Below are 57391 nucleotides of genomic sequence, written 5' to 3' on the forward strand. Positions count from 1 at the left end.
CCGGCGCCTACGCTGCTCGGCGGACAGCCCGCCCCCGTCCGGATACCGCATGCCTCCGGCGTACCAGCCCGGACGGACCGCGTCACCCATCCCGAAACAAATCCAGACCCCGAAACGCCGAAATCAGTAAGGAATGCTTCACCCTTCCCGGAAAAGCAACAACGCCTCACACGGGCGGCCGTCGGGGCGCCCGAGTCGCTGGCAACGAAGGTTGGCCAGCCCGTGCACCAAACACAGGCCCGCGACAGCGCAAGGGGCCAGCATCCCGCTATATTTGCACGTCAGATGGCATGTAAACCCCCCGAGCGGCGCACCTCGTCGACAACCAGAGATAACTCCACCCCATCACCGGCCACACACCTTCCGAGGGCACGTAGAGCGAGGTTCGCCGCCGGGCCTCATGCGGACGCGCGTCGCACGTGAACGCCCCCACCTTTCACCATTGGGTTGATACATCATCCTCTGGTTTGAGGAGGCCGACAGGCCGAGTACGGCGCGGCCACCGGGCCAGTTCACCAAGGCAAGCGCCAGACGTTCAGCCGCATCCACGGCGCCCAAGGTGATTCCGGACCAGCGGATCAGGCTCGGGCACAGCCCTCACGTCCCGCGCCTGTCGGACGCAATGCCTGCGAAAGCCGGTACCAGCCTCAGTTGAGAAGATGCCGGGCAGGGAGCCCCTCGTGACGGGGGATGTGGGGCCCGCCGCCCGGCACCGGGATCAGGCGATGTAGAACGGGCCGCCGCTGCCTTCCTTCTGGTAGCCGAAGTGAGTTCGCTCGGTGCGGAAAGTCTCCGCGACCGTCCAGGCGTGGTACTTGGTGAACATCGTGGCGCCGGCCAGGCGTTCCGGCCAGGTCTGCCCGTTGGACGTGGACTTGCTGAGGGTCTTCTCGGTGGCATAGTTGGCGATCGAGTTGATCCAGTTCTCACCGCCGACCATGTAGTACTCGCGGCCCAGCCCGCGTGTGAAGCCCTGCATGGCCTCGGCGGTGCTCATCTGCCGCAGCCCTTCCTCCGCGTAGGCCAGCAGGTCGTGCCAGTACTCACGGACGATCTCCACGTCCTGGCGGGTGCCCCAGCGGGAGATGTGCCCGCCGATGAGGGCCTTGAAGTCATAGGACAGAATGTCGTCGTGGGCCTGGTAGTAGCCGCTGATGTTCTCCGACACGTCGCAGTGCGCGAAGGTCACTGAGCCGGGACTCACGATGTCGATCTTCGTGAGAACCTTCTGCTCCGGGGCGTAGATGTAGATGTTTCCCGGACAGTGGTCAGCGCCCTTGTAGGACAACTCAAGCGTCGTGCCTCCCACCTCCAGCGTGGCATCGGTCGCGAACGTCTCGGTCGGCAGCGGTCGATACTTGTCAGGAAAGCGCGCCAGCAGTTCCCGCGTGATCTCGTGCGCAATGATCTTGACGCCGGGACCGAACTGGGAGGCCGCACCGATGTGGTCGGAGTGCCAGTGGCTGTAGACCAGGTGGGTGACCGGCTCCCTCGTGACGGACCGCACCGCAGCCTGGATGTTCTCGCCGAGTCCAGGGGGAGCGTCTATCACTACGACCCCGCTGCCCGTGACCACGAACCCAGCGTCGTAGCCGGACGGGCTGGTGACCCAGTAGAAATTGCCGCCGTCACCCACGTTCTCCAGGTGGTAGCCCTTCTCGTAGAACGTGGGGTCGCTGAGGTACTCCGGCATGAACTGTTCCGGAGCCGGGGCGTGGTCCTCCGGCCGGGACTCGGGGAATCCCCACTTCGTTGCGTAGAAGTCGGGCTTGTTGAAGACAGGCGGATTGGCCATGACTCTCCCATTCCTCTTGCATTTGAATCCGTGTCAGAGATATGCAGGCCGGCTCAACGCCTCCACGAGCCGGGTCAGTGCCACGTCGCCCCGGGTCCAGATCCCTCGTCAGATGCCATCGGACCGTGGACCACAGTCCGATGGCATGAACCATCTGATCTGGATGGGGAGTTCGTCGAGCCACGCCGACAGCTTGCCCCCGGTGGGCGGGTCCCCGCACCCGGGTGTTGCCCTGGCAATATCCCTGGGCTCCGCTCTCCAGGTTCTCCGAGTCTTCGCACGTAAAGCACCATGGCCGCATCCGCCAACACCAACCGCCAGGTCGGGGCTTGCAGACGTTCCGGTCGGCACTGAAAGGTCTACCCGATCTGCTCGGCCGTGCCGGCAACGCTCGTGCGCCATCGCCGCGTATGCCTTCGATGTCCGACTCCGGCAGCCCCGCCAGCCGACTCTCCTCTCTCTGATTGCAGACGACGAACACGAGAGCCACGTACGCGGCGACGAGCCGGCGGGCGACCGAGGCCAGTACACGAACGGTGGCAGAGACCGCCCAATGCATTTCGCCGACCATGCAGACGAGCGGACGTTTCTGAGCTGACACCACGAGCAGGCCAGCTCTGTGTTTGGTTCAACACCGTCCCGCGACCTGACAGTCACAGCACGGCGACACCGATTCACCTCACCGCGGCGCTACTTCTCCTGTCCTCCAGTGGAAACGCCCGCCCGCAACTGTCTTCGTGACGTGACCCCTAGCTTCACGAACACCTTGCTCGCATGCCATTCCACCGTCCGCGGGCTGATGAACAGCCGCGCTCCGATCTCCGCGTTACTCAGGCCCTCGCGGATGAGTCGGACGATCTGTGCCTCCTGAGCCGTGAATTCGTTCCTCGTGCGGTGGCGGGCTCACCGGGTTGCACTTACCACCCGGAAGTCGGAAGCCGCCGTCGTCAGATACTCCAGCAGCGCAGACTTTCCGACGCCGGCCTCGCCGCGGACCACCAGCGACCGGCTCTCGCCGGCCCGGACCGCCGCCAGCAGCTGATCCAGCTCCTCGCACTCGGCCTCCCGGCCCACCAACCGCTCACCAGCAGGATTTGTTCCTGTCGCGCCACTCACCGCAGGCCCCTTCCCTGCACACCGATCACGCGCACAATCCCCCGAGCCTGAACGGCGGACTACTCGTCGCGATGCTGACCGTCGGCTCGCCGCCGCGCCGAAGAACGAATAATCCATGGGAGGCACCAAAAAGATCAAGCCACGACGGACAACGCGACAAGTGTCGGATCTACTCACCGAGATCGAGAGTGCATCGGCCCCACGAGGCTCGTGAGCCATTCCCCTGCATGCCCGGACCGGCTGACAAGGGACACTGCGCCCCTCCTGCGCTGGCCTGCCACAGCCCGTGAACAGCTGCATCCTCGGTGTCACTCGTGCGGTGCCTAAGCCTGGGCGCCACGATCCCCACATGTCGCGGCACCTCGACTACCCCCGGTACCCCAGGGACTCGGCCCGTGTTCCTCCCGGGTGCTACCACGGGCGGTCCAGGGAATAGTCGTGCGTGCCCTACGACACCGGGGACTCCCGACTCCAGCAAAGGTTCCAACTGATGCTCCCAGTCAACGTAAGGGGCTACCCACCTCCTCCGGGACAGGCCCTTACGGCGCCGCTGCTCGACTGCCGGCGCGGGATCACCTCCTTCGGTCAGCGTTCCACTCGCTTCCTGCCCCATGCCCCACCGGTGAGCACTCGGCGGCTGGTAGCCCTCCACCCGGCCTTCCGTCCGTAGAGCACACATCACACCCCCGTGAATCAGAATCGAGGCGTCATGACGCACGCAGACACCGAGAAACGCCTGTGCGGCCAGGCGCCCCACGATCCGCCGCAAGTGGCCATCACTCTGCATGTGAACGGCATCGTCCACACCCTTCAGGTGGATGCGCGGGTCACGCTGCTCGACGCCCTGCGGGACCACCTGGGTCTCACCGGGGCGAAGAAGGGGTGCGACCAGGGGGCGTGCGGCGCATGCACAGTGTTGGTCGATGGTAAACGCGTGGTGGCGTGTCTGGGGCTCGCCGCCCAGTACCAGGAGCGCGAGATCACCACGATCGAAGGGCTGTCGGTCGACGGCCGACTTCATCCGATGCAGGCCGCCTTCGTGAAGCACGACGCCTTCCAGTGCGGCTACTGCACGCCCGGTCAGATCATGTCGGCTGTCTGTCTCATCGAAGAGGGCCGCGCGGAGACCGAAGAGGACATCTGCGAGTTCATGAGCGGCAACATCTGCCGCTGCGGCGCGTATCCGAACATCCGCGCGGCGATCCGCGAAGTGAAGGAGGAAAGCTGATCATGCACCCCTTCGAATACACCTTGGCGAACGACACGAACGAGGCCGTGGCCGTCGTCTCTGCTGACCGGCACACCTCCTTCCTCGCTGGCGGCACCACCCAGCTCGACCTGATGAAGGACGGCGTACTCCGTCCCGAGCGTCTGGTGGACATCACCCGTCTGCCGCTCAAGGGGATCCTCCACGCCGACACGACCATCCGGGTCGGCGCGCTCACCACGATGGAAGAACTGGCAGCGGACCCCGTGATCCGCGCGCGCCTGCCATTCGTCCGGGAGGCCCTGCTTCTCGGGGCGTCGACCCAGCTCCGGAACATGGCCACCATCGGTGGCAACCTGCTCCAGCGCGCCCGGTGCCGCTACTTCCGCGACCCCACCGTCCCAGCCTGCAACAAGCGCGATCCCGGGTCCGGCTGCGCCGCCATCACCGGCATCCATCGCATGCACGCCATTCTGGGCACAAGCGATCACTGCATCGCCCTTCACGCCTCAGATGTCGCCGTCCCGTTCGCCGCGCTCGACGCGATCGTCCATACCCAGAGTGAGAACGGCACGCGGGCAATCCCACTGACGCAGTTCTACCTGCCGCCGAACGACACCCCTCAGATCGAGAACGTCCTGGACCACGGCGAGCTGATCACGGCCGTCGAGATCCCCCTCCTCCCGGCGGCGACCCACTCGCACTACATCAAGGTCCGGGACCGCGTCTCCTACGAGTTCGCCCTCGCCTCGGCGGGCGCGGCGCTCGTCATCGAGAACGGCGTCATCCGAGAGGCCCGCGTCGCGCTCGGCGGCATTGGCACACTGCCCTGGCGGGCCTGGGACGCCGAGGACATGCTGCGCGGTTCCCAGGTGGACACGGAGGTCTTCCGCTCGGCGGCCGAGGCCGCCGTTGAGGGCGCCCGGCCTCTGCCGGGGACGGCGTTCAAGGTCGAACTGGCCAAGCGCACCCTCGTACGCACCCTTGAGACCGTGGCAGGAGCCCAGTCATGACGACCCTCGAAACCGGCACCGTCGTCGGTGCGGGCCTGGACCGAATCGACGCTCCGCTCAAGGTGACCGGCTCGGCCCACTATCCGAACGACTTCACCGTCCCCGGCATGGCCCACGCCGCGCTGGTGAGGAGCACGATCGCCGCTGGCCGTATCCGTGCGATCGACCTCTCCGAGGCTGAGGCGGCACCAGGGGTACTGAGCGTCATCACGCACCTGAACGCGCCCCATCTGGAGCGCGGCCCAGTGACCCTGCTGGGCGGCTCGCCTCCGGCGCCGATCCAGGACGACCGCATCCTCCACTACGGTCAGCACATCGCCATCGTCGTGGCCGAGAGCGCCGAGGAGGCACAGCACGCCGCGCAGCTCGTCCGGGTCGAGTACGACACCGACAAGGCCATTCTCGACATGGAAGACCCCCGGGCACCGATCGTGGAAAACCCCTGGGGCATGGACACCGAACGCGGTGACGTCGCCGCCGGATTCGACCAGGCCGACGTCATCGTCGGGGGCACCTACACAACCCCCGACAACACCAACAACCCACTGGGCCTGATGGCCACGCTCGCCATCTGGCAGGGCGAGTCACTCACGGTCCACGACTCCACCCAATGGCCGCACAACGTCCGTACCTCACTGGCCGCCATCTTCAAGGTGCCCGAGAGCGGCATCAGGGTGCTGGCCCCGTTCGTCGGCGGCGGCTTCGGCGCCGGTCTGCGGATGTGGCCCCACGTCATCCTCACCGTGCTGGCCGCCCGGCAGGTCAGGCGCCCGGTCAAGCTGGTGCTCACCCGCCCCGAAATGTTCACGTCGGTGGGGCACCGGCCCAACAGCGTCCAGCAGATCAAGGTCGGCGCCACCCACGCCGGAGCCCTGGTGGCCATCGAGCACCACAGCATCTCGTCCGTGGCCATGGAGGACGACGACTACGAGCCGGTGTCGTTCGGCTCAGCCGTCGGCTACGCCTGCCCCAATGTGCTGACCCGGGACCGGCAGGCCCGGCTGAACATCCCCTGTCCAGGTTCCATGCGTGCCCCTGCCGAGGGCCAGGGCAACTTCGCCCTGGAGTCCGCGATCGACGAGGCGGCCCACGCCATCGGTATGGACCCACTGGAGTTTCGTCTGCGCAATTTCGCGGAGCAACACCCGGTTCTGGGCCTTCCGTGGTCGAGCAACGCCCTCAAGGACTGCTACCGCACGGGCGCCGAGAAGTTCGGCTGGGAGCAGCGCACCCCGGAGACCGGGTCCATGCGGGACGGGCGCTGGCTCATCGGCTACGGCATGGCCAGCGTCTCCTACCCCTTCTACCAGGTGCCCTGCCAGGCCCGTGCCTCCGTACGACGGGACGGCTCGGCGCACGTGCGCAGCGCCGCCACTGATATCGGCACCGGCACCTACACGGTCATGACCCAGCTCGCGGCCGAACTCCTCGGTCTCGACGTCACCTCCGTGCGGTTCGACCTCGGCGACTCCGACATGCCTTACGCACCGCAGGCCGGCGGCTCCGGTCTCACGGGAGCCCTCGGCAACGCCGTACACACCGCCTGCCGCCGTCTGGTGCAAGAGTTCCTCGACGTGGTCGCCAATGACGCCGAGTCCCCATTGCGCGGTTGCCTGCTCGACGACGTGACGGTGGCCGACGGGCGCATCCAGCGCGTCGACGAGCCGACGCAGGGGGAGTCGTACGCGGACATCCTGGCCCGCCACGGCCTCGAGGAACTGAGCGCGGACGGCAGGAGCACGCCACCGCAGGTCAAGGAGCTGGGGATGGCCACCGCCAGCGCCTTCGGAGCAAAGTTCGTCGAGGTGCGCATCGACCCCGAGCTCGGCCTGCTGCGGGTGGCACGGGTGGTCTCGGCGATCGACGGCGGGCGGATCCTCAACGAGAAGACCGCCACCAGCCAGATCATCGGCGGCAGTGTCGGTGGAATCAGCCAGGCACTGTTCGAGAACACCGAAACCGACAAGAGCAGCGGCCGGATCGCCAACGCCACGTTCGGGGACTATCTGATGCCTGTCAACGCGGATGTCCCGGACATGGAGGTCTACTTCGTCGGCGGTCCGGACCGGGCCACCGCCGTGGGCACCAAGGGGGTCGGCGAGGTCGGGCTTGTCGGGCTGGCCGCGGCCATCGGCAACGCGGTGTTCCATGCCACGGGGCAGCGCCTTCGCTCGGTGCCGTTCACCATCGATCAGCTCATGATCTGACCGGGTTGGAGTAGTCCCGCCGCGCGGCCGATTCCTGAGTACGGACGATGCGTTCGGTCGCCGCCCTTCCCGACGGCCATTCCTGCCGGCGGGAAGGGCGGTACCTGCGCAGCCTCCTGAACGGCTCCGCGCCCGATGCCCGACGCGCACCCGGCAGTCCGAAAGTCCACAGGAGAACGAAATGCTGGATATCGCTTCAGACCTCCACCGCTGGATCCAGCAGAGGCACGACTTCGCGGTGGCCACGGTCGTATCGGTCAGCGGCAGCGCACCGCGCCCACCAGGTGCAGCCCTGGCCGTGAACGATGAGGGCACCGCTGTCGGCTCGGTCTCCGGAGGCTGTGTCGAAGGGGCGGTGTATGAGCTCTGCAAGGAAGCCATAGGAAACGGTCAGCCGGTCCTTGAGCGCTTCGGGTACAGCGATGAATCCGCCTTCGCAGTGGGCCTGACCTGCGGTGGCACCATCGAAATCCTGGTCACACCGGTGCGGGCCGGCGAGCCGACGCGGGACGCATTCGCCGCCTTCCTGACCGCGGTGACCAAAGGCGAGACGGTCGCGCTGGCCCGAACTGTGAGCGGATCCGCGGAACTGCCACTCGCACTGCCTCTGGTCGTCAGGCCCGACGGCACGCACGAGGGGTCGTTGGGCGGCCAGGACCAACTCACCCGTCGTGCGGCCGCAGAGGCACGGGCCATGCTCGGCGTGGGCCGCACCGGCACGGTGGTGGTGGGAGGCGACGGTGCCCACTGCCCCAAGCCAGTCAACCTGCTGGTCGAGTCAAGCGCACCGCCACCGCGCCTGCTCGTCTTCGGCGCGATCGACTTCGCGGCGGCACTGGTGCGGCTGGGGAAGTTCCTCGGCTACCACCTCACCGTCTGCGATGCGCGCCCGGTGTTCGCCACCCGTGCGCGCTTCCCGGAAGCGGACGAGATCGTCATCGAGTGGCCGCACCGCTACCTGGAGACGACGGAAGTCGATGAACGCACGGTGCTGTGCGTCCTCACGCACGATGCCAAATTCGACGTACCCCTGCTGACGCTCGCCCTTAAGCTCCCGGTGGCCTATGTCGGAGCCATGGGGTCCCGCCGCACCCACGAGGACCGGGTCGCGCGGCTTCGTGAAGTGGGGGTGCCGCAAGACGAGCTGGACCGGCTGCACTCACCGATCGGCCTGGACCTCGGGGCACGTACACCGGAGGAGACAGCCCTGTCGATCGCGGCGGAGTTCGTGGCCGACCGGCAGGGCGGGACCGGTCGGCCGCTGACGGGGGCGCGCGTGCCAATTCATCGTGATGTGTCGGTGGCCACTGCGCAGTTGAGGGAATCCGGAACCGTCTATCACGCCCACCGGGCCCCTCTTCGGACCCCGATTCCTCTGGACCAAATCGGGCGCTGACACCCCCACACCGTTCCCGGTTCGCGCGGACGTCCTCGCCATCGACCCGCGTGCCAGCACCCTGGAATTCCTGAACCGGGTGTCACTGGCGGGCAGCGGCTGCCTCCATCTGACGGACGCTCCGGACGGACAGCACGTGGTGGTGGCGAACTGCTACGGCGGTGAGGTGCGTGCTCAGCATCCCGACCGCCGACTTCTGGTACGTCGAAAACGGCAACTCATCGACCGGGCTGGGTAAATGCGCTCCCGATACGTCCGGCCTGTCAGGCCATGAGTGCATGACACAGACCAACACGAACAAGGACGTACGCGACGTGCAGGCGATCACGGAGGCCAACGGGTACATGCGGCGCGGCTGTGTGACGTCGCTCGGTGGGTCCTACCCCTCGTGCCTCTGCCCCAGGACCCCGTGCGGGGGCGTCGCAACCGGGACCGAGCGCCCCCCTTCTCTGATCTATGGGACGCCGCACCGGAAGTGCACATCCAGCGCCCCCAGGCACGAGCGACGGCAAGGTCTCCCCGGGGCTAAGGGCAATACCCTGGCGGGCCGCGTCGCTGGCGGCTCCTGCGTCGTCGCGGGGAAGTTCGCCCAAGTGCCGTTGTCCGGCGACGCGCACTGTGTCACCGGGGTCGGTCGGGGCCGGAGGCTGGACGACGACGGGTGACTGCGGCCGGCGGGGAAAGCCTCACCGGGCCTTCCCGGGTGCCGGCTCGTTGACCAGCGCAGACGACACGAACCGCGGCCGTGACCGGAGCCGGGCCCGCCCGTTGAGCACGGGGCACACCAGCGCGATCATGAGAGCAGGTACACCGATGGCCACATGGCACTACTTCGTCGAACTCCTCACCGAGGCACTCGGCGCCGAGAACGTCCAGGGCGGAACGGGGACGAAGGACACCAAGGCGGTGGCGACCTTCGAGCAGACCCTCAAGCTCAAGGACGGCACCACGAAGAAGCGCCGCCAGAAGCTGCACTTCGAGTACGACGGCAAGGACACGGGCTGGATCGCGGTCACCTCCCTGATCGGCCCCGTCGCCAACGTCGATACCGACGCCTTCCTCGCCTACCTCGGCGAGGACTGGCGGCAACCCGCCGCTGTCGTCGTCGACGGACAACTGGCCCTGCGCCACCACATCAGCCTGCCCGCGGCCGAGAAGGACAAGGACGCCGACGCCATCAACAAGGAGGTGCTCGCCAAGGCGTTCGTCTCCTCCGTGGCCGTCGGCAGCGTCGCCGACTTCCTTGAGAAGCACTACACCGACGAAGACGCGAGGTAGACCGACAGCAATCGGCCCCGACACCCTCGACGAGTTCACTGGCGGGGGCCGTCGGTGTAGCCGTGTCCCGTTTGCTGGCATGGCGTTGTAGCCGAGGGCCGGCCTGCGGCTCGGTCAAGCCGTTCACCTCGAAAGGAGCCGTGTGAGCCCTCTTTCCGCACTGACGTCGCCAGCGCCCGTATCTTCGGGCTCCTCCGTGTTCCCCGGCTGTCTCTGGACTTCACCGGGACCGCAGCACGCCCCGATGAGGAGCCCGGACCATCGGCTGGGCTCAAGAGCGGGGGTGGATCGGACCGCGAGGCGGCACGCGGATTCCCGAGAGCTCGCTGCTGGGGCTGGCCGGCAGCCCCGCCGTCGCCTTCCCAGACCTGTGCTGGACGCCCGGGTTCACCCCGGCCCCAGAAGATTTCATCAAGCGCTGTTCTCCCCGCCTGGACGTACTCCTGTGACCTCGACCTCCCTCGCACCCGACACGACGGCTCTAGCCGACCGCCGGCTCAATCTGCTCGACCGCGCCTTCCTCACCCTCGACGGCCGTGACCAGCCGATCGTCACACTGGCGCTGGACTGCGAAGGTCCTGCGCCGACAGCCGAACTCCTGATCCGACGCGTCACCGACCGCCTGGCGCTCGTCCCAGCACTCCGCACCGATCTCGCATCCGTTCCGAAGCGGGTTCTACGGATCGACGTGACCGACGTCGACGACGAAACCGACCGCATCGTCCGCAGCCCGTTCGACCTCGCCTCGGACTCACCGCCCTGGAACATCCGGCTCCTCACCCGATCTGGCAGCACTACGTTCTTCCGGGTCTGCCTGAGCGTCCACCACGGCCTGCTGGACGGCGTCGGCGCCACCCACGCCCTGGCCACCCTGCTCCCCGACGTCCCCAGCCAGGGAGCCCGCCTGCACACCGCCGACCGGCCCGGCACCCGAAGCATGGCAAGAGCCCTCAGGGACATGGCCGCCGCGCTGGCGCACCGCTCCGCATGGATTCCCCCACCCGCCTCGTCACGGCACGAGGGAAGGTGCTCGGCACACCGCGATGTCCCTGTCTCGACACTGCGAGCACTCGCGGACTCCCACGGGACGAGCCTCAACGACGTGAGCCTGGCAGCACTCGGCGTGGCCCTCGCCGCCTCGCAGCACCAGGGCACACCGACGCAGTCCCGACACGACGTCGTCGCGGGCATTCCGGTGTCCACCAGAACCACGGAAGAACGGCACCACGCCGGCAACCTCGTCGGCGTCTACCGCCTCACGTTCCCCCATCGGATCGGTTCACTCGAAGAAGCGATCAAGGACATCCGCACACAGATCGCGGAGGTCCGAGACCTGCAACTGCGCGACGCGTACCGCAAACTCGGCAAGCCATCGACGGCAAGGCTCGGCGTACGCGCCACCCGGTCCATGCTCACCCCGCGGTCCACCCCGCTCGTGGTCAGCAGCGTCTCCTTCCCGGAGGAATTCACCGTGTTCGGCGCAGAACTGCGCGCGGCCTCGATGCTGCTCAACGTCTTCGACGACTTCCCCGCGTACGTCTCTTTCACCCGCACCCCGGACAACGTCCGCTGCACCTCGGTCGCCGACGAGGCCCGCAGCTCCCTCCTAGACCTCCCGGAGCGCTGGGCGGAAATCCTCCGCAGAGCCTGAATACGCTGCACAGCGCACGCGGTGAACCTTCCGCACCCACGTCCGGTCCGAGGAGCGAACCCGGGCCTGACGGCTCCGTCGAGGCTGTACCGCCGCGTGAAACGGCGTGCCACCGGTAGCCGTCGCCGGGGCGGTGGAAGAGGCCGGCTCTCAATCGGTGCGGTTCCTCCACGTCGTGGAAGCGGATCGCGGCGGCTGGCTCCGGGGGGGCCGCCCAGCCCTTGCTGGGTTTGACCTGCAGCCCGCCCTGGCCTGGAGGTGTCGGTTCCCCTTGGCACCATGGCGCTGGTGAGTCACAGCGTCTCCTGTTCCACCGCCGACCGGGCAGACGTCCTCGCCTCCGGGTAGGGCGAAATGACCCCTCCGAGGTCCGCGCAGTCATGGCGGACCGGCCCGCGGAACGTGGCGGAACCCGCCGCCGTCAGGCAGGCGTAGCAGTGCGCCGCGGGTGAAACGGGTAGTCGTCGAGCTGCATGGTGCCGTGGAACTGCGTGCCCGTGAAGTCCGCTTTTGCCAGCCGGCAGCAGCCCAGGTCGAGTTCGAGGCCGGCCAGCGTGGCGCCGGACAGTGGCAGTTCGCGTCCGGTCTGAAGAGGGGGCCGGTTCATGGGCAGAGAGGTCTGAGTACCAAGATCAGGCCCCGAATTGGTGCTTTTATCGGAAAAACTGCGCCTTCTGGCTCCGTTGAAGTGGCCATCGGCCCCTGTCGCAGTCTGAAAATCTCGCTTGCTGCACGGCTGTTCGCGAATCCGGCTCCCGTGACGTCCGCGATCAGACATCGATCGGCTGAACGACGAGAAGGGCTGCCTACAGTGACACGATGACGAGGGCGGTGTCATCCCTGATGCCTGTCGACGGCAACAACTCCGTCAGCAGGGCATCGGCAAGATCCTCGGCCGCGGCTCCGCAGTGGCGGGTCAGGGAGTCGGTGAGCCGGTCAAGGCCGGTGTCGATGTCCTCGCCCCGATGTTCGACCAGACCATCGGTGTACAGCACAAGAAGTGCGCCCTCGGTGAAGGGCGTCGTGGCCTGTGACCGGGAACCCTGCTCGATGCAGGCGCCGAGTGGTGGGTCGGTGGCCCGGTCCAGGAGTTCGACGGTGCCGTCACTCCGCAACAAGGCCGGCGGCAGGTGGCCGGCGCTGCTGTAGGTGATGCAGTGGGTTTTCCAGTCGATGAATGCGTTGGCCACCGTCGTGTTCTCGGCTCCTACGACGGAGCGGGCGTACAGCTCCAGGATCTCCAGGGCGCGGGCCGGATCGACGCAGGAGCGCGAGGCGGCGCTGAGAGCACTGCGCAGTTGCCCCATGACACTGGCCGCGGCCAGTCCGTGACCGACCACGTCGCCCACGGCGACCCCGAGGCGGTCGCCCGGCGCATCCACCAGGTCGTACCAATCGCCTCCCACCTCCAGCGCGCCGATGGCGGGCCGGTAACGCACGGCCACCGGATGGCGTCCGACCGTGCGCGGCGCAGGCAGCATCGCCTCCTGCAGGCTCAACGCGACGGCGCGGGCCCGGATCAGTTCGGTGACCTCCTCCACCCGGTGCAGCAGAAGCGCGACCTGTCCGTCCGCGCCCGGGACAGGGATGTTGGTCATGCTCCAGAAGCGTGCCTCTGCCGCCCGGGGCCGCACGATGGCGTCCGTCGGATCGAACCGCTGCAGTTCCATGGTCTCGGGCCTGCCGGTCCTGGTGACCCGGCGCAGGGACTCCTCGATGTTGCGCGCCACGGCCGCGTTGGGATGGTTCGGCTGGTCGGCGTAGTCATCGGGCATGTAGTGGCCGATCACGTGCTCGCGGCTGCGGTTGATCACGCGCAGCCATTCCTCGTTGGCGTCCACGAAGAACAGTTGTGGGGTCAGGAGGGCCACCGCCCCTGGAAGGGCCTGGAATACCGCGATGTAGTCGATTTCTGGTTCTTTCATGACTGTCCCGCCTGGACGCAGTGAGCCCCTCTTACACAATGTCGGATTTGTGTGGCGGGCGCCTCTGGATACCGCGCCAAGGGCCCCTCGCGGATCTGGCGCCGGTGCCGCACCCGCTCCGGAGACCGTTCCGGAGTACGGGACTGCGGTCCTCCCGGGAGGAACCGGCACGGAAAGACCCGGCCAGCCGTTCGTCCGAGCTCGCCTTTTGATCCCCGGCGTCGAAAAGTGCCTCGAACCGGGGCGCTGACCTGGGCATTCTCCGGGCGCCGAGGTGGCCTTCGCTTGGCTCATGTGCGCCGGGCAGGGGATGCACCGCCTCACCGGCTTCTACGAACAACTCACCGCGCCCGGGACTGTTTCGGCCACGACCACCGTCTCCGAACGTTTTGCACGGTTCGAGCCCGGCAGCACCGAGGAGGACATGAGCGATCTGATCGAAGAATTCATGACGACCATGGCACCTGTCATCAAAGACTTCGTCGCATCAGAAACTTCCATCGATCTCGAAGCGTCGACGGGCATCTTCACCGAGTACTCGGTCGATCTACTCAACACCCAGCAACGGGAAGCGCTCGAAAGGCTGGAAGCCCGGCTCAATGAACTTCACGAGGGGTGATCGGCAGACCGAGCGAGGCGTCGACAACGTCCTACTGACCGCCTGCAACGCCGACCCGACGCCCTATCTCTCCCCGTAGCGTCGTCCAGGTGCCCGATCGCGTGGCGCACGACCCGGCGCAGGGTGTCGTCGTGGTCGCCGGGCCGGCGAAAGTGCAGGCGTTCCCAGGTGTCGGTGGAGACCAGGGTGCCGGTCACCGGGCCGGCGACCACGGCCAGGGTCAGCACGACAGACGGCAGGGGGCTCCCGTGGAAGCACAGTTGTGGAGCGGACCGGTCGGCGTCGCGAAGGAGACGTACACCGCCTCGCCGCGCGAGGGGGGTGCACCGCGTACAGCAGCGGGGTGCAGGGGCTTCTGCCTTGCCCGGTGCCGGTCGCCCGGAGAGTGTGTGTCGCATGTGAGGCCCAGCAGGCGACCGGAGTTGAGGCCGAGGCGAGGGAACACCCGCCCGTGATCACGGCCTCCGGCGTCACGGGCGTGTGAGTGGTTCGAGGGCAGGCGATACCTTCCGACTTCGAACCACTCCCCCATAAGGCCGTGATCGTTCTCACCGGCATTCTTCTGCGCCGGAACTGCTCACGCCTTGGTCCGGGAGGTCCCGCAGGCGGGTCAGAATGGCACGGCAGTTGCGCTGAAACTCCAGGTCGCGGGCGACTCCCCGTCCCCAGGACTCTCCGCCGCGCTGTGGCTGTGCCATCGCGGCCTCGATCCGGTGCAGTGCGGGGTGTGCGGCCGGGCCCATACGGTTGAGGCAGGCGACGACGTCGCACGCGGTGGAGTCGTTGTCCCTCCAGGCGTTCAGTAGAGCCGGCAGAACGACGTCGGCCTCGTCGTCCCCGCCTGTGTCCCACAGGGCTGACGCGGCGTGGACGAGGGTCCAGGAGTCGTTCAGCACGGCCGAATCGTTCTGCTCGTTGCGCGCGTTCTGCTCGACCTGCTCGTTCAGGATCTGTCGCAGGCGCGGCAGTACGGCTGCGGCGGGAGGGCCGATCCGGCCGGCGAGGTCGATCGCGTCGAAGTTCCGGTGGTGGTCGAGGAGGCGTTCCAGCAGTGGCGCGACGTTCTCGGGGCGGCGTTCGAGTTCCCAGACGGCGCCCGCCGCGGCGGTGCGGAGGGAGACGTTGTCCGCGTCGGTGAGGGGGCGGACGACGTCCAGGGCGGATGCGGCGCGGGTACCGAACGACGCAAGCGCCTTCAGGACAGGCTCTGCGGTGCGCCATTGCTTGTGCCGGACAGTGGCTCGGGCGGCTTCTACGAGGGCAGGTACGGCCGCCGGATCACCGAGCTTGGCGAGGGCGGAGGCGAGAGCCGCAGGGCTGACATCGGGCCACTCCCGGGAGTGGTCGACGTCGGCGAGACGGTGGACGAGCCGGGGCGTGAGTTCCGTGGCGGACTGGGGCAGGTGGCCAACCGCGTTCACGGCGCGCCAGGCGTCGGTGTCGGTGTCCAGCGCGGTTAGCAGACTGGGCAGGGCCCTCTCGTCTCCGAGGCCGGCCAGCGCCACGACGGCCTGCTGGTGGGCGCGGCGCAGGGCGCGGCGCGGACTCCGCCCACGCATCGGGCCGATGGGTGGTGATGTAGGCGGCGAGAGCTTCCCGGGCCGGTTCGGCGAGGGTGGCCAGGTATCCGAGGGCCTCGGCCGCGGCCGCAGCGGTGTAGGAGTCGTGCGGCAGCAGGCAGTTGCCGAGGAGTCGCACCAGACGGGTGTGATCACCGCGCAGGGACGTGATGAGGCTGCGTGCCATGTCGATGGCGTCGTACCGGGTGCCCGGGTCCGGGCTGCACAGCTGCTCGGCGAGCAGAGCCGTCCGGTCTTCGACACGCGCGCCCAGGGCCGCATGGAAGGCCACCAGCAAAGGGGTGGTGGGAGCGTGGACGCGGCCCTGCCGTTCGAGGTCGGCGAAGGCGGCGGCGATGTGCCCGGGGACGTTCGGATCGGTTTCGGGCTCGGCCTCGCACGCACACGGGCGTGAGGGGTCCCGGTCCCCTCGCGCCTGGTCCTGTTCGGGCTGGGGTGCGGGTGTGACCTGGCGGAGCAGTTCGATAGCGGTCGGCACCGTCTGGTCGTCGATGGACTCGGGAGCGCAGCGGGCCCGGTGGACGAGCGCCGCCAGGTGGGTGTCCGGATCGGTCGTGCCGCAGTCGGCCAGCGTGTCCAGCCACGTTCGCGCCGGCGCAGCGGCCGCAGGCAGACGGAGCGCCAGGTCGGCCATCGTCCGCACCACCAGCAGACGCTCGGGGACTCCGCTCTCTTCCACGAGGCGGTCCCGTAGGAGTTCCACCGCCCGTTCGGCATCGTCCAGGAAGAGACCCAGCCCCTCAATCGCCGCTCTGCGTACCCGTGAGTCGGGGTAACTGGCGTAGGCGACGAAGGCGTCGGCGTGTTCGCGCATCAGGTTCGCGGTGTCCGGGTAGATCGTGGAATCTTCCCCGTCGTCGCCGCAGATGACGGCGTAGATCTCTTTGGCATCGATCGCTTCCCGCCCAATGCTGAGCAGCAGCGCGACGACTTCCCCTCGGTCAGGAGTCGCAGGGTCGTCCGCCATCGCGAACAGGAACGGCAGGCTGGCCACCGTGCTCGAATAGACGCTCCCTTGATGGAGCGCTGCGCCATAGAAGTTGCCGAACGCCTCTCTCCGTATGTCAGGGTCGGGCGAGACCATGTTGCGCAGCCATCCCGGCACGTCGTTGGCCGGTCCGTAGGCGTGCCCCAAGGATGCCCAGTCGGTGCTCTCCAAGTCGTTGATCATGACCAACACTATGCCGGGCAGCACTGACACTTCCGGCAGAACCGACCTCGATGCCCACCCCACGACAGGTAGGGCCTGAAGCCCATGGCGGCCGGTCTCCAAACGAGACACGACCCCCACCTCGGCTGGCACTACCAACCCCGCAAACTTCACGCGGACAAGGCATATGACATCCCTGACCTGCGGAGATGGCTCCGCGGTAAACGTATCGGCGTCCGTGTCGCCCGCAAAGGAATCGAATCCAGCGAACGGCTCGGACGCCGAAGGTGGGTCATCGAACGGACCATGTCCTGGCTGACCGGCTACCGCCGACTCAACCACCGCTACGAACGCCACCCCCCGCAACTACCTGGCCTTCCTCGGCCTCGCCGCCACCCTCTGCTGCTACAGCGGAACCATCCTGCTTTCCGTCCTCCAGGCCGACGCCGCCCCAGGCCCGGACTCCGCATCGTGGGACGAGACCGAGGGAACTGGCCTCACCTCATGGACAGCCGGCTTCCGCTACAGCGACCTCACGGGCAATACCGGCGAAGACCGCAGGAGCCGTACGAGACCAATATCGCTCACGCAGGACCAGGCCAGTACCGCCTGCGCCTGCACGTCCGAGGACGGGACATCAATCCCCGATGGCGTGCAGGACGACGACGAGCCGATCGCGGAGCACTACCTGCTCCAGGTCCGGCCGAAGCGCACACGTAAAACTGGAGCAGCCCCCAGACCGGCGGAATCCACAACAACGGCAGCAGGCTTGCCCTTGCCCGCGAAGATCCCACCGGTCCCGGGACTCGTGGGACAACGTGAACGAATTTCGGATCTCAGGAGCAATCCGGGGTGCCGGCCAATGACACCCCTGCCGCGGTTTGCAGACAGGCCCCGGCCTCCGGCTCGTGGAGCTCCAGGCCGCGCCCGATCAGAGCGATGACGGCTGAGCACGCACCTGGTCGGAACCCGCATGCGGCGAACCAGCACCCGCCCCTGGCGCGGAGCCGGTTCTGCGCGCAGTACGGGGGTTTGGGGGCATGTGGGTTTGCGGACATTGGGGTGCCAGTGACCGGTGAGTGCGGTGAGGAACGCGGAGGTGGCGTCGGGGTGGTCGCGGAGGAGGCGGCCGGTGTCTGCGGGTGTGTGTCCGGCGAGGACGAGTTGCGGGGCGAGGCGTCGATGCAGGCCGGGCCGTAAGTGGGCCCGCCATCGCCCATAACCGCACCGCACTGAACCGCACCGGCCGCGGCGCATAGCTATGCTGCTGCGCCGCTCCGCAGGGGCTCCAAGAGCGCCCTTGCCCGAATCGGGTCCGCTCAGGGGTCCCCTGGTCCGGCCATGCCGCCGCGCTGCCGGTCCTCGGCCTGGGCGACGACCCGGGCCAGGGCGGTGAGCCCGCGGCGGGCGACCGGGTCCGGGCGGAGGAAGGATCCGCCGCTCCCGTCGATGTCTTGCCCGCCTGCACTGACCCGATACTCCCGGGGTGAGACCCCGTACTCGGCGCGGAAGCGCCGGGAGAGGTGGTACGGGCTGGCGTAGCCGCAGCTGCGGGCCACCGCGGCCAGTGTCAGGTTGGAGCGGGCCAGCAGCTCCGCGACCCGCGACAGCCGGACCACCTCGAAGGCCTTCACCGGCCCCTCCCCGAGCCGTTGCCGGAACACCCGGCCCAGCTGGCGTTCCGACAGTCCGGCCGCCGCGGCGAGCCGTTCGAGCCGCACTACCCCCGGCCTGCCGTCCCGGCACCATTGGGCGGCCACCGCCTCTGCCGCGTCCAGCACCGGGGCAGGCAACCGGAGGTCCTCTGCGCCCCCGGGCAGCGGCCCGTCCAGCATGATCTCCAGCAGCAGCTCCAGCACCCGGGCCGCCTGCTCCGGCCATTCCGGAGGGCCCGAGCCGGGGATCAGCGCCAGCAGATACTGGGCGAGGGCGCGCTGTGGGTCGCGGTCGGTCAATTCCCGCAACAGCGGCTGGGGTCCGATCCGGGCGGCGAGGTCTGGATCGGTTATCCGGAAGTGCAGATAGCCGTGGCGGGTGGGGCCGTGCCGGGACCAGTCGAAGACGTCTGGCGAGCCGGGCGGGAGCAGCAGCAGGCGACCCGGGGCGAGCTCGATCCGGACGGGGCCGCGCTGCCACTCCGCGCCGCCGCTCAGCACCCACACCAGCTCCCAATCGACCAGCCGTCGCGGCCCGAAGGCGGCACCGGGCGGGTAGTCGGCCAGGCCGCCGAAGAGCGCGGCAACGCGGGACTCGTCCCGATGGCAGTCGAGGGGGGCAGTCGGTACAGGTGGCATTCCACGAGTGTGCCAGGCGCAGGGGCGTCGCGTACGCACCCGCGTCCATGTCTGGATTGGTCATGCCTGAGGCGCTACCGGGCATGGACCTCCGCCACCCGTCCACCGGATGCTGCTGCATATGACAACAGCCTCCCGCGACGGACACATTGCGCCCGCCGAGACCCACCTCCACGCCGACCCGGCCCACTACGACCTGGCGCACTTCGCCGAGAACGGCTTCGCCGTACTCCCCGACGTCCTGGACGAGGACGACATCCGCGAACTGCGCGCCGAGGCCGCGGCCGTCTGCCGTGGCGAGCGAGGGCCACTGCCCGGAGTTCTTCAGCATACGAATGAAGCCCAGCAGCACGACGCCGCTTCCGCCCCCCGGACCCCGGACGAGCGCGACGCGGACACCATGCGGGGTTACCTCTGCATCCACCAGCCGCACAAGGTCTCGCCCGTCCTGCGCTCCGCCCTCTCCATCCCGGCCCTGGTGCCCGCCCTCACCGGCGTGATCGGGCCGGACGTCAAGGCCATGCAGTCAATGCTGTTCATCAAGTCCGAGGGAAAGCCCGGTCAGGCCTGGCACCAGGACGAGTACTTCATCCCCACTCGAGACCGCTCGCTCACCGCCGCCTGGATCGCGCTGGACGACGCCACCGTCCGCAACGGCTGCCTCTGGGTGCTGCCCGGCTCCCACCGGCCCGGTGTCATTTACCCGGCCCGCGCACAGCAGGACGCCCGCTTCGACTGCTCCGACGAGGCGTACGCCTTCCCGTACCGGGACGAGGACGCGGTGCCGGTAGAGGTCGCCGCCGGCACCGTCGTCCTCTTCAACGGCTATCTGCTCCACCGCTCGCTACCCAACTCGGCGGAGCGCGGATTCCGCCGGGCCCTGGTCAACCACTACATGTCCGCCTCGTCCTTGCTGCCCTGGGGCGCCCTCCCTCAGGGGGAGTGGGTGGCCAGACACGACTGCCGGGACGTCGTGCTGGTCGCCGGAAACGATCCGTACGCGTGGAAGGGCACGGAGGACCTCGCGACCGCGCATGTCCGTCCCAGTGGCGAGGGCGGGTGCGGGACCTGACGGTATGGCTGAGGATGCACCGACGTGAGATTCCCCAAGATGAAGCCACCTTCCGCGTGCCGCACGGTCGCGTTCCTGCTTGAAGCCTTGCCCGAGGAGACGACGCTGCGCGGCTACACGTGGACATCGCCGCGCAGACGATTCGGGCCCGCACTGGCGGCGCTCGGCACCACGGCGGTCTTCCTGCTCGTACCGGGCACCTCGACGCTGGTGACGGTTGGCATCGCCCGGCTGGCCGGTGACGAGCCGGGCCACATCGGCATCGTCCCGGAGGGGCAGCACCCGGTCGACTACCTCATCCTCCTGACGGTCTTCAGCCCGACCCTGATCGCCGCCCGTGCGGCCGTGGGTCACGCCCAGCTGTGGGCGGCGATCGGCACGCACCTGACCGTCCTGACCGTGAACCGCATCATGCTGCAGGGCGAGGCCCGCGACGCGGGCGTGACGGTGGAGCAGGCGTCCGATAACGCGGTGCTGCTCGTACCGCTGTACCTGGTGGCCGTCGCGATCGCATTCCTGGCGTGCCGCCGAGTCACACGTCGGCACACGCCGGGCGAAAGCGCGTGCTCGCCGACCGCGAACGACTCCTCGGCAACGAACACCCCCGCACCCTGACCGCCCGCGCCAACCTCGCCGTCTCCTACTAGGCATTACTAGGGAGCTGTCGGGGTGTCCCGTAGCGACTGGTCAGCAGTGTGACGCGCTGCCCGTACGTCGGTCACCATGCGCCCCTGACCGGCGCGGGCCGGGCCCGCCACGAAGGGACAGCATTGTCGTACTCGTGCTGTAGAACGCTATCTGACGGCGACAGTCGCCCAGCCCCGTGTCGTAGCAGCCACCGGGGCCCTGGCGTGCCGTGGCGGCGTTCCGAGGGAGATCGTGGTGGTTGAGTTGTACAGGGGGCCGGGCAGGCGCACGAACAGCGTGCCGTTCGTGAGCAGGTCAGCCGAGCTCCGCCGGCTCGAAGCAGTCCTGCAGCACATGGGAGCCGGTGGTCCGGCCCTCGTCGACGTCACCGGTGAGGCCGGTATCGGCAAGAGCCGGTTGCTGGCGGAGTTCAGTTCGCTCGCCCGCCGCCGCGGGGCGGCCGTGTTGCGCGGCCGGGCTACCGAGTTCGAACGGCACAGTCCGTTCCAGCCGTTCGCCGACGCGTTCGCCGACCTCGACCAGCGGGTGCTCAGAGTGTTCCCGTCGCTGCGGGAGCTCCCTCCGGTGCTGCGGGGAAGGGCCGAGCCCTCGGGCGAGCCGTGGAACAAGGACCGTTTCGGCCTCTACCGGGCCACCGCGGACGCACTGCGCCGCATCCGGGGCGCGCGGCTCGTCGTGGTCCTCGACGACCTGCACTGGGCGGACCCGGCGTCCCTGGAACTCGTCGACCACCTCGTGCGGCACCCCGTGAAGGCCCCCTTCCTGCTCGTCGTGTCGCGCCGCGACCGTCAGGCCCCGGCGGCGCTCACCACGGCGCTGGCGCGCGGGGCCGACACCGGCGCGGTGCTGCGGGTCTCTCTCGGCCCGCTCGACGAACGGGAGTGCGTCGAGGAACTGGCCCGCGACCTGCCGCAGCGGCAGGCGGCCGAGATGTACGCCGCGAGCGAGGGCAACCCGCTGTACTTCCTGGCGCTCCTGACAGCCCATCGCACCGCCCGGCTGCCCGGGCTCCCGGTCCGGGACGGTGGTCCGCCCGCGGGCCTGGAAGCACTGCTGCTCGACGAGCTCGCCCCTCTGGACCCAATTGAGCGCGGCACCGTAGAAGCCGCCGCCGTACTCGGCGACCACGCCACGGCCGACCTCATCGCCGCTCTCACCGGCTCACCCGTCCCCGACGTCGTCGAGGCCCTGCGCGGGGTGATGCGCCGCGATCTGATCCGTACGGACCAGGCCGGACGCAGTCTGGCACTGCGCCACCCGCTGATCCGGGCGCTGGTCCACGACACTACCGACCCCTGGCAGCGGAAGGAGCTCCACCGCAGGGCGGCGGCCGAACTGGCCGAGGCCGGCGCACCCCTCGCCGAGCGGGCGCACCACATCGAGCGTTCACTGACCGGCTGGGATCCGGAGGCCGCCGCAGTCCTGACCAGCGCCGCCGAACAGACCGCCGTGACGGCCCCGGCCGCCTCGGCCCACTGGCTCGGTGTCGTCCTCGCGGTCCTGCCCAACACCCCCGGACACCTCGACGAACGCCGTGAGCTGATGCTGATGCGCGCCGGGGCGCTCGGCACGACCGGGGCGCTGTGGGAGAGTAGAGACCTCTTCCACCGAGTGATCGACATGCCCGCCGGCAACGAGGACGGCGAGGACGCGCTCCGTACCTCCGCCGTCGTGCAGTGCGCCGTCATGGAGCGTCAGCTCGGGCGCTACGCCGAGGCCGACGCGCTGCTGCGCCGCGAACTGGACCGGAGGCCCGGGCCGTCACCAACCCAGCGGATCGGTCTCGTCATCGAATGGTGCTGCCGCGCGCAGTTCGTCGCCCGCTTCCCCGACGTACGGGAAGAACTGGCCGAGGCGTTGCGCGGCGCCCGCGATCTGGGTGACGGACTCGGCGAGATGGGCGCCCTGACGCTGGCCGCCATGAGCGAGGCGTACGAGGGTGACACGGCCGAGGCCCGTCGACTCGCCCGGACCACGGCGGGGCTGGCGGACGCGCTCACCGACGGCGACCTCGCCGGGCTGTGCGAGCCGCTGGCCAGACTGGCCTGGACCGAGGTGATGCTCGACAGGTACACGGACGCCGAGCGGCACAGCGACCGCGGTGCGGAGATCGCCCGGCGGACCGGCCGGTTCTACGTCCTGTCGCAGCTCCTGCTGTGCAAGGCGTACGCGCACTTCCTGACCTGCCGGGTCACCACGGCGCTGGAGCTGGCCGACGAGGCCGCGACCATCGCCCGGGCCCTGGGCAGCGGCGAACTGCTCGGCTTCACCCTCGCGATCCGGTCCCTGTTCCTCATGCAGGCCCGCCCGCCGGGCGATCCGGACGTCCTGGCCGCCGCGGAGGAGGCGGCGGCAGCTGTGGAGGGCACGGGCGAGAGCTGGTGGTCCACGCTGGCACGGTCCTTGCTCGCCTTCGCCGCGATGGGCGCCGGCGACCCGCACCGGACACGGGACATCCTGCTGGAGACGGGCGGGAGCAGGGACCTGCCCCTGATTCAGCCCTCCCTCCTCCCGGAGTTCCTGGAACTGCTTGTCGCCGCCGCCTTGGCCGTCGGCGAGACGGAAGAAGCCGAACACGCGGCCGAACGCGCCCTCAAGGAGGCCGAACAGCTCGACCTGCCGACCCGTCGGGCAGCGGCGCTGCGCGCCCTCGGCCGGATTAAGGCGCACCGCGGGGACCCGGTCGCGGCTGCACGGGCGTTCGCCGAAGCCGCCCGGGAGAGCGCGCTGTCCGGGGCGACCCTCCGGGAGGCCCAGAGCCTGCTGCTCGGCGCCGCGTTCACCAGGGCCGCCGGTGACGGCGCCAGGGCGGCCGCCATGTGGCGCCGTGCCCGACGGCAGGCCGCCGAGGGCGGGGCCACGCTGCTGGTCGCCCTGGCCGACCAGCAGCGCCCGAAGGTGCTGGGTGACACGGACGGGTCGGCGGAGCCGTCCGGACCGGCCGCAGGGCTGGCTCAACTGACCTCGCGGGAACGGGAGATAGCGGAACTGGTCGCAGAGGGTCTCACCAACCAGGCCGTGGCCTCCCGGCTCTGCCTCAGTCCGCGCACGGTCGAGAGCCACATCGCCCGCGTCTACCGCAAGACGGGCGTCCCGTCCCGCGCGGCCCTCGCCACCCTGGTGGCCCGCCACACGGTTACGGCACCGGGCACGCCGCCGCCCTCGTGACCAGTGCCGTCGGCCCGACGCGGACCGGGACGCCCCTCGGCCGAGCGTCCCGGAGGGCCTCCGTGCCGTGGAGTACGGGTCGAGTTGCGTAGTTTCACTGAGCCTCGCTCGACAGGGGACGGGCGACAGGACGTCGGAGTGCCATCGGACCAGACTGTCAGTGCGGGTGCGGGAAATTAGTTCGATTGCTGCGGATTGCTGTGGGAGGAACGTGTGGCCGGTGATGTGGTGTGGACCGAGGAGCAGCGCGGCAAGGTGTATTCCACGCGGGCGCGGGTCAATCCGGACCATCTGACCGAGGGGCTCGGGCGGGGGCCGTGCTGGCTGGCGGCGGTGCCGCCGTTCGACGCCGCAAAGTGCTTCGCCGAGGCGCGTGACAAGAGCCGTCACGACACGGACAGAGGCTGGGAGTACGCGGTCCACCAGGTGGAGAGGGGGGCGCGGCACGCGGCGCCTTCGATGGCCGCACTCGGGCTGAGGGCGGCGACGCTGTACCGCAGCGGTGAGCGTCCGGACGTGCTCGATCTGGACGTGGAAGTGGCCATGGTGGAGCTGCAGTTGCAGGCGACGTGGGACGCGGTGCCGTTCTGGCTGGCGGCCGAGGGTGTCGTGTGGACGCTGCGCGCGATGCTGCGGTTGCATGAACTGGCCCACAATCAGCACGAGGTCCACTACGACCCGGGGTTGGAGTGGAGCGGGACCTGGCTCATCGAGACCACCGCACATGCCTCGTTCCAGGTGGCCGAGTGCGACTCGAGCTGGCAGCTGCTGCGCGGTGTGCTCGCGGTGGCCGACGAGGCGGACCACCGTGCGGCGCGCGCGGTCGCGGCAGCCGCGTTCGACGCGGCACCGGTGCCGGTGAAGGCGGCGCTGTCCTTCGTGTTCCCCGACGAGCGGGAGTGGGCCGACCGGGCGGCCGAGGACTGCCTCGCCCAGGGAGGTGGCGGTGACAAGGTGGTGCGGATGCTGGTCACCACCGCCGGTGTCGACTGGGGCGAGCGGCTCGTCGAACGGCAGCCGGGCTGTCTGGACGAGGCGACCCTGCTGACCCTGCTGGCACGGGAAGGGGCGGGCGCCGCTCCCGTCCTGGACGCGGCGATGCGCCATGCCCGCGGCAACAACGAGCGGCTGGTGTTCGCCCGCCATCTCGCCATGATCCGCACCCAGGACGCGGCGGAGCGGCTGGCGGCCTGGCGGGGCAACCGCAGGCTCGCCCCGCTGATCGAGGACTACTTCCGGCAGGCGCCCCACCTGGAGCCCTCGCCGTCCGGGGCGTCAGAGCTCCGCATACCGGCCGAGGACGCGACCGCCGCCGCACTGACCGGACTCTTCGAGGAGTACCGCACCTGGTATCGCGAGCACTGGGTGCCCAAGCTACTCGGCGACAAGGGATGGGAAGAGGAGGAGCTGGACGCGGAGGCCTGGCTGGACGAGGAGGGCTGGCTGGATCCGACCGGCGACCTCAGCCCGATCAGCGAGGACGACATCGCCGCCCTCGAAGCGCGGTTCGGGCCGCTTCCGGCCGACTACCGGGCCTTTCTGCGCGTGATCGGCACCGGAACGCTGCTCCAGCCGATGGAAGCGCTGCCCGGTGCCGCCCTGGAGCCGACAACACAGAGCTTCATCCATCCCGCGGACATTCCGGGGGCACACACGCTCTACACCCGCTGGCTGCACGAAGGCTGGCACGAGGAGAACGCGGGCGTCGCGGATATGACGAGGATGATGCCGGTCATGGGCCATGACGGGTACGCGAACTTCGCTCTGCTCTCGCTCCAGCACGAGGGCGACGACCGCGTCCACGTCTGGTACCACGACGAGGAGCCGGACCGAATGGACGGCGGCATCCCTTTCGTGGAGTTCCTGCACAGGATGATCGCCAGCGCCCGGCGTGAGGAGCCGTTCCCCGGGGGGATATGACCCGGCCCGCAGCCGGCTGACGGTCGTCCTCGCTGCGGGGCTCGCGCAGGCCGCCCCGCGCGGAGCTGCGCGCCGGCCTGCCGGTCCTGCGAGCGTCGGCTGCCCCGAGGGCGGCGTGCGCTGACCTTCGGCGCAAGGGGTCTTGGAGAACCGCCGGGCGCTCCGGACGACACGGGGCCGCAGCCGTCCGGGGGATTGCGGCGGCCCCGGGGGCTGGGGTGGGCCCGGCGGCTCGGAGGGGAGCTTGGCATGTGCCGTCCGGCGTGGGCATCCGTGGAACCATCCAACCTGGTACGGAAGTCCGGCGCCGTCACCGGGCGCCTGTCATGCGGAGTCGCGGCGCAGTACCAGGCGTTCGGGAAAGCGCTCCTCCACACCTGGCAGGAACAGTTCCTCCCCGGCGAAGGCGGCCTCGACCGCCGCGGGAACGGACAGTCTGGGTGGGTAGTTCTCGTGGTGGTCGAGCAACTCCGGGCGGAAGAAGGGGGAGTCGTCTCCCAAGCCGTCGTTGACGATGTCGGGGCAGAGTTGATCCAACCCGTGGGCGTAGACGAGCGCACGGATGCCTCCGTCCGCGCAGACCTCGGCGTATGAGCCCAGGATCAGGGCGCGTGCGTGGAGCTCGCCCTCGACGGTGAGCATGGCGTTGCGGTCTCCGAGTTGCCCAAGACAGGCCCCGCTGACGCGGACGTCGCCACCGACGAACACACGGATGTTGTTGGCGAAGTACAGCAAGGGGGCGTTCAGGCTCCCGGTCACGATCACGAGCCCCGGGGTGTAGTCGCACGTCACGAAATCCACGGGGGCGGTGGACGTGAGGTCGCCGTCCACCACCACGAAATACGGGCCGTCGCCGGTCTCGACCGGCTGCGTCGTCGTGCATCCAGAGGGGTAGAGCCGCACCGTCGGCGGTGCGCCCCAGTACTCGAACGCCTCCAGCGCCCAGGACCACTCGCGGCCGGGAAACTGTTCGAGGATCTCCGGGATCGAACTGGCCTGGCCTTCTTCGTCGAGTTGCACGGCTTCCTTCTTTTTCGTGATGTGGCGGGCCTGCGGTGCCGGGCTCGCCCGCAATCGAATCCAGTGAACGGCTCGGACGCCGAAGGTGGGTCATCGAACGGACCATGTCCTGGCTGACCGGCTACCGCCGACTCAACCACCGCTACGAACGCCACCCCCGCAACTATCTGGCCTTCCTCGGCCTCGCCGCCACCCTCTGCTGCTACAAACGACTGGTCCGACTCACCACATAGGACACCGTCTAATACTCCAGCAGGATTTCGCTTTCTGAGCTGGTCTTTCGCCGGGTGGCGGGAGTGTAGCGGGACTTCGGTCGTGCGGGGGCGGTCTCACTGCGACCGCCCCTCGATCGTGCGACAACGCCGCAGGTAGTGACAGCGGCGGGGCAGCCTCCAAGGGTGATCACCGAGTCTGCCACCGCGCAGTGGGACCTGGGACTGGACGATCTCTTCCTGTCCATCGGCCATCATTTCGGCCGTGTGGAGCTTCGCCGCCGCATGCGTGACTACGTACGCGGGCTACTCGCCCCCCTGGCCCGCAAGAACAGCGGGCAGCTGGCCGAACAGGCCGGTCACGCCACCCCCGACGGCCTGCAGCACCTCCTCGCCGGTGCGAAGTGGGAGTCCGATGACATCCGCGGCGACCTGCAGGAATACGTCGCCGGCAAGCTCGGCGAGGCCGGCGGCGTCCTGATCATCGACGACACCGGCTTCGTCAGGAAGGGCATCACCTCCGCCGGGGTCCAGCGCCAGTACTCCGGAACCGCCGGCCGGACCGAGAACTGCCAGATCGGCGTCTTCGCCGCCTACGCCTCCGCCCGCGGCCGGGCCCTGGTCGACCGCGAGCTCTACCTCCCGAAATCCTGGACCGAGGACCGGGAACACTGCCGCACCGCAAGGGTCCCGACGAGCGGGAGTTCGCCACCAAGGGCGAACTGGCCCGGCACATGGTGCCGCGGGCTCTCGCCTCTCCGCTGCCCATCACCTGGGTCACCACGGATTCCGCCTACGGTCAGGACAACCGCTTCCGCCGGCTGCTGGAACAGTCGGGCGTCGGCTACGTGCCGGCCGTCCCCAAGTCTCAATTCAGCGTGGGCTGTTCACAGATCGATGTTCTGTTCGCACAGGCCCCGGACGAGGCGTGGGAGAAGATCTCATGCGGCGACGGCGCGAAGGGACCCCGCATCTACCACTGGGCAGCGGTGCGGCTGCCGGCCGTCGCCGAGTTCGACTACCAGGGCGAGGTGCCTCACCGGATGCGGTGGGCACTGGCCCGTCGCAGCATCAGCAAGCCGGACGAGATCGCCTACTACCTCGCCTACGCACCCCTGCAGACCACGGCTCAGGAGCTGGTGCGGGTCGCCGGGGCACACTGGGCGATCGAGGAGTGCTTCCAGGCCGCGAAGAACGAGTGCGGCCTGGATCAGTACGAGGTCCGCCGCTACGTGGGCTCGTACCGGCACATCACCCTGGCCATGCTCGCGCACGCCTTCCTGGCCGCCACGGCGCACCAGCCCCCGGAAAAGGGGGCGGAACCGGTGAGACAGCCGGGGGCGTCGGGCTCACAGTGGCGGAGGTTCGGCGACTCCTGGCAGCTTGTCGTGCCCGGCCCCCGCACCTGAGCGGACACCGAGGGCTACACCACGCGCTGAGCTGGTCGAACTGGCGCCGCCGACGCCAAGCCGTCGCCCGCCGCTGTCACTACCTGCGGCGTTGTCGCACGATCGAGGGGCGGTCGCAGTGAGACCGCCCCCGCACGACCGAAGTCCCGCTACACTCCCGCCACCCGGCGAAAGACCAGCTCAGACAGCGAAATCCTGCTGGAGTACTAAAGGGCCGCGTGGAAGCCGCGTGTAAACGATGTCGAGGCCACGTTCGCCGCGCCGAAGCACTACTGCCCGGCAGTGACGGTTCCCCGTTCCGGGCCTGTTGCCTCGTCAGCCGCCGTGCCTCCGCGTAGCCCTGGTGCCAGCACCAAGGTCGCGGTCAGCGAGGCCATCGCCGTCACCACTATCCCGGTGGCCGGTGACGTCAGTTCGGCCACCGCCCCAGCCACTGCCGCACCCACCCCCTGCATGGTGAGCATCCCGGAGCTGTGAAGGCCCAGCGCCTGCCCGCTCAGTGCGTCAGGTGTCAGCGCGATCAGGCGTTCCTGTAGGAGCAGCCCGGCCGCGTACCCGAAGGTGGCGATGGTGACCAGCACCAGAGCCATCGGTAGCCCCGGGCCCAGCGAGAAGAGCAGGTACGGGGCGGCAAGCAGGACACACAAGGGGACGGTCAGCCGCTCCCGCCACTGGGCTGGCAGAAAGCGGCCCGCGATGACGTCCCCGATCAGCATCCCCACGGCCCCGAAGGCGAAGAGGAGACCCGCGTCGTGGGGCGAGTAGGGGACGTAAAGCGACTCCACCCCGACGATCAGACCGTTCGGCACCCACAGCGCGAGGTAGACATGCCGCCGGGGCACCGAGGACCATAGTCGCGCGTTGATGCGCCAAGTCGCGGCGATCGATGTCTTCCCGGCACCCCGTGGTGGCCGGCTGCTGAGCCCGCAACCCGCCACCACGGCGGCCAGCGCGTACAGGACGGCGGACAGGAGCAGCGTGCCGCGCGCCGAGATGATCGTCACCAGCGCGCCGCCGAGCGCGAAGCTACAAATCTGGATTACGCCGACCGACATGTTGAGGACGGACCGCCCCATCAGGTAGCTGTCCCGGGTCAGGATCTCGTTGAGCAGCCCATACCTCACCCCGCCGCTGACCGACCCGATGACGCCGAGCCCCAGCAGTACTACGAACACGGCCCAGACTGGCAGCCCGGGAATGGCCTGCACCGCTGTGCCCGCACCGAAGAGGAGGCTGAGGACCGTCATGGCGGCGCGCGGTGGCAGTCGGTCTGTACCGGACAGTACGGTGACCGCCCCTATCACCTGGGCGAACGCAGTACCGAACATGGCCAGGGAGGACAGCAGCGCCGAGTCCGTCTGCTTGTACACCAGAACGCCCAGGGCCAGCCCGCTGATCGTCTGGGCCGTGGTCTGCCCGGCCGAGGCGAAGAAGAGGGGGGTGAACTCGCTGGTACGGAAGAGTTCGCGATACGAACGCATGTCGGAGAGCCTCTCCGACATGAGATACCGGTCGTTAGATTTTCGCGGGGAGGCGAAACCTATGAGCTGGTGGCGAGTCGATACGGACACTCTTGCCGGGAGCCGTTTCGTCATCTCTCCGCTGGCCGAGGCGCTCGCTGGCCTGAAGACGCTGCATCGCGGCCGCGCTGCCCACGTCGGAGAGCACCAATGGCTTGCCGCTCACCTCTCCAGCTACCGGGACCGCCTGACCGGTGACCCAGCCACGGCCGCACTGGTCAGCGCCGCGCTGGGACGCCGGTGGAATGCAACCTTCCTCACCCCCACACCGCTGGGCGACGGCGACCGCCCGTTCGTCGAGGAGTTGGAGCAGGTCCGCAGCACCCCGCCTGCGGCAGCCCGCGCCGACGTGGAGGAGTCGCTCAACCGCTCACTGCCGAGTCTCCTGCGCCGTGATGACCTGGCCCAGCGAGCCGCGGACTTGTTGGAGTGGGTGTGGACGGAGGCCGTCGAGCCCTCCTGGCCACGACGCCTTCGGATCATTGAGGCCGACATCGTCGCCCGTACCGCCCGGCTCGGGCTGCACGGCTGGGCCACCGCTCTGAACGAGATGCGCCCGGAAATGCGCTGGCTCGGGGACGACCGTCTGCAGACCACCGTCTGCGACAGCCCGCCGCTGGAACTTTCCCGGGGGCAGCTGATGTTCGTCCCGGTCACCCTGAACCAGAGCTGGGTTTGTTGGGACGTCCCGCCCGTTGACCATCGGCGTTCGCGTTCCGCCCGGCGGTACGCGGTCGTCTACCCGTGCTCGGGGGTTCTGGTCGACGACGACCTCCGGGCGGCACCCAAGGCCCTGGCTGCGCTTCTCGGCCCCGCCCGGGCCGAGCTCCTCACCCTGCTCGACACCCCGAAGAGCACCACCCAGTTGGTGGCTCTCACTGGCCTGCCCCTGGGCTCGGTGGGCCGGCACTTGCGAATCCTGCGCGAGGCCCACCTGGCCCAGCGCCGGCGCGCAGGCCGCTCGGTCCTCTACTTCCGCACTGCGGCAGGTCAGGGCCTCGTGGCAGCACAATTCTCCGCGTCCGATGATCTTTGACGGATGGTCCTACTCCAGAGCGTGTGCTTCGGCGATGCAGGGTGATCAGCCTTGGGTTTCGGGTTCTCTTGCAGCCGGTTGAGGCGGTGGTGCGTCGTCGGTGAAGACGGGCATGCCGAGGTCGACCAGTTGGGGGCGGCCGTCGGTGGAGGTCCGGTTGAGGCTCGTGAACTTTGCCATGGCGGCGTTGCGGCTGACCTGAAGCCCTTCGACCTCGCCGAGCCAGCCGTTGGCGCGGGCCTCGGTGATGCGCTCACGGAGGTTACGGATGATCTCGATAAGGCGGGGCCGCTGCTGCGGATCGAGCTGGAGCACAGGGCAGCGGATGCCTGCATCCGCTGCCCGATGCTGAGCATCAACCCCAAGATGCTGGCCCGCCTGGATGAGCTGGAGGAGGACCTCCTCGCCCGTCGCGAGCGCGCTGTCGCCGAGAACTGGCGGGGTGAGATCGACGGACTCGATCTCACCCTCACCTTCCTGCGAAACAAGCGGGAGCAGGCCTGCCGCTTCACGCAAAGCGGCCCGGTTTCCCTCGGGCTTCCTGTGGTTCCTCATCAAAAGCCCCAGGTCACACGAGGGTAATCAGGAGAGCGGAGACCAGCAGGGCGGTCTGACGCAAGGCCTGGTCGGTCAAGTACATGCCGCGTCCCGGCCGCCTTCAGCTTCGCGAAGCCCTTGGAGCCGATGTGTTCCAGCAGCCAGCGGATCGGCCACCGACGATCGAAGAACGCGTGCGTCACCGCCGAGACAGCGAGTCCGGCCACGAGGCCGGTCCAGGACATCTGGAGCGGGAGGACGGCCCAGACCAGGGTGAGCATCACGGCCATCACCAGGTGGAACTGGCCGACGTGTCCCAGGCATGCACCCCAGCCCCGCCTCGGGCTCACGCCTTGCCCGCAGCCTGGTGGTCGGTCTGCCCGATCACGTGGTCCGCGAGGTTGTGGCCGACGGAGAGAACCGCCCACACCACCGCGAGCGTCGCCAGCGTCGCCGTGATGACCGTCCCGCGCACCGGCACCCTCGGTCAAGGCCGCGGCTCCCAGCGCTCCTTCGTCAGGGCCGTCGGCAGACCAGCCGCGGCCCCGGTCCGGCTCCTGGTCGTCCTCCGGCTCTGACGGCGCGGCGGCCTGGAGGCGAGCGGCTTCGGCGGCGGCTTCCTCGCGGGCGACGTCGTCGGCGTGGCAGGTGCCGCACACGGACACGTCACCGGCACTCCAGGCACTCCTGTGCGCGGTGGTCTCCTCCCAGCGCTGATCGGTGAATTTGAATGCAAAGCTGTACGGATCGCCACAGGCCCCTATGGGCTCGCAGGGCCGGCCTCCCCGGCTCGCACGGCGGCCGCCGCCTCGAGCAGGGTCCAGCCGTTTTGGGAACGGCCGGCTGACGCGCCGGACCCACGTGATCCACGCAGACTGCGCCACTGCGTGGCAACCGTGCTCGCACTCGCGGTGTCTGCCGTACCGATCGGTGCCACATCGCTGCCGACGGACGGCGACGAGATCGCCGATGCCGACCAGATGGCGAGCGCGTCGGGCGACGCTCCGAGCGCTTCCTGTGTGCGGAGGTGACCGACAACCCCGGCTCCGCACCCGGAAGCGAGTACTGCCACGCCGGACGAGGCCGGCCAATCACTCCGATGCGTGCGCCTTTCACCTGGCTGGGGGTTGCCGCCGGGCCCGGCGGCACCACTGCGTGAACGCTGAGGTGCTGTTGGCATCGAAGAAGGCGAGAACAGCATGACCTCATTGGCGATCTCCGGCATATCGCGCGCGCACGTCATCGTGGCCGGATGTGCCCTGGTCCTGTGCACGACGACGGCAGTCCCGGCTGCCGCGGACGGCGATATTTCCGGCGCGAAACCCACGGTGGTTCTGGTGCACGGTGCGTTCGCCGATAATTCCAGCTGGGACGGGGTGATTTCGCGCCTTGAGCGCACTGGCTACCCGGTGATCGCGCCTTCCAACCCGCTGCGCGGTCTGTACAACGACTCCACGTACATCGCCTCGGTACTGGACAGCGTCAAGGGCCCCGTCGTGCTGGTGGGCCACTCCTACGGCGGCGCCGTAATCAGTTCGGCCGCGGCCGGAAACCCCAAGGTGAAGTCGCTCGTGTACGTGTCGGCTCTGATGCCCGACGTGGGCGAGAGTGGCATGTCGCTGGCCGCACGGTTCCCCAGTGAACTGGGCACCGCCACCAAGGCCGTCCCGTTCCGGGAGAGCGGTCGCAGTGGGACCGACCTGTACCTCGAGCGCAACAAGGTCCACCAGGTCTTCGCCGCAGACCTGCCGGAGAGCGAGGCGAATCTGCTGGGGGTCACCCAGCGGCCCGCCGCCACGACCGCCTTCTCGGAGAAGGCCAAGGTCGCGGCCTGGAAGCAGATACCGTCCTGGGCGCTGGTAGGCCGGCAGGACAAGACCATCAACCCGGATCAGGAACGCTTCCAGGCAAAGCGGGCCGGCTCGCACACGGTGGAGATCAACTCTTCACATGTGTCCCTGATCGCCCACCCCGAGGCGGTGGCCGACCTGATCCTCCAGGCGGCTGCAGCCCCCGACTCCGCCCGGCCGTCCCTGGCAGCCAGCGGATCCGCGAATGACGCACGTGCCAGGACCGTCCTCGCTCGTTTCGCCGGGGCGTCCCTGATCGTCGGTGCGGGAGCTGTTCTTCTCGGCCACCGGCTGCGACGCGCCCGCCGCTGACGGCGGACAGGCTGGACCCACAGCTTATGCGTTCGACACGTGATCCGATTCTCGGACGATTGGACGACCGAGTACCTCTTCGAACAACTCACTCAACCTCATCCCCATCGACCGATCGCTGACCGGCACCCCACTCGGCGGCACCCACACCTCCGCCTCGAAGCTCTGATGCTCGCGGCCTGGCTACCCGAATCACGCATTCTTCAGCAGAGTCCTGAAGGTGGGGATTCCTGCGCAATGAGAGGGATGGGAGACGACCACGCCGCGGGCGAGCATCAGCTCCTCGACCTCACAGAAAATGAGCGGGAACCGGTGGTACAGCCACACGCAGTGCGCGATGATCTCCGCCGGGTACCGGAACCCCTTGTACGACGGCGCCACGGTGTCCCCTCCCGGCGCCCAACGACCCGAGAAGCGTCCCAGGGACTCGACTCGCCAGCCAAGTTGACAACGCATGCGCGCCTGCTCCAGCCAGGCCAAGAGGCCTCGCCGTCCTCGATCCAGTTGATCTGCTTGTCGACCGGTGTGTCGATCGAGTTAAGGAAGTCCAAGCAGAGCGTGTCGGCGAGGAGCAGAGCCGGAGCGTGTTGGACCATCCTGCCAGTCCCTTCCGGTGCGTGTCGTTGCGGGCAAAGGGGACAGTCACCCCCTTGAGGCTCCTTGCCAAGTTACTGATCCTTCGTAACGTCGCCACCGGCGTCAGGGCGGTTACTCGGCCGGAGCCCGCCCGCTGCCCGAGCAGGGGTAGTCCGGAAGGAACAGGGATGTCCGAGAGCAAGGTCAGGGCCGCGCTGGCGCACGGCGCCTGGGCCGACGGGTCGAGCTGGAACAAGGTTATCGCCGGACTGCGATCCGAAGGCGTGAAGGCCGTCGCCGCACCGCTGCCACTGACCTCGCTCGCCGACGACGTCTCGGCGCTCGGCCGGACGCTGGAGCGGATCGACGGGCCGGTCGTGGTGGTGGGGGCACGCCTACGCCGGGTCGGTCATCGCGTCGACGGGCGACGAGAACGTCGCGTCGCTGGTGTACGTCACCGCGCTCGCCCCCGACGAGGGCGAGACGGTGGCCGACGTCTTCTACCGAACCGAGCCGCATCCGCAGGCCCCCCCAACTCGGCCCCGACCCCAACGAGCTGATCTGGCTACCGGAGGACGCCTTCGCCAGGGCCTTCGCGCAGCACGCCTCGCCCGAGGAGCAGGCACTGCTGGCCGCTACCCAGCGGCCGCTCGCGGCGGGATGCATCGGGACCCCGGTGGGGCGTCCGGCGTGGAAGGACCTGCCGAGCTGGTTCCTGGTGGCCGAGGAGGACCGCATGATCCCCGCGGAGAACCAGCGGTTCATGGCCGAGCGCATCAAGGCGCGGGTGCGCACGGCTCCCGTCGACCACCTGCCGATGCTCACGCGGCCGTCCGTGGTCGTCGGCATCGTGCTGGAAGCGGTGCGGGAGATCGACCGGAACGGATAGGGCCGGCGGCCATCTCCGGCGCAGATTGATAACCCTACTGACTTTATTAAGACAGCTACGTACGAGTGTGATCTCCAGACGTGGCGCGCGGCCGACCCGCCGTTGGCCGCGTCCTGGAAAAGGAGAGGTGCTTGTCATGGTTGACATCGCATACCGCACGGCGAACGTCGATGGTCTCAAGGTGTTCTACCGGGAGGCCGGAGCACCTGACGCACCGACGCTGGTCCTGCTGCACGGCTTCCCGTCCGCGAGCCACATGTTCCGGGAGCTGATCCCGCTGCTCGCCGACCGGTTCCACGTCGTGGCTCCCGATCTGCCGGGCTTCGGCATGTCGGACATGCCTGCGCGAGGCGACTTCGACTACACCTTCGAGCACATCACCGACGTGATCGACCGGTTGACGGAAGTCCTGGGCCTGGATCGCTTTGCCCTGTACGTGTTCGACTACGGCGCCCCGGTCGGGTTCCGGATCGCCACCCGGCACCCCGAGCGGATCAGCGCGATCATCTCGCAGAACGGCAACGCGTACGAGGAGGGGCTGAGCGAGAGCTGGAATCCCGTCCAGGCGTACTGGAAGGAGCCGTCGGCGGCCAACCGGGAAGCGATCCGGAAACTCGTGCAGCCGGAGACAACGGTCTGGCAGTACACGCACGGCGTTCCCGACGAGACGCGGGTCAGTCCGGACGGCTACGGGCTGGACAACTCCTACCTCACGCGCAGTGGAGCGGACGAGATCCAGCTCGACCTGTTCCTCGACTACTCGACCAATGTCGCGCAGTACCCGAGATTCCAGGAGTATTTCCGGACCAGCAGGCCGCGACTGCTCGCGGTGTGGGGCAAGAACGATCCGTTCTTCCTGCCGGCCGGGGCCGAAGCCTTCAAGCGCGACATCCCCGACGCCGACGTCCGCTTCCTCGACACCGGTCACTTCGCCCTGGAGACCCATGTCGACGAGATCGCCACCGCGATCCGCAAGTTCCTCACTCCATAGGAGTCGCGGTAGCAGCGACGTCGGCCTCCCGAAGCGTGCGGGCCAGGTGTTCCATCTCGGGAAGCGTTCCTGAGTAATCACCGTCCAATACACGGCGCAGCACAGCCTTGGCGTTCTTCAGGTCAATGCCGAGCTCTGCCCGCAGCACGCGCATGATGGCGACGTTCTTCGTCGGCGGACTCCTCACCTGCAGCCTCGCGGGACCATGCTCGGAGAGCATCTGATCCCGCCGCTCGGCCGGCACGTCGCCACCGCACACGGCTACCGCAAATCCACAGGCGGAACAGGTTGATTCAACGTCCCATCGCAACCGACCGTCCACCAGAGCCTGAACTCCCCAGCACTCCAGCTCCGCACCGCAGTCCTGGCACTCAGCGGAGTACCTGACGGATTCGAAAACCACCTGCTCCATCCCCACCCCCAACGGAGACGAGGTTAAACGACAGGGTAGGTAGGTGCCTGACTGTAATCCCGTGACTGAGCGGACGGAGAGCGCCATTCGCCGACGGTGAAGTCTGGGAGTGTCCAGGGGACTCCGTCCCCGTTGTGTACGGTCGGGTCGGTACCGCAGCCATCGACACGGGAGCGGAAATGGGACCGGATCATGTTCCTGATTGGTTCTGGGAAGTCCTGGAAGCGACAAGACCGCGCCTGTCTGCCCTTGAATTGTGGTTGGAGTCCCAGCCGCGGGAAGTCCTTGAAGCCTTCGCGCTCGCGTACGAGTCCGCGGCTGATTCGCTGGCCGACTTCTCGGAAGGCGTGAGCGTGGATGGGGACGTCTGGTCCGAAGACAGCACCGAAGATCTGTGCATGTGGGTGGTCGGGCAGGGCTGCGGGCTATGGAGCTCGGTGATCGCAGGAGAAGTGCAGTTGGAAGAGGCTGCACAGATGTATCTGGGCCGTGCGCGGCTGCTTCCAGACTGCGTAGTGCCGTGGGACGAGGATGTCTCGGACCCGGAGCACAGGGGCTACCAGTCTCCCTGGACCATCGTCCACGGCATCTACCGGACGCGTTTTGCCGAAGAACTCCATGAACGGTTTGGGGTACCTGAGGAGGTTGCCCGGCCGGGCAGATAGCGAGGCGGGGCTCGCGGCATAGACGTCGCTCGTCTCCCGCCTGCCCGTCGTCAGCATGCTCGAAGCCAAGGTGGGACCAGACGAGATGCGTCTGCGCCGGCCGTCCCGACGGCGAGATCTGGACACCGGCGTGGGCCGGCGTTCCGGTCCGCCGCGATAGCCGATTGGTGATTTCCCTCTCTGCCAACACCGGGGCCGCTGTGCGGTCAGGGGTTTGGCCAGAGCCACGAGGGCTGCTCCCAGCACCGCGCCAAGCACCGGAGCGAGCAGGTAGATCCACAGGTGGGTGGTGTCCTGGGCCAGGAGCGCCGGACCGAACTCTCGTGCCGGTTGGCCGGTCCGCCGCTGAGGGGACCGAACGTCGCGATGATGACCGCGGTGGCGAGCCCCACCGCGCAGGGGAGCATTCTGCGGCCGGCCGGGTGTGCCAGGAGCACGGAGAGCATCATGGTCAGCAGGACGAGGACTCCGGTCTCCGCCGTGAGGATCGCGGTGGCGTCCCATGCCGGGTCGGCGTGGACGGTCGCGTAGGCGACGGGGACGCGGGAGACTGCCGGTCCCCAGACGCGTCGGCCGAGCACCGTTCCCGCGACGGAACCGGCCAGTTGGGCCGTGACGTACGGGACGACGGCGCGGGCGGGGAAGGCGCCGAGCCGCCACAGCGCGATGGTGACGGCGGGGTTGAGGTGTCCGCCAGACCGCCGGCCGGGTGGAGACGTCATGAACACCGTGAGCAGCACCCCGACGGTGACGCCAAGGATGGCGAGAGCGTAGGGGATGTCATGGACGGAGATCGGTGAGTCGGGTGCGATCAGCCAGCGCACGCCGGTGACGACGAAGAACAGCAGAAGGCCGGTGAGGCCGAACTCGCAGGCTGCGCGACGCAGGATGCCGGATTCTGCGGTGGTGGGCGGGTCGGCCTGCGCCGGCACGGCCGGAGTTGTGGTTGTCATGAACGTGGTCCTCGAGAATCGCTGTTCGCCGGGCCGCGCCGAGGAGAGCCCGGGGCGCGGGATCCCCCTTGGCGGCGGGGATCCCCTGATCGCCAGGGGATCCCCGCCTGCGTGCGGAAGGAGCTCACGCCTGGGCGTGCGCGCCTTCCAGCCAGTTGGTGAACTCGCAGGCGAAGTGCCACTGACGTCCGACGAAGACGTGCTCAGGGGCGTTGGCCGGGAACTGGATGGTCAGACGGATGCGCAAGCCGTCGGGGCCGTCGCCGAACTCATGCATGACGCGGGCGATCTCCGTGCCGTCACCGAGGCGTCCGGTGCCGCCGATGCGTACGGGGTACTCGTCCGCGATTTCGACGCCGTCGTGGAAGGTGAGGAAGAACCGGAGGGGGCCGGACCCTATGGTCCCGATGATCTCGACCACTCCGCCGCTGGAGTCGGCGAGGTAGTGCTCGGGGTTGGCGGAGAGCAGCGCGGACCGGTCACCGCCCGCGAGCCGTGTTCCTCGGGCCGGGCGAAAGCGGCGATGAAATGGTGACGTCGGACGCCTACAAGACCCTCTCGAAGGTCCTCGGAGCCTTACGGGCGCACGACACGGACACCATCGAAGCGCTGGCCGGTCCCCGCGTCCGCAGCGGCCGGGAGGACACCGACGACCAGGACCAGGAGCACGACGTCGAGGGCGCCGTGGACGTCCTGGAGGGCGGAGACGGGGCGGGGGTGCGGGTGAGTGGGGCGGCGGCCGGGGTGCTGCGGTTCAGCGAGGACCGCAACCCCGCCGTGCTGGCCCAGTTCGTTGCCGTTCGCGTCGGGACCGCTACCGCCGAGTTCCCCGGCCGCCAGGGCCGATCGGCCCTAGTGGTGCACGGCCTCCGATGGGTTCACTGCGATGCATCGCACGCCGCGGATGCGCGAGGAGGGGAACATCGTGATCGCAGTCGTCGGGCACAAGGACCTCGGCAACAGAACCCTGGAGTTGGTGGAATCCGAACTGAGAGCGCGGCTGGACCGCTTGGCGGAAGGTGCCGCCGCCCTGGTACGGGCCGGGGCGGGGCTGCCGTTGGTGTTCGGGCGGGCCGCCCGGGAGGCCGGGCGGAAGCTGACGGTGCTGTTGCCGGCCCAGGGCGCGGTCCCCGCCGTGCTGCCCGAGCGGGACCGTTCGGCCGCGGGCGAATTGCTGGTGCTGGCCGAGCACGTACGGCTGCTGCCTTTCGATCCGGCGGACCGCAACGCGTGTGTCGGCGCCGATGAACGGCTGGTGGCGACCTGCCGGACCGTGCTCGCCGTGTGGGACGGATCGCCGTCGGACGGCCGGGACGCCACCGCGCATCTGGTCGCCTTCGCGCGTGCACGAGGAATCCGGGTGGAGGTCGTCTGGCCGGACGGTTCCGTGCGGGGGCGGGCATGAAACTTTCGGAGCGCGGTACGGGGAGGGTGGCGGAAGGCCCCGAGGTCGGCGAGCGGGAATGCGCCGGTGTGTCCGCGACGGGCGACGAACGGGAGTGCGCCGAGGCAAGGCGGGGGTTCGGATGGCTGCTGGTCGTCACCGCCGCGCTCGGGCTGCTCGGCTCGTTCGTCATCACGATCGACAAGTTCGCACTGCTCGCCGACCCCGGCTTCGTGCCCGCCTGCTCGCTGAGCCCCGTGGTGTCCTGCACCAGTGTGATGCGCAGCGAGCAGGCGTCGGCGTTCGGCTTTCCCAACCCGCTCATCGGGCTGGTCGCCTTCGGGACGGTGCTGGGGACCGGCGCGGGCCTGCTCGCGGGTGCGCGCTACCGCCGCTGGTACTGGTTGGGACTGAACCTCGGCACGCTGTTCGGTGCCGGCTTCTGCATGTGGCTGATGACCCAGGCGTTGTTCGAGATCGGCGCGCTCTGTCTGTGGTGCGTGCTCGTGTGGGTGGCCACCGTCTTCATGTTCTGGCACACCACGGTGCACAATCTGCGCCACGGCGTCCTGCCCGCGCCGCGCGCCCTGGTCGCGGCGGTGCTGGAGTTCCCCCTCGTGGTGCCGGTGACCTGGTGTCTGGCCATCGTCATGCTGATAGCAATCCGGTTCTGGTCGTACTGGCAGACATTGCTGTGACCGCGACCACGCCGGTGGCGTCATGACGGATCTGCTCGGCCGGTACTCCTGCGGCAGCCAGCCGAGCGGCGACGGCCTGCGCCCGCCCGGTCGTGGCGGCCTCGGGGGCCAGGGCCAGACAGACGTGCTGCCGGGCGGCGGCCCCGGGCTGCGGAGGCAGAATTCCGTTCAGGGCCCGCAGGCCGGCATCCGCGAAGCGGGTGTGCGCCGTGTCGGCCGCGATGACGGTCAGCCAGGGACGCTTGCGCCGGAACGCTTCCAGATACGCCGCGTCGTACATCTCCCCGGCCGTCGCCGTCTCCCCTGCGGGGTCCAGCAGCAGCCGTACCCGACGTGCGCGGGCGCGCTCGTCGTCGATCCGCTGGAGCAGCGCCTTCATCGGGGCCCAGCCCGTACCGGAGGCGATCAGCAGGAGGTCCGCGGCCGGAAGGTGGTCCGGCAGGGCCAGTGCGCCGCGCGGGGCGCTGAGCCGGACGGCGCAGCCCTCCCGCGTACCGTGCACCAGAGCATCGCTCACCCCGTCGGCACCCCGGGCCCTTACGTGGAACTCCAGTTCACCATCCGGATGCGGAGCACGGGCCAGGTAGTACGGACGCCAGGCCTGCTCCAGCAGCGGCGACTCCAGGGACGCGTACTGCCCGGCCTCGAAGGCGTACGGCTGGTGGGGCCGTACCCGCAGTACCGCGAGATCGGGGGTGCGCAGTTCGTGCGAGGTCACCACCGCCTCCCAGCTGGGTGGTTCGGCGATCGCCTCGTCCGCGCCCCTGACCATCGCCGAAACGGCCAGCCGCAGCATCCGCAGCCAGGCCTGCTCCAGCTCGTGGGTCCACCGGGCGCCCGCGCGCACGCGCAGCGCCTCGATCAGCGCCGCCTCGAAGGCCGCGAAGTGCGCGGGGCGCACACCGAGCTTGCGGTGATCGCGCCCCAACTGCTCGAAGACGCCGATCATTTCGCCCGTGCGGTGCAGATTGCCGATCAGATAGCGGAAGATCCCGGCGAGATGGGCCTGCTGGAAGGCCATCGACTCGGGGAACAGCGACCGCAGATACGGGTGCCGCTCGAACAGGATCCGGTACAGCTCGGCGATCAGCTGCTCCAGCGGGTTCACCAGGGGCAGCGAGTCGCCGATCAGCAACTGGTCGGCCGTTCCGTCGTACGCCTGCGGGGCCTTTGCGCTCCACTCCCCGGCACGGCTGCCGGACGGGGCCAGGATGCGTCGCCGAAGCCGCATCGCGTCGTGCCGTGCGAGCAGTGCGTGGTAGTCCTCGCTCGGGGTGTTCATGGGCCGGTTGCTCCTCGTTGCAGCACAGTGGGGTGGCCGGGAAGGAAGATGTCCGGGGCTCCCGGACGATCTTGGCGGCGTCAGTATGGCACCGCGCCCCACCCGCTGACCGGCCCCTGGCCACAGGGCCTTTCGGCCCTGTTCAGGCACCGTTTTCCATGCTGCCGCACCCCGGCGGAAACAGCTCCGCGGACGGGCACATACTGTTTGCGCCCCTCTCCCCGAACCGATCGAGCATGTGGTGAATGAGTTCGCGAATACCCCACCGAGCACGACCCTGACGAGTACGGAATCGCCCCGGTCCGCGGCCCCCGTACGCGTCTTCATCCTCGACGACCACGAGGTCGTCCGGCGTGGCGTACGCGATCTGCTGGAGGCCGAGGGCGACATCGAGGTCGTCGGCGAGGCGTCCGACGCCCGGGAGGCGCTGGCCCGGGTACCGGCCAGCAGACCGCAGGTCGCCGTGTTGGACGTACGCCTCGGTGACGACCGGGGCGGTGATCGCGCCGGTATCGAGGTGTGCCGGGAACTACGCGCGCTGATGCCCGAACTCGCCTGCCTGATGCTGACATCGTTCGACGACGACGAGGCACTGTTCGACGCCATCATGGCGGGCGCCGCAGGGTACGTGCTCAAGCAGATCAACGGAGCCGATCTGATCACCGCCGTACGCAGGGTCGCGTCGGGCACCTCGATGCTCGATCCGCGGACGACCGCCCGGGTGATGGAGCGGCTGCGGGGCGGTGAGCGGCCCCCGGCCGAGGCGTCGGAGGGATCAGAACTGGACGGACTCACGCCCAGGGAACGGCAGATCCTCGATCTCATCGGCGAGGGACTCACCAACCGCGAGATCGCGGAACGCCTCTTCCTCGCCGAGAAGACCGTCAAGAACCGCATCTCCTCGATCCTCGCCAAACTGGGCGTGGGCCGCCGGATCCAGGCCGCGGTGCTCGTCGGCCGGGTCAAGGACCGCCAGGGGTGGCCCCAGGCCCCAAGGGGCTGACGGGAAATCGGACGCCGGTCCCGGGCATCAGTCGTGGAGCGGTGCGCGCCAGATGATCCGGGTGCCGCCGTCCGACGGCCGTTCGACGGCCAGGGTGCCGCCGCACAGTTCCGCCCGCGTACGCATGTTGGCCAGCCCTCCGGGGCGCTCGGCCGCAGCCCCTGTCCCGGCCACGGTCGTGACACCGTCCCGGATTCCGATGCCGTTGTCGGTGACGGTCATGGTCACCGTGTCGTCGGCCGACAACACGATGTCGATACGCGTGGCACGGGCATGGCGGGAGGCGTTGGACACCGCCTCGGCAGCGACCGCCACCACATGTTCGGCCAGCTCCTCCGGGACCGTGGTGTCCACCGGCCCGTCGATCTGCAGAGAGGGCCGGAAACCGAGGGCGTGGGCCGCCGTGCGAGCGGTCTCCGCCATCCGGTGCCGCAGCCCTCCGCGGCCCGGACCGTCCGCCGTCCGCAGATCGAAGATGGTGGACCGGATGATCCGGATCGTGGTGTCCAGATCGTCCACCGCCCTGCTGACCCGCTCGGCCGCGTCCGGCCGGTCCGCGATAGCACGCGTGGTGCTCTGCAGGGTCATCCCGGTCGCGAAGAGACGCTGGATCGCCAGATCGTGCAGATCGCGGGCGATCCGGTCCCGGTCGTGCATGACGGCGAGTTCCTCGGACTCGGCCCGCCTATGGGCCAGTTCCAGGGCGATGGCCGCCTGGTCGGCGAAGCCCGAGACGAGCGCGACCTCGGTGTCGTCGAACGGCGGGCGGTCCACCGGCCGCCCCAGGCGCAGAACACCCCTGGTCTCCGCGTCGACCCGCAGAGGCACCGTCACCACCGGGCCCAGACCGTCCTCGGCACCGTCGCCGAACGGGTGCGCCCGGGGATCAGTACGCACATCGGCGCAATGCACCGGGGTTCCGGTACGGGCGGCGAGTCCGGCCAGTGAACCCCGCGCGGGTACGGACAGCCCCGTGACGCGCTCGGAGTCCCTGCCGTGGGCGACGGCAACGGTCAGACGTGCCTCGGCCCCGGATGCCTCCGAAGTCCCGGAGCGGGGCGCGGGGGGTACCGGCAGCAGGATCGCGGCCCGGTCGGCCCCCGCCACCTCCATCGCCCGCTCGGCGATCAGATGCAGCACCTCGTCGGCGTCCGTCCCCGAGAGCAGGGTGCGGGTGATCTCGCCCAGCGCCTCCAGCCGCCGCTCCCGGCGACGGCTCTCGTCGTACATGCGGGCGTTGTCGATGGCGACCCCGGCCGCGATCGACAGGGTGGTCACCACCGCCTCGTCGTCGGCGTCGAAACTCGTCCCGCCCCGCTTCTCGGTGAGGTAGAGGTTGCCGAACACCTCGTCCCGCACCCGCACCGGCACTCCGAGGAAGGTGCGCATCGGGGGATGGTGGGGCGGAAATCCGAAGCTGCGCGGATGGTTGCTGAGATCGGTGAGCCGCAGTGGTTCCGGGTGCCGGATCAGCTCACCGAGGATGCCGCGCCCGCACGGTGTCTGGCCGATCTCAGCGGCGAGCTGCTCCGATATGCCGACCGGCAGGAACTCCAGCAGCTTCTGCCCGTCCCCGACGATGCCGAGCGCCCCGTACTCCGCGTCGGTCAGGGTCACCGCGGCCTCCACGATCCCGCGGAGCACCTCGGGCAGCTCCAGGCCCCGCCCCAGGCTCATCACGGCATCCAGCAGACTGCGCATCCTGTCCGGCCGGCTGGGCTGGGGCCAGGCCGCCGGGCCGGCACAGGAGGGGTCGGGCAAGGCCCTGGGGGCTGTCTCTGTCATCGGGCGCCGCTCTCAGGATCCGTGTGCCGTATGCCGGGAATCGCTCACCGGATCACCGCAGGGCTGGGACCGGTCCACGGACGGTCAGCCTACGGCAGCCGCAGGGCGGTTCCGGCCGTGCGCCCGTCGGCCCGGTGAGGCTGGTTGGCTCCCCCACGCCCCGGCAAGTAGGGCCGGTCGGCCCGGCGGAACATACCCCGTCGGTCCCTGGAGTGCGTCGAGAGGCGCGGCCGGCATGGTGCGGCCGGGACGGTCCGGTCCCGTCCCCCAGTGATTCGCCGGACGTTTCCGACGGCGTTGTCACGTTGGTGCGGTGTTGATCGGTTGAGGGCGCGTCAGGGTGTGCAGGGGGCGGGTGGGGGCCTGGCTTACGCTGCGATGGGCTGGTCGGTGGCGCCGGTGCTCTCGTCCCGGATGGCGCAGCGGGTGGTCGTCTCGGTGCGGTATCGGGTGGCGGTCATCAGGTGGCGGCGTGGTCGGAAGTGCGGTGAGATGCCGCTGAACGCGGACAGGAACCGCTGGGCCCCGCCGGTACTGCGGAAGCCCTTCATCGCGCGTTCGCGCTGCCTCATCGGCTGATGACTGTTCTCGGCCCGGTTGTTCAGACCCTTGTGGGCGCGGTGTTCTGCGGAGGGCATGATCTCGCGGTGGGCCGCGCCGTAGGAGCGGAGCTTGTCGGTGACGATCACCCTCGGCACCCAGCAGGTCCTCTTGAGCAGTTTGTGGAAGAACCGCCTGGCCGCAGCGGTGCCCCGCCGGTCCCGGACCAAAATGTCGAGCACGTTACCGTCGGCGCCGACGGCCCGCCACAGGTACTTCAGCTCACCGTTGATCCTGAGGAAGACCTCGTCCAGGTGCCACTTGCCGCCCGTCTGCACACGCCGGGACCCAGGCCGTTGGCGTAGACCTGCCCGAACTTCGTACACCAGCGGCGGACCGTCTCGTGGGAGACGAGCACGCCGCGTTCGAGCATCAGCTCATCGACCTCGCGGAACGACAGCGGGAAACGGAAGTACAGCCACACGCAGTGCGCGATGATCCGACCAACCAGAAGATCATCCCAGGCCGGTCAGTCAACGTGCCAGTGCCGTTGATATACCGCGGCGGAGGACGCCCGGTTCGGCTCGCTCCGTCGGCCCCCTGAGGAGCGATCGCGGGTCAGGGCATACGGACCGGAGCGCCCAGCCGGTAGCCGTCGTCGGTGGAGAACTCGGCGGCGACGGCGAAGCGATCCGCTCGGACGAGTGTCTGCCGCCACTCGACCTGGCGTCGGCTGGTGTCGTGACCGAGTCTGTCGATCGCGAACAGCGCTGTGGACTCTGGGCAGTCGAGCAGGGTGCGCTCTCCGCGGCCGGGCGCGACGGCCCGAATGCGCTCCCAGCCGCCACTGATGCGCGTGCCGCAGTGGCGTTCGAGCTCGTCATAGAGCGAGGTGTGGGTGAAGTCGACATCCAGGAGCGGGCGGGCCACGTCCGCAGGCAGCCACACGCGATCGACGGCGAGCGGGTTCTCGTCGGCGAGACGGAGGCGTTCGAGGTAGACGAGCGGTGTGGATTCCTCAAGTCCCAGACGGGCAGCAATGACACCGTCGGCGCGCTGGTCGAGCACACGAACGACGCTGCGCTGGACTGCGCCGACCTCCTCGACAGACCGGAAAAGGCTGTACGCCTCACCGACCTTCTGCTCCAGCGGGCGGTCGGCAGTGAACCGGGAGACCTTGCCGCGCCGTGCGGTGACGAGGCCGTCCGTACGAAGCTGACGAAGGGCCTCGCGAACTGTGTGCCGGCTCACCTGGTACTCGGCGACGAGGTCGTGCTCGCCGGGGAAGACGTCGCGGAACTCGCCGTCTTCGAGGCGGCGCAGCAGGTCGGCGCGCAGCTGTGCCCACAGCGGTTTGCCCGCGGATCGGGCGAGGGGACGGGGATCGGGTCGGGAGATCACCGTTGTCCTCCTGGGGCTCGGGGGTCGGACGGATGCTAATGGCACAAGGTGAATGTTCGTACATTTGCAGGGGTGGCGCAAACCCGCGCTCACCGGCTCCCCCGGGCAAAGGGTGGTAGCCCTGGCCCGCAGGGGTGCCGGCCCGACGTGACCGCGTTGTGTACGCCAAAGGCCGCGCGACGGGCTCGGATGCCCGTTGCTCAGGCGGCAGCCGATCAGCGTGGGCCGTCACCCGTCGCAGGGTGTACCAACTGCGGCCGTGCGGGAAACCTCAGACGATCACGTCGATGAGCATGAACACAGCCATCGCGAGCAGCAGGGCGGCGAAAGTCCGTTGCAGGGCGGCGCCGGAGAGCTTGGCTGCCAGCCGCTTGCCGTCCCAGGCGCCGAGGACGGCGGCGCCCACGAACGGACCGAAAATCGCGAGGTCGAGGGACATTCCGCCGGCGGCTACGCGGGTGGCGAGGGACGCAACCGAGTTGATGAGGATGACCACGAGGCTGGTGCCGACGGCCGTCCGCATCGGCAGGCGGAGCACCGACACCAGGGCGGGTACGGCAAGGAAGCCGCCGCCGACACCCAGCAACCCGGTCACCGCGCCCAGGCCGGCTCCGGCTGCTCCGGTGCGCAGGTACCCGGCCCGGCCGACAGTCCTCCCGTGGCTGTCGGCGGTGTCGGCGCCGCCCGCCTCTTCCGGCGTGTGACCGCCCGCACGCTGTGCGGTCACGCTGGTTCCGCCGGCTGCCCGGACGACGGTCGCATCCGCAGGCCCGGGCGGGCCGGAGAGGGACGCGCCGGACCCCACCGCCAGCTCGGGTGCGGTGGCCTGCGAGGCCGCCTCGGGCGCGGGGGCCTGGCGGGTGTGCACCGCGCGGAGACCACGCAGCATCACCACGGCGGCGAAAGCGGCCAGGACGGCGAACGCAGTGGTCAGCACGGTCTGCGGGATGCGGTGGGCGAGCATGGACGCCCCGATGGCGGGTACCACGCCGGCCGCGGCGAACAGGGCGCCGGTCCGCCAGCGGATGTTGCCGGTGCCGACGTGGCGGACGAGGGCGATGACGGAGGTGACGGTGACGACGACCAGACTGGTGGTCCCCGCGTCGGCGGGTGCGACGCCCAGGAGATACACCAGGGCCGGTACCGCGAGCACACCTCCGCCACCGCCGAGCGCGCCGAGAGCCAGGCCGACCACGGCTCCGCAGAGCAGGGCGAGGATCAGCACGCTCACGCCGGGACGCCACCCGGGGTCGTGTCGGCGGGGTACTCGACCTCACCGCGCCAGGCGGAGAAGCCGCCGCGCAGGTCGGTGGTGTCGAAGCCGCGGGCGCGCAGTACGGACGCGGCCACCGATGAGCGGTTGCCACTCGCACAGAACACGGTCAGCGGCTGGTCGGCCGGCAGCTCACCCAGGCGGCCGACCAGTTCGGGCAGCGGGATGAGGCGAGCGCCGGGGATGGTGCCGCTTTCACGCACTTCGCCCGGGCCACGCACGTCCAGCAGCTCGAAGCCGTCCGCGTCGTTGGCGAGCCGGTCATCGAGGCCGGTGGCCTCCACGCGCACGGCGGCGGTCAGGTATTCGGCGCCGACGGCGTCAACCGGGGTCGTCAAGGCTCCGAGGACGCGGTCGAAGCCGATGCGGGCGAGCCGGTTGCGGGCCTCGCGCGCGGTGGCCAGGTCACCGCACAGGATGATGCTGTCCTGGGCGTCGAGCACCTCGCCGGCGAGCTCGGCGAAGCGCCCGCCGAGGGGGACGTTGACCGCGCCGGGCAGGTGGGCGGAGGCGAACGACTCCGGGTCCCGCGTGTCCAGGACGATGGCGCCGCGCGCCCGGGCGTCGAGGAAGGCGGCCGGGTCGAGGGAGACGACATGGGTGTTTTCGTCCAGGACTGGACGGGCCTGGCGATTGCGCACGGATGTGAACGCGAAGTAGGCGGGCGCGGCGGGCTGGCCTTCGGTCACAACGGAGACGAACTCGCTCTCGGTCATGTCGGCCAGGGCGTAGTTGTTCAGACGCTGGTTGCCGATCGTGCAGCTCAGCTCGGTCGAGAGGTTCTTGCCGCAAGCCGAGCCGGCCCCGTGCGCCGGGTAGACACGTGTGTCGTCGGGGAGAGTGAGCAGGCGCTCCCGGGTGGAGTGGTACAGCGCGCGAGCCATGTCCTCGGCGGACCGGCCGCGGGCGCTGAGCAGGTCGGGACGGCCGACATCGCCGATGAACAGCGTGTCTCCGGTGAGGACACCATGGGGGATGGCGTCGTCGGCATGTTCGCGCACGACGACGCAGATCGACTCGGGGGTGTGGCCAGGGGTGTGCAGGATCTCCAGGTCGACCTCGCCGAGGCTGAGGTGCTCGCCATCGTCCAGGGGGTCGGTGTCGAAGTCGAGCGTGCCGGCGGAGCCATAGGAGATGCGGGCGCCGGTGCGCTCGGCCAGCTCCAGATGACCGGAGAGGAAGTCGGCGTGGATGTGGGTCTCGAGGACCCGCTCGATGGTCAGGCCGTGACGCTCGGCGGTGGAGATGTAGTCGTTGACATCGCGTTGCGGGTCGACCACGACGGCCCGGCCGGTGGTGCGGTCGCCGACGAGGTACGAGGCGTGGGAGAGGCAGTCGAGGTAGAACTGGACGAAGACCAGCGGTCCGGTGTGGTTCGTCATGACGGGCTCCTGATGATGAGCGGTGACGGTGCGCCGGGGCATCGGGCCCAGGGCGCGGGTGACAAGGTCGGGCGAGCCGTGCGCCGTCTGTGCAGCGCGGCGACGGCAAGGTGGCCAGAAGCAGGGTGGCGATGTACGCCGGGGCCGGGACCGCGGGTGCGACCCGCCGGTCCTCCGGCCGGTGCGGCGGTCGGGTTCCCGCTTTCGGGCGTCGGATCAGGCGAGTCCGCGGAGCATGAGGTTCCAGTAGAGGAACGGCAGGCCGCGCCGCTTGAGGTACCACATGTCGGTGCGTTCACGGATGGTGTTGATCACCGGGATCGACGGAGTGGGCTGACCGCTGTAGTCGAACTCGGCGAGCAGCATCTTGTTGCGGGCCGTGGTCAGCGGGCATGAGGAGTAGCCGTGGTAGGTGGCGGTGGGTTCCCGGCCGTTCATCGAGGCGAGGAGATTCGCGACGACCACGGGCGCCTGCTTGCGCACGGCCGCGCCGGTCTTGGAGTTCGGGGACGATCCGACGTCTCCGAGGGCCCAGACGTTGGGGTACCTGACATGTCGCATGGTGTGTTTGTCGATCTCGACGTAGCCGGCCGGGTCGTCTGCTCCGGCGAGCGGGCTGCGCTTGATCCATTCCGGGGCGCTCTGCGGTGGGACGAGGTGGGCCATGTCGTACGGCAGATTCTTCCTGCCTCCGGTGCCCAGCTCGGTGACGACCACCTCGCGGGCCTCGGGACGCACCTCGGTGACTTCGCTTCCGTAGTGGACGTTGATGCCGTACCGGCGGACCACGTCATCGAGCACGCGCGCGAACTCCGGAACTCCGAAGATGGCGGCACCGGGTATCACGAGGTGGACGTCGATCTTGCCGAGGACACCCTGTTGCCGCCAGTAGTCGGCGGCGAGGTATGCGATCTTCTGCGGGGCACCGCCGCACTTGATGGCTCCCGTCGGCATGCTGAACACCGCGCTGCCCGAGCGGGTCCCGCGGATGAAGCGCCAGGTCGCGGGAGCAGTGTGCGGCAGGTAATTGCTCGACAGGCCGTCCTTGCCGAGCCCGGCCTCCAGGCCCGGCACCCGATCCCAGTCCAGCTGGATGCCGGGGCAGACCACCAGGTGGTCATAGGAGACGGTGCCGGTGTCATCCAGCGTCACCGTCTGGGCTTCGGGGTCGATGGAGACCGCGGCACGGCGGATCCACCGCACGCCCTTCGGCATCACGGTCTCCTGCGGGCGGACACTCTCCTTCAGCGGCGCTCGTCCGCCGCCTACCAGCGTCCACAACGGTTGGTAGTAGTGGTGAAGGCTCGGGTCGAGCACTGCGACGTCCTTCTCACCGGCGCGGCGGAGCCGAGCCGCGACCGAGATACCTGCGGTCCCGCCGCCGATGATCACGGTCCGGTGGTGCAGCTTGGTCACCAAGGGAACCCTCCGATCAAATGTACGTACATTCACGTTAGGCGGCCCGGCGCCGACAAGCAAGCCACCTTTGGAAGAATCGCAGAAATTGTACGTACATTTAAGTGCGGCCTCAGCTGAGCGCCCCTCCGCCTCACGCGCGGCCGGGCCCCTCTTCTCCCTGGCCCGGGCGCCACGCCCCGCCCTCCAGCAAGGGTCTCCGCCGCAATCCAGTGCTCAAGCTTCCCAGCGGGAGACCTTCTCGCCGCCGAAGGCCATGTGTCCGTGGCCGAGCGCGGCAGCCGCTCGGCCACCACCTTGGCGCAGGTGGCGAGGCTGCGGCCGCTGGAGGTCCGTACGGCCGCGAGCAGGCGCCGGGAGCGCACGCTCGTTGAACTGAACGTAGCGGCAAGGAAACGGAGTTGGGGCCCGCCGACCTGCCCGGCGGGCGGGAGGCAACGCCGAGGCAGCACCTGCTCCCCTTCCTCTCACGGCCGTCCGGCCGCTTCCTTGAGTCAGAGCCCGACCGGGACCGCCGACCGGCGGCTTGCGTCCGCGCATCTGGCTCTCCGGATCACGGACCGGACGTCGCAGAACTGGCCGGTGTCCTGGCGGTGAGTCTTGAGCTGACGGATGAAGGGTCGATGAATCGCTTGCTCGTGCTGAAGCGATCGGTGGTCTCCGGCAGGGCAAGCTTGCCGGAGCCGTTGAAGGTGAGGTCGTCGGTCAGACCTCGCTCGGCGAACGTGCTGTAGACGCGGGAGAAAACCATCCTGCTCGCAGTCCGCCGCGGACGGCCGGACAGCCTCTGCAAGCTCGCCGCACAGCGATGCTGTCATGGGGTTGTGGCTGTGCTGCCCGGCGTGCGCTGGCGTTGGGCGGCGGCGAGGAGGGCGGTGATGGTGGCGGGTTCTTCTCCGGTCAGGGAGGCGATGGTGGTGGCCGGGTAGTGCAGCACGTGGTGGAACAGGACGCTGTCGTCCTGGAAGGATGCGGCTGTGGGGCGGGGGCGTTGGTTGGTGAGGATGGTCAGGCGTGCGGTGAGGAGTTGCCAGGCGTGGGAGGTGGGGTTGGGGCGGGCAACGACGTGGCGGGTACAGCGACAGGGTGCGGCGGGGTACGGGAGCCCAGGCGATCCGCGCGGCGTACCGCGTGGACGCGGGTGGTCGCACACGGCGGAGGAGGCGCTCAGCGTCGGCCGAGAACGCTTCACCGTTCGCGTACAAGTCCTTCAAACAGCAATGCCCTGATGTTCGGCGGTATCACCTTCCGTGTGGCCCATCCAGCCGGTGTTCGCCAGTCCGCTCGGCGAGCCATGTGGGATCGCACAGGAGCAAGCCGTCGTCCGGCTTGAGGGGCGACGAGCCGGTGGCCAGTGCCGTGTCGGCGATGTGGTTGCCGAGCTCCCCGCAGGGCAGATCGAAGAAGGAGTTCGGCGTCGTGGGTTGGCGTGGGGAAATTGCCCTACGCAGAGCGTCGACCGTCAGCAGGCCGGTCGCCTCCCTGATCGCCTCGGTGGTCAGGACGCTGAAGATGCGTACCGTCTCGCCCAGATTCTTCCAACCGGCAAGGTCGAGCAGCCCGGGTTGCACCTGCAGGGCGGAAACCTCGGCCGCCTGAACACGGAGGGCCACCAGCGGCCAGGGCCCGTGGGGTAAGGCGACCAGGATCAGGGCCTGCTCGCACACCGCGTCGAGCAGCCGCATGGCTTCCTCGGCATGTTCCTCGATCATCGCCCGCGCTTCCCACCCTTGCCGGGCCGTAGCGGTGGAGATGAGCGCGTGCACGAGCAACGGTTCTACGAGATGAAGAACCATGTCTCGGCCTAGGAAGACGGTCTCCGGGTCGGGAACGGTATCTCTGTCGCCGAAGTTCGGCGGCTTGGCGATCACCAGTCGGGCGCGGGCGCTGTAGTCCACGGGCCGACGCAGGAAGTCGTCACGCAGTGTGCCGGTGGATCTCGGGCGGGCCATGAGCGAGTCCGCGAGGCTGACGAGCTGTCTCCCGTTGGCGTCCCGTGTCGGTTCCGGCTGGCGGCCGCTGTTCAGGAGCGCGCTGACCTTGCGTTGGAGTAGGCGGCGTGCGCCCATCAGCACGTCCATGGGGGCGCCGAGGTCGTCCAGGCGGCGGAGCTGGGCGGACTTGGAGAGCACCGCGCTGTAGAGGCTGTTGAGGTCGCTCTCTATCGTCCGGTGGCCCTCGATGACGTGGGGTCGCAGATCCGGAGGCAGGACCGGCAGCATCTGAAAGGTGACGGTGTCCGGGGACAGGCCGGACGGGATGGCACCGCCGGCTCGACGTAGAAGGATGTTCACCGCCTGTCCGCCCGTCACGGCTGTGGCCTGGTCCTGGGCGGCGGTGGCGCCCCACTTCTTGACGCTCAGCAGTTGGCCGGTGGTTAGCGCCGTGGGGCCAGGGTCGGTGACCAGGACCAGCTCGCAGTCGGCGAGCTGTTGGACCTCCTGCTCGGTCAGCCGTAGCGAGCGCGCGAGCCTGGCGCCGGCCGGGCCGCCGAGGCACCAGCTGTGGACCACCGGCACGGGGAGTTCGATGTGGCCGAGGCGACGGCCCCGCTCGTGGGGCATGGTCGGCGTACGTCCGCAAACGTCGCATGTCGCGTCGGCGTCCCAGTTGCGGCGGCGCTCCCCGCAGACGCACTCGTCCTCGCGGTCCTGGCCGAAGATCTGCTGGCAGAAGAGCCCGCCCGGCCAGGGGCGTCTGGTCCGCATGTTGTAGAAAACCTCGCTCACCACCTCGCCGTGCGAGAGCCGCGCCACGTCGACGTCGGTCATCAGACGCAGGCCGATCCGATCGGCTTCGAGCCGCGGCACGACGCGGGCGGCGCGCAGCGTTGCGTCGAGCCGACGGATGGCGTGGGCCGGCGAGTCGCGCAGAGTGACGGGCCGGTGGTGGGGTGGCCCGAGCGCTCTGCCGCCTTCCTCCAGTGCTGTGCGCAGGTCGTTCCGCCAGTCCGGACAGTCACCGCGCGGTCCGTAGATCTCCATCGCCAGGTGTCGGGCTCCGTGTGCGAGGAGCCATTGGAACTCTCTGGGCTCGATCATCTGGGCGCTGTCGCCGGCTCCGCTCGACAGCGGCTGGTCGAAGACCAGGGAGTAGTCGCCCGCGGACCGGGCGCCGGTGTCCGGTCCTGCAAGACCGTGAGCGGCAAGGCGGATCCGAATGGTGTGGCCGGTCTCGCCCGGTGGCGGGGCCCAGGGGTGGTCGGGCGCCACGACCAGGTCCGGTTCGTCAGGGCTGCCCGCGAGCCGCCGGAGCGAGGGCCCGCCCGCGAGACCGCACACGACCGCGGAGGCGCCGGACTCGTCGTCCAGCGTGTCCCCCTGCTGCACCGGCTGGTCGACGGCGACGGTGACGGTGATGCGCGTCCCGGACCCGCCACCCCGCAGGTGCCGACCGGGCACCACCGGGATCGCATCGGTCGCCAGAGCGCCGCTGATCCGCTGCGCCAAGACGTGCCCGGGCCGCCGTCCGGGCATCTCCAAGGACCTGTTCAGCAGCGCCTTTCGCAGCGCCTCGTCACCGAAGACGGCGTACAGCAGGCGCTCCTCGGGGGTGCGCAGCGATTCGTCATCCGCCACCGGCGAGGCTGCACCCACCAGGAGCTGTCCAGGTCGCACCGGACTGCCTGGGGTGATCAGGCCCTCGTTGCCAAGGCTCGATGCCCGCTCGGGGGCCACAATCGGCGGTCTTGAGGTGAGGACGGTGCCGTCGGGCAGCGTCGTGCTCGCCTGAACTAGTGTCGGGATCGACAGCCCGTCCGGGTCCGCCAGCCGCTCGTTGGCCAGGGCCGCCCTGCCCCGCAGGCTCGGTGAGGCGACGACGGTGCACTGCGCGGACACCGCGCCGCGGCTCACCAGATCGCCGAGTGCGAGATCCCGCACGGTCACGCGTTGCAGCCGGCTCCAGAACCCGCGCGTGTACGCGGAACTGCTCCGGTACTCGGACCCGGTCCAGGGCCGCCGTCTGAGGGGACGGGTCTGCCGGGGCGGGCCTGCGATCACGTCCTGCCGTAGTTCATCGGCGAACTGGGCGTATCCCTGGCGGTATCCCAGCAGGGTGCGGCGCAGCAGGGCTTCGAGGATGGGCCGGAGTTCGGTCCGGCCGTCGTAGCGAAGTGTGTCCTTCAGGCCGAGGAAACGGTCCCCCGGAGGCCGCTGGTACCACGGCTCCGCGCTCGGGCTCGTCCAGAAGACGGTGGGTGCGTTGAAGACGATCTCACCGTTCCGTTCCCGCAGGCCGATAGGGAGCGGTAGGTGCATCAGCAGGTGGCTCGCCCGCTTGGTCGGACCCTGCTCGTCCTCGACGACGAGGTCCAGGGTGAGGGGAACGAGGAAGTCCTCGGGGCCGGCTCCGCCACGTCGCACCTGCCAGAGGTTCGCCAGGGTCACCCTGGTTCGGCAGGTGGGGCAGACGACGTAATCGAGAGACCCGGCGCAGGTGGGGTCCGGGCAGCCGGGTGTCGCTTCGGTGATCCTGCCGTGCCCCGAGACCGCCGTACAGGAACAGATGTGGTCGTAGCGCCGGGCGAGGCCGGTCAACTGGCCGCAGAAACAGCTCCATTCACCGAGCTCGTACCCGGCCAGCCGCAGAGCAGTGGCGGAGGTGGCGGTGAAGAAACGCCCCAGAACCTTGTGCAAACCGGTGTCGAGCCGCTCGTGCGGGAGCCGGTCGATCTGGAGGAACTCGGCGAACTCCCGGCAGTGCTGCTGCTGGACATGCGTGCTCTCGGGGGTGCCGAAGGGGCGCTGCTCCAGGAGGAGTACCTGTACGTACCTGACCAGATCAGGTCGGCGCATCAGGGAGTATGTGCGCGCGATGTGCAAATCGGCCCGCAGCGCGTTGACACCGAACACGCGCTGTCGCAGGCGCCGGAACTCCTCGTCGAGGATCGTGTCGTGGAGGTCGTCGCCACGCCCCTCGTCCGCCGCCAGCCGGATGGCGTTCTCGATAGTGTAGGGCGTGGGGTACTGACGCCAGTTCCGCACATGCGCCGAGAGATCGGCACGGGTGCGCCCGCTGGACACCAGTGCGCTGACGTCGTCGCGAATGGACCGCATCCGCTATCCGATCCCCGCGCGGCCCCGGAAGTACTGCCGGAACCGGTCGTGGCAGAAGCTGTACTCCTCGCTTCCCCTCTGTACTTGCACGCCTGGCAGGGCCCGCCGATGAACCAGCAGGAAGCGGTGGATCTCCCGCAGAATGGTGTCGAAGTTCAGCCAGTTCAGCCCCTCGACCAGGTTGTACAGATCGAACGCGGAGAGCGTGCCGGCTTCCAGCAGGAACCCCAGGATCTCGACGTGCTCGGTGCGGTGGGCGCTGCGGTTGAGCTGCTCCAACTGCTGGTCCAGGTAGCCTTCGAGGCCGGTGGGGGTGCGCTCGACGTTGTCACGCGTGAGCACGCCGACGGCCGCGTCCTCCACCAGGAACCGCACATAGAACGGATCGCCCGCAGAGACGCGGTGTATCTGTGCGACGAAGTCCGCGTCCTCTGCCAGCCCTGCCGCCGCACCGCCCGCCATCTGGAGCAGTTTCACGAGCGCCACCTCGTCCAGGCCCTCTAGCCGCAGGTGCAGGCCCACGTCCGCCGGGGACAGCGCGATGTCGCTGAGGCAGGACCGGTCGCCCTGGGCGCGGCCCGAGAGCACGAGCACCAGGCCGTGCGGTAGCCGCCGCGGCAGCAGGGTGCGGAGTTGGTCCGGCGGCTCTAGTTCATCGACAGCGTCCAGCACGACGACCGTCGGCTCTTTCGGCGGACAGGCGATGAGACCGCGGAACTGCCGCTCCAGGCTCTTCAGCCCGCCGCCGCGCGTATGGGCGGGGTCCAACTGCTCACAGAGGCACTCCAATACGTCCTCGGGGCTGGTGGGGTCGAACCCGCCGCCCCTGCGCCGGTATGCCTGGCTGATGAAGTGGTAGCGGAACTCGGGATTCCGCCTGACCAGATCCGCGAGGAGGGAGGTCTTCCCGAATCCCGAGAGCGCCTCCACGAAGACGTAGCCGGAGGCGCGATCCCGGATGAACTCCGTGATCCGTGCGCTCTCAGCGTGACGCCCTGCGAACAACCGCGTGTGCGTCTCGATGAGATCGCGGAAGAAGTCCCGCGCCGAGGGATCCTCCGCTGCCCCCTGGCGGCTGGCGTCCACCGCCTGCTCCCACAGCTGCAGCAGCGGGTCCAGATCCATCTTCAGGGCATTCGCCAGCGCAATCACTGTTGCCCTGGTCGGAATGTTCGGTCCATTGAGCGCCTTGCTGACGGTGGTGTGCCCCAGGCCCGTCAACCTCTCCAAGGCGATCATCTTGACGCCCCGCGCATCCCGCCGATCCCGTAAACGCTGTTGGAGATCGGCCAGCACAGCGTCGCCATCGAACATGTCCTCCAAGGACCGCACCGGGCCTCCTTGACTATCAGCCATATCGATGAGTAATCCCGTACATGTTCGTTCGCCCGAACGCCAGCGTACGGCGGCTTCGGCATCTTCGTTCTCGGACAACAGCCCTTCAGGGAACGGAGAATGACCCATGTCTGTCTCGCTGGCCTCGCCGCCCGTGCACGCCCTCGCTCTCCTTGTCGCGGTCCTCACCGCAGCTCTTCTCGCACTCCTGGCAGCGATCTTTGCCGGGTTCCTCGCTCACTGGGACGGCGCGTCCCTCCCCAGCGCCCTGCTCCACGCAGGCACAGTCTTCGGCGCCGCCCTCACCCTGCTCTGCAGTCTCATCGCCCTGGGGGTCGCCACGTTGACCTGACGTCCGCCCCCCAGTGAGTGGGCCGGGCGCGGGGGTCGGCGGTGCAGCGGTTGACGGTAGCG

General features: G+C 69.1%; 47 protein-coding genes and 7 pseudogenes (1 of these 54 cut by a window edge). 27 read left to right on the plus strand and 27 right to left on the minus strand.

All coding sequences use genetic code 11. The features are described from left to right. Positions 1-718 precede the first annotated feature (718 nt). The 3 genes and pseudogenes from ACFYY7_RS38670 to ACFYY7_RS38680 all read right to left on the minus strand — a co-directional run bounded on the left by ACFYY7_RS38670 (position 719) and on the right by ACFYY7_RS38680 (position 2911). The gene (locus ACFYY7_RS38670) at positions 719-1795 is read right to left on the minus strand and encodes an MBL fold metallo-hydrolase (RefSeq protein WP_388669027.1); all 1077 of its coding nucleotides are present in this window, start codon (positions 1793-1795) and stop codon (positions 719-721) included. Between the two features lie 690 nt (positions 1796-2485). After that, positions 2486-2671 (minus strand): annotated as a pseudogene (locus ACFYY7_RS38675) (helix-turn-helix transcriptional regulator); the annotation flags it as partial. Between the two features lie 27 nt (positions 2672-2698). Further along, entirely contained in the window at positions 2699-2911 is a 213-nt protein-coding gene (locus tag ACFYY7_RS38680; protein ID WP_388669030.1) for an ATP-binding protein, read from the minus strand. Between the two features lie 709 nt (positions 2912-3620). Here ACFYY7_RS38680 and ACFYY7_RS38685 point away from each other — a divergent pair. The 6 genes from ACFYY7_RS38685 (at position 3621) to ACFYY7_RS38710 (ending at position 11663) form a co-directional block, all read left to right on the plus strand. Beyond that, positions 3621-4139 (plus strand): (2Fe-2S)-binding protein, encoded by a 519-nt coding sequence (locus ACFYY7_RS38685; RefSeq protein ID WP_388669033.1) that lies wholly within the window; start codon positions 3621-3623, stop codon positions 4137-4139. Between the two features lie 2 nt (positions 4140-4141). After that, the gene (locus tag ACFYY7_RS38690) at positions 4142-5131 is read left to right on the plus strand and encodes an FAD binding domain-containing protein (RefSeq protein WP_388669036.1); all 990 of its coding nucleotides are present in this window, start codon (positions 4142-4144) and stop codon (positions 5129-5131) included. Then, entirely contained in the window at positions 5128-7338 is a 2211-nt protein-coding gene (locus tag ACFYY7_RS38695) for a xanthine dehydrogenase family protein molybdopterin-binding subunit (RefSeq protein ID WP_388669039.1), read from the plus strand. The genes ACFYY7_RS38690 and ACFYY7_RS38695 overlap by 4 nt, the downstream gene beginning before the upstream one ends. Positions 7339-7519: 181 nt before the next feature. Continuing rightward, entirely contained in the window at positions 7520-8734 is a 1215-nt protein-coding gene (locus ACFYY7_RS38700; protein WP_388669042.1) for an XdhC family protein, read from the plus strand. Positions 8735-9547: 813 nt separating this feature from the next. Beyond that, positions 9548-10012: a hypothetical protein gene (locus tag ACFYY7_RS38705; RefSeq protein WP_388669045.1), complete on the plus strand. Its 465-nt coding sequence runs from the start codon at positions 9548-9550 to the stop codon at positions 10010-10012. A gap of 445 nt (positions 10013-10457) precedes the next feature. After that, positions 10458-11663, plus strand: a complete 1206-nt coding sequence (locus tag ACFYY7_RS38710; RefSeq protein ID WP_388669048.1) for a hypothetical protein — start codon at positions 10458-10460, stop codon at positions 11661-11663. Between the two features lie 421 nt (positions 11664-12084). Here ACFYY7_RS38710 and ACFYY7_RS38715 read toward each other — a convergent pair whose 3' ends face one another. Both ACFYY7_RS38715 and ACFYY7_RS38720 read right to left on the minus strand, forming a co-directional pair. Continuing rightward, positions 12085-12270 (minus strand): hypothetical protein, encoded by a 186-nt coding sequence (locus ACFYY7_RS38715; RefSeq protein ID WP_388669051.1) that lies wholly within the window; start codon positions 12268-12270, stop codon positions 12085-12087. Positions 12271-12469: 199 nt separating this feature from the next. Beyond that, on the minus strand, positions 12470-13588 hold the full coding sequence (locus tag ACFYY7_RS38720; RefSeq protein WP_388669054.1) for a PP2C family protein-serine/threonine phosphatase: 1119 nt from the start codon (positions 13586-13588) through the stop codon (positions 12470-12472). A gap of 292 nt (positions 13589-13880) precedes the next feature. Here ACFYY7_RS38720 and ACFYY7_RS38725 point away from each other — a divergent pair, with 292 nt between their 5' ends. After that, a complete protein-coding gene (locus tag ACFYY7_RS38725) occupies positions 13881-14207 on the plus strand; it encodes a hypothetical protein (RefSeq protein ID WP_388669057.1) in 327 nt (108 codons plus the stop codon). A 548-nt stretch (positions 14208-14755) separates the two neighbouring features. Here the strand turns inward: ACFYY7_RS38725 and ACFYY7_RS38730 are convergent. Beyond that, on the minus strand, positions 14756-15766 hold the full coding sequence (locus tag ACFYY7_RS38730; protein ID WP_388669060.1) for a hypothetical protein: 1011 nt from the start codon (positions 15764-15766) through the stop codon (positions 14756-14758). A gap of 106 nt (positions 15767-15872) precedes the next feature. On the opposite strand from ACFYY7_RS38730, the gene ACFYY7_RS38735 reads away from it, so the two are divergent. The 3 genes and pseudogenes from ACFYY7_RS38735 (at position 15873) to ACFYY7_RS38745 (ending at position 18137) form a co-directional block, all read left to right on the plus strand. After that, positions 15873-16181 (plus strand): hypothetical protein, encoded by a 309-nt coding sequence (locus ACFYY7_RS38735; protein WP_388669063.1) that lies wholly within the window; start codon positions 15873-15875, stop codon positions 16179-16181. 912 nt (positions 16182-17093) lie between these two features. Then, positions 17094-17291, plus strand: a pseudogene (locus tag ACFYY7_RS38740) (transposase); the annotation flags it as partial. Positions 17292-17999: 708 nt separating this feature from the next. Beyond that, positions 18000-18137: a hypothetical protein gene (locus ACFYY7_RS38745; RefSeq protein WP_388669066.1), complete on the plus strand. Its 138-nt coding sequence runs from the start codon at positions 18000-18002 to the stop codon at positions 18135-18137. Positions 18138-18256: 119 nt separating this feature from the next. Here ACFYY7_RS38745 and ACFYY7_RS38750 read toward each other — a convergent pair whose 3' ends face one another. Continuing rightward, positions 18257-19231 carry a helix-turn-helix domain-containing protein gene (locus tag ACFYY7_RS38750; RefSeq protein WP_388669069.1) on the minus strand — a complete coding sequence of 325 codons (975 nt, stop codon included), beginning with the start codon at positions 19229-19231 and terminating at the stop codon, positions 18257-18259. Positions 19232-19352: 121 nt separating this feature from the next. Between ACFYY7_RS38750 and ACFYY7_RS38755 the strand changes: the two genes are divergently transcribed. The 4 genes from ACFYY7_RS38755 to ACFYY7_RS38770 all read left to right on the plus strand — a co-directional run bounded on the left by ACFYY7_RS38755 (position 19353) and on the right by ACFYY7_RS38770 (position 26039). Continuing rightward, complete coding sequence (locus tag ACFYY7_RS38755) at positions 19353-20303, plus strand: phytanoyl-CoA dioxygenase family protein (protein ID WP_388669072.1); 951 nt, start codon at positions 19353-19355, stop codon at positions 20301-20303. A 39-nt stretch (positions 20304-20342) separates the two neighbouring features. Further along, entirely contained in the window at positions 20343-20918 is a 576-nt protein-coding gene (locus ACFYY7_RS38760; RefSeq protein WP_388669075.1) for a type II CAAX prenyl endopeptidase Rce1 family protein, read from the plus strand. Between the two features lie 318 nt (positions 20919-21236). Then, the gene (locus ACFYY7_RS38765; RefSeq protein ID WP_388669078.1) at positions 21237-24119 is read left to right on the plus strand and encodes an AAA family ATPase; all 2883 of its coding nucleotides are present in this window, start codon (positions 21237-21239) and stop codon (positions 24117-24119) included. 213 nt (positions 24120-24332) lie between these two features. Further along, on the plus strand, positions 24333-26039 hold the full coding sequence (locus ACFYY7_RS38770; RefSeq protein ID WP_388669081.1) for an SMI1/KNR4 family protein: 1707 nt from the start codon (positions 24333-24335) through the stop codon (positions 26037-26039). 324 nt (positions 26040-26363) lie between these two features. Here ACFYY7_RS38770 and ACFYY7_RS38775 read toward each other — a convergent pair whose 3' ends face one another. Further along, the gene (locus ACFYY7_RS38775; protein WP_388669084.1) at positions 26364-27059 is read right to left on the minus strand and encodes a hypothetical protein; all 696 of its coding nucleotides are present in this window, start codon (positions 27057-27059) and stop codon (positions 26364-26366) included. Positions 27060-27112: 53 nt separating this feature from the next. On the opposite strand from ACFYY7_RS38775, the pseudogene ACFYY7_RS38780 reads away from it, so the two are divergent. Both ACFYY7_RS38780 and ACFYY7_RS38785 read left to right on the plus strand, forming a co-directional pair. Next, a pseudogene (locus ACFYY7_RS38780) lies at positions 27113-27292 on the plus strand (transposase); the annotation flags it as partial. A 168-nt stretch (positions 27293-27460) separates the two neighbouring features. Beyond that, positions 27461-28680: pseudogene (locus tag ACFYY7_RS38785) on the plus strand (IS701 family transposase). Between the two features lie 269 nt (positions 28681-28949). Here the strand turns inward: ACFYY7_RS38785 and ACFYY7_RS38790 are convergent. After that, complete coding sequence (locus ACFYY7_RS38790; protein ID WP_388669087.1) at positions 28950-30161, minus strand: MFS transporter; 1212 nt, start codon at positions 30159-30161, stop codon at positions 28950-28952. A gap of 61 nt (positions 30162-30222) precedes the next feature. Here ACFYY7_RS38790 and ACFYY7_RS38795 point away from each other — a divergent pair, with 61 nt between their 5' ends. Continuing rightward, positions 30223-31236 carry an ArsR/SmtB family transcription factor gene (locus tag ACFYY7_RS38795; RefSeq protein ID WP_388669090.1) on the plus strand — a complete coding sequence of 338 codons (1014 nt, stop codon included), beginning with the start codon at positions 30223-30225 and terminating at the stop codon, positions 31234-31236. Positions 31237-31281: 45 nt separating this feature from the next. On the opposite strand, the gene ACFYY7_RS38800 is transcribed toward ACFYY7_RS38795, so the two are convergent. The 3 genes from ACFYY7_RS38800 to ACFYY7_RS38810 all read right to left on the minus strand — a co-directional run bounded on the left by ACFYY7_RS38800 (position 31282) and on the right by ACFYY7_RS38810 (position 32248). Next, a complete protein-coding gene (locus ACFYY7_RS38800) occupies positions 31282-31752 on the minus strand; it encodes a hypothetical protein (protein WP_388669093.1) in 471 nt (156 codons plus the stop codon). Positions 31753-31790: 38 nt separating this feature from the next. After that, entirely contained in the window at positions 31791-32057 is a 267-nt protein-coding gene (locus ACFYY7_RS38805) for a hypothetical protein (RefSeq protein WP_388669096.1), read from the minus strand. Positions 32058-32119: 62 nt separating this feature from the next. Further along, complete coding sequence (locus ACFYY7_RS38810; protein WP_388669099.1) at positions 32120-32248, minus strand: hypothetical protein; 129 nt, start codon at positions 32246-32248, stop codon at positions 32120-32122. A 412-nt stretch (positions 32249-32660) separates the two neighbouring features. On the opposite strand from ACFYY7_RS38810, the gene ACFYY7_RS38815 reads away from it, so the two are divergent. Then, positions 32661-32804: a hypothetical protein gene (locus ACFYY7_RS38815; protein WP_388669102.1), complete on the plus strand. Its 144-nt coding sequence runs from the start codon at positions 32661-32663 to the stop codon at positions 32802-32804. 168 nt (positions 32805-32972) lie between these two features. Further along, complete coding sequence (locus ACFYY7_RS38820) at positions 32973-33935, plus strand: alpha/beta fold hydrolase (protein WP_388669104.1); 963 nt, start codon at positions 32973-32975, stop codon at positions 33933-33935. 246 nt (positions 33936-34181) lie between these two features. Here the strand turns inward: ACFYY7_RS38820 and ACFYY7_RS38825 are convergent. Beyond that, positions 34182-34316: pseudogene (locus ACFYY7_RS38825) on the minus strand (IS6 family transposase); the annotation flags it as partial. A 712-nt stretch (positions 34317-35028) separates the two neighbouring features. On the opposite strand from ACFYY7_RS38825, the gene ACFYY7_RS38830 reads away from it, so the two are divergent. After that, on the plus strand, positions 35029-35400 hold the full coding sequence (locus tag ACFYY7_RS38830) for an alpha/beta fold hydrolase (protein ID WP_388669190.1): 372 nt from the start codon (positions 35029-35031) through the stop codon (positions 35398-35400). 136 nt (positions 35401-35536) lie between these two features. Continuing rightward, a complete protein-coding gene (locus ACFYY7_RS38835) occupies positions 35537-36391 on the plus strand; it encodes an alpha/beta fold hydrolase (protein ID WP_388669107.1) in 855 nt (284 codons plus the stop codon). Here the strand turns inward: ACFYY7_RS38835 and ACFYY7_RS38840 are convergent. Further along, entirely contained in the window at positions 36381-36803 is a 423-nt protein-coding gene (locus tag ACFYY7_RS38840; protein WP_388669110.1) for a hypothetical protein, read from the minus strand. The two genes, ACFYY7_RS38835 and ACFYY7_RS38840, sit on opposite strands and share 11 nt — an antisense overlap. A gap of 179 nt (positions 36804-36982) precedes the next feature. Between ACFYY7_RS38840 and ACFYY7_RS38845 the strand changes: the two genes are divergently transcribed. Next, a complete protein-coding gene (locus ACFYY7_RS38845; RefSeq protein WP_388669113.1) occupies positions 36983-37468 on the plus strand; it encodes a hypothetical protein in 486 nt (161 codons plus the stop codon). A 291-nt stretch (positions 37469-37759) separates the two neighbouring features. Here ACFYY7_RS38845 and ACFYY7_RS38850 read toward each other — a convergent pair. After that, positions 37760-38421 (minus strand): annotated as a pseudogene (locus ACFYY7_RS38850) (aquaporin); the annotation flags it as partial. Positions 38422-38545: 124 nt separating this feature from the next. Then, complete coding sequence (locus ACFYY7_RS38855; protein ID WP_388669116.1) at positions 38546-38842, minus strand: hypothetical protein; 297 nt, start codon at positions 38840-38842, stop codon at positions 38546-38548. A gap of 504 nt (positions 38843-39346) precedes the next feature. Between ACFYY7_RS38855 and ACFYY7_RS38860 the strand changes: the two genes are divergently transcribed. Together ACFYY7_RS38860 and ACFYY7_RS38865 are read left to right on the plus strand one after the other, a co-directional pair. Next, positions 39347-39826, plus strand: coding sequence for a hypothetical protein (locus ACFYY7_RS38860; RefSeq protein ID WP_388669119.1), 480 nt, complete (start codon positions 39347-39349; stop codon positions 39824-39826). Then, positions 39823-40503 (plus strand): vitamin K epoxide reductase family protein, encoded by a 681-nt coding sequence (locus ACFYY7_RS38865; protein WP_388669122.1) that lies wholly within the window; start codon positions 39823-39825, stop codon positions 40501-40503. The genes ACFYY7_RS38860 and ACFYY7_RS38865 overlap by 4 nt, the downstream gene beginning before the upstream one ends. Here the strand turns inward: ACFYY7_RS38865 and ACFYY7_RS38870 are convergent. Next, positions 40454-41785, minus strand: coding sequence for a globin domain-containing protein (locus ACFYY7_RS38870; RefSeq protein WP_388669125.1), 1332 nt, complete (start codon positions 41783-41785; stop codon positions 40454-40456). The genes ACFYY7_RS38865 and ACFYY7_RS38870 overlap by 50 nt on opposite strands. A 277-nt stretch (positions 41786-42062) precedes the next feature. Here ACFYY7_RS38870 and ACFYY7_RS38875 point away from each other — a divergent pair, with 277 nt between their 5' ends. Then, positions 42063-42788 (plus strand): response regulator, encoded by a 726-nt coding sequence (locus ACFYY7_RS38875; protein ID WP_388669193.1) that lies wholly within the window; start codon positions 42063-42065, stop codon positions 42786-42788. A 27-nt stretch (positions 42789-42815) separates the two neighbouring features. Here ACFYY7_RS38875 and ACFYY7_RS38880 read toward each other — a convergent pair whose 3' ends face one another. From ACFYY7_RS38880 to ACFYY7_RS38925, 10 genes and pseudogenes are all read right to left on the minus strand, one after another. Then, a complete protein-coding gene (locus ACFYY7_RS38880) occupies positions 42816-44489 on the minus strand; it encodes a GAF domain-containing protein (protein WP_388669128.1) in 1674 nt (557 codons plus the stop codon). Positions 44490-44941: 452 nt separating this feature from the next. Further along, positions 44942-45624, minus strand: a pseudogene (locus ACFYY7_RS38885) (IS6 family transposase). 107 nt (positions 45625-45731) lie between these two features. Beyond that, positions 45732-46514, minus strand: a complete 783-nt coding sequence (locus ACFYY7_RS38890; RefSeq protein ID WP_388669131.1) for a GntR family transcriptional regulator — start codon at positions 46512-46514, stop codon at positions 45732-45734. A gap of 271 nt (positions 46515-46785) precedes the next feature. Beyond that, positions 46786-47745, minus strand: coding sequence for a sulfite exporter TauE/SafE family protein (locus ACFYY7_RS38895; RefSeq protein WP_388669134.1), 960 nt, complete (start codon positions 47743-47745; stop codon positions 46786-46788). Continuing rightward, positions 47742-49169, minus strand: coding sequence for a rhodanese-like domain-containing protein (locus tag ACFYY7_RS38900; RefSeq protein ID WP_388669137.1), 1428 nt, complete (start codon positions 49167-49169; stop codon positions 47742-47744). Before ACFYY7_RS38900 ends, ACFYY7_RS38895 begins: the two co-directional genes overlap by 4 nt. A 216-nt stretch (positions 49170-49385) precedes the next feature. Continuing rightward, entirely contained in the window at positions 49386-50585 is a 1200-nt protein-coding gene (locus ACFYY7_RS38905) for an FAD-dependent oxidoreductase (RefSeq protein ID WP_388669140.1), read from the minus strand. Positions 50586-51138: 553 nt separating this feature from the next. After that, a complete protein-coding gene (locus tag ACFYY7_RS38910) occupies positions 51139-51336 on the minus strand; it encodes a hypothetical protein (protein ID WP_388669205.1) in 198 nt (65 codons plus the stop codon). Between the two features lie 63 nt (positions 51337-51399). Then, positions 51400-51777 (minus strand): hypothetical protein, encoded by a 378-nt coding sequence (locus tag ACFYY7_RS38915; RefSeq protein ID WP_388669143.1) that lies wholly within the window; start codon positions 51775-51777, stop codon positions 51400-51402. A gap of 49 nt (positions 51778-51826) precedes the next feature. Next, positions 51827-55642 (minus strand): hypothetical protein, encoded by a 3816-nt coding sequence (locus tag ACFYY7_RS38920; protein ID WP_388669146.1) that lies wholly within the window; start codon positions 55640-55642, stop codon positions 51827-51829. A 3-nt stretch (positions 55643-55645) separates the two neighbouring features. Then, positions 55646-56956, minus strand: a complete 1311-nt coding sequence (locus tag ACFYY7_RS38925; RefSeq protein ID WP_388669196.1) for a helix-turn-helix domain-containing protein — start codon at positions 56954-56956, stop codon at positions 55646-55648. 148 nt (positions 56957-57104) lie between these two features. Here ACFYY7_RS38925 and ACFYY7_RS38930 point away from each other — a divergent pair, with 148 nt between their 5' ends. Both ACFYY7_RS38930 and ACFYY7_RS38935 read left to right on the plus strand, forming a co-directional pair. After that, the gene (locus tag ACFYY7_RS38930) at positions 57105-57329 is read left to right on the plus strand and encodes a hypothetical protein (RefSeq protein ID WP_388669149.1); all 225 of its coding nucleotides are present in this window, start codon (positions 57105-57107) and stop codon (positions 57327-57329) included. A gap of 41 nt (positions 57330-57370) precedes the next feature. Continuing rightward, a protein-coding gene (locus tag ACFYY7_RS38935) for a hypothetical protein (RefSeq protein WP_388669152.1) crosses the window boundary here: on the plus strand, positions 57371-57391 show its 5' end (the start). It continues 324 nt past the right edge of the window; the window shows 21 of its 345 coding nt (coding positions 1-21); it begins with the start codon at positions 57371-57373; its stop codon lies off the right edge, out of view.

It is taken from the genome of Streptomyces sp. NPDC001933, assembly GCF_042890955.1.
In the GTDB taxonomy this organism is placed as follows: domain Bacteria; phylum Actinomycetota; class Actinomycetes; order Streptomycetales; family Streptomycetaceae; genus Streptomyces.

Coding starts and splice junctions, on each gene's coding strand:
- ACFYY7_RS38670 (WP_388669027.1), bottom strand. CDS start 1,795: ATGGCCAATCCGCCTGTCTTCAACAAGCCCGACTTCTACGCAACGAAG.
- ACFYY7_RS38685 (WP_388669033.1), top strand. CDS start 3,621: ATGACGCACGCAGACACCGAGAAACGCCTGTGCGGCCAGGCGCCCCAC.
- ACFYY7_RS38690 (WP_388669036.1), top strand. CDS start 4,142: ATGCACCCCTTCGAATACACCTTGGCGAACGACACGAACGAGGCCGTG.
- ACFYY7_RS38695 (WP_388669039.1), top strand. CDS start 5,128: ATGACGACCCTCGAAACCGGCACCGTCGTCGGTGCGGGCCTGGACCGA.
- ACFYY7_RS38700 (WP_388669042.1), top strand. CDS start 7,520: ATGCTGGATATCGCTTCAGACCTCCACCGCTGGATCCAGCAGAGGCAC.
- ACFYY7_RS38705 (WP_388669045.1), top strand. CDS start 9,548: ATGGCCACATGGCACTACTTCGTCGAACTCCTCACCGAGGCACTCGGC.
- ACFYY7_RS38715 (WP_388669051.1), bottom strand. CDS start 12,270: ATGAACCGGCCCCCTCTTCAGACCGGACGCGAACTGCCACTGTCCGGC.
- ACFYY7_RS38720 (WP_388669054.1), bottom strand. CDS start 13,588: ATGAAAGAACCAGAAATCGACTACATCGCGGTATTCCAGGCCCTTCCA.
- ACFYY7_RS38725 (WP_388669057.1), top strand. CDS start 13,881: ATGTGCGCCGGGCAGGGGATGCACCGCCTCACCGGCTTCTACGAACAA.
- ACFYY7_RS38730 (WP_388669060.1), bottom strand. CDS start 15,766: ATGCGTGGGCGGAGTCCGCGCCGCGCCCTGCGCCGCGCCCACCAGCAG.
- ACFYY7_RS38750 (WP_388669069.1), bottom strand. CDS start 19,231: ATGCCACCTGTACCGACTGCCCCCCTCGACTGCCATCGGGACGAGTCC.
- ACFYY7_RS38755 (WP_388669072.1), top strand. CDS start 19,353: ATGACAACAGCCTCCCGCGACGGACACATTGCGCCCGCCGAGACCCAC.
- ACFYY7_RS38760 (WP_388669075.1), top strand. CDS start 20,343: ATGAAGCCACCTTCCGCGTGCCGCACGGTCGCGTTCCTGCTTGAAGCC.
- ACFYY7_RS38790 (WP_388669087.1), bottom strand. CDS start 30,161: ATGCGTTCGTATCGCGAACTCTTCCGTACCAGCGAGTTCACCCCCCTC.
- ACFYY7_RS38795 (WP_388669090.1), top strand. CDS start 30,223: ATGAGCTGGTGGCGAGTCGATACGGACACTCTTGCCGGGAGCCGTTTC.
- ACFYY7_RS38820 (WP_388669104.1), top strand. CDS start 32,973: ATGACCTCATTGGCGATCTCCGGCATATCGCGCGCGCACGTCATCGTG.
- ACFYY7_RS38835 (WP_388669107.1), top strand. CDS start 35,537: ATGGTTGACATCGCATACCGCACGGCGAACGTCGATGGTCTCAAGGTG.
- ACFYY7_RS38840 (WP_388669110.1), bottom strand. CDS start 36,803: ATGGAGCAGGTGGTTTTCGAATCCGTCAGGTACTCCGCTGAGTGCCAG.
- ACFYY7_RS38845 (WP_388669113.1), top strand. CDS start 36,983: ATGGGACCGGATCATGTTCCTGATTGGTTCTGGGAAGTCCTGGAAGCG.
- ACFYY7_RS38865 (WP_388669122.1), top strand. CDS start 39,823: ATGAAACTTTCGGAGCGCGGTACGGGGAGGGTGGCGGAAGGCCCCGAG.
- ACFYY7_RS38870 (WP_388669125.1), bottom strand. CDS start 41,785: ATGAACACCCCGAGCGAGGACTACCACGCACTGCTCGCACGGCACGAC.
- ACFYY7_RS38880 (WP_388669128.1), bottom strand. CDS start 44,489: ATGCGCAGTCTGCTGGATGCCGTGATGAGCCTGGGGCGGGGCCTGGAG.
- ACFYY7_RS38900 (WP_388669137.1), bottom strand. CDS start 49,169: ATGACGAACCACACCGGACCGCTGGTCTTCGTCCAGTTCTACCTCGAC.
- ACFYY7_RS38910 (WP_388669205.1), bottom strand. CDS start 51,336: ATGGTTTTCTCCCGCGTCTACAGCACGTTCGCCGAGCGAGGTCTGACC.
- ACFYY7_RS38920 (WP_388669146.1), bottom strand. CDS start 55,642: ATGCGGTCCATTCGCGACGACGTCAGCGCACTGGTGTCCAGCGGGCGC.
- ACFYY7_RS38925 (WP_388669196.1), bottom strand. CDS start 56,956: ATGTTCGATGGCGACGCTGTGCTGGCCGATCTCCAACAGCGTTTACGG.
- ACFYY7_RS38930 (WP_388669149.1), top strand. CDS start 57,105: ATGTCTGTCTCGCTGGCCTCGCCGCCCGTGCACGCCCTCGCTCTCCTT.